The following is a 57,671-nucleotide window of genomic DNA, read 5'->3' as shown; positions in this document are numbered from 1 at the left end:
CCATCAAACTCTTGTTTTGGATAAATAAGTACTTGTTTCAAGCTCGCATTCGGCAAATAAGGCTTTTGTGGTACAAACATGCAATCGTCTTGTGCTGGCATTGAAACCTGCCCTGTGTGATAAGGCCACACACCTGCAAACGCTCTAAATAAAGTGGTTTTGCCGCTGCCTGATTTACCTTTAATAACGGTCGAGGTAGTAATTTCACCATTTTGATGCTTCAAGAGATCTTTGTAGCTCGGAGTGTATAAAGTGAAATTCGACCACATCGGATTATCCGACACACCGATATCGCTTTGCTCAGGCAATGTCTCTAACTGAGTCTCAAAGGTTATCAAACGGTCCGTTACTGCTTTCCAGTCAGCGACTGATTCATAAGAGTCCACAAACCAACTGAACGCTTCTTGCACACGATAAAAACCCGTAGCGGTTTGCATCATGTCACCTAGCTGTAATGCCCCACTCATCAAGCGTGGCGACGCCACTAAATAAGGGAAAATACGGGCTATTTCGTTATAACCACTGTTGAACGCACCATACTTCAGTTTCATTCCGGTTAGGTGCTGCCAGTTATGCCAAATCTTGTTAAACAACTGTTGAGTACGCAGGTTTTCTGCCTCTTCGCCACGTTGCAAAGCGATAGACTCAGCGTGCTCGCGCACTCGCATTAGGTGGAAACGAAAGTCTGCTTCGCTCTTTTCTTGTTCAAAGTTAAGTGGGATAAGTCGTTTAGCAATTTTGTGCGTTAGCCATGTTCCGATGACTGAGTAAACAATCGCAACCCAAACCATATAACCCGGAATAACCCACTGACTGCCGGCAAACTCAAACTCTAAACTGCCAGATAAGTTCCATAAAATAATGGTGAATGAGAACAAGCTCGTTATCGTTCTCAGCAGCCCCAACCCCATTGACAATGTTTGGTCGCAGAAGTCGCGAATATCCTGCGAGATACGCTGATCGGGGTTATCACTGTTTGGGTAAGCGAGCTGATGACGATAAAGGCGCTGCCCACCCATCCAGTGGCTTAGGTAAGTATGAGTTAGCCAACGACGCCAACGAATACGCAATGTTCGCCTCAAATACTCTTCGGCTAAATCAACAATGGTATAGCCGCCCATGATGACAACGAACGTTGCCAACATTGACCAGAAATTGTGCCACTCTTCGTTTTGCATCAGGTTAAAGAAATCTCGGTTCCAATTACTGTAAAGTACCGCGACTTCGACAATCAGATAATTGAGCGCAACCACGCTGAGCAATAGTGCCCACGCGACACTTTTTTCATTGCTAGCCCAGTAAGGTTTGGTTAACGCCCACACCTGATGCATGAAACGTTTGTCTCGCAAGGCGAGTAAATTTGGGTTTGACATAAATACCTACAAACGAAAAAGCAATCAGTCGCTTAGCGCCACTGATTGCTGAGAAATACCCGTAATTTTATTTATTAGAAATTCACGCGCTTAGAACTGGTAACCAAGTTCTAGCCAGAATTGACGACCAGGAGTGTAAAGACCGTATTCAGAGTCAACACCACCTTTGATTGCCGTTTTACGGACTTGGTTTAGCACGTTAAGGACATCAAACTGAACATAAACATCGTGAGCACCATAGATGGTTGGCTGCCAGCGTAGACGGCTGTCCCACTGAGTATGTGAGCCGAAGTTGTAACTCTTGTAAAAGTTATCTTCTACGTGCTCATAACCTTTGGTTGGCGCTTTAATAAAGACTTGGTTTGACCAATTCAAATCGTATTCTGGAACTTGCATATCCAAGTTAACTCGCACCACCCATTCTTCGGTGCTGCTATTAATTTTTTGCTCCATCTCTGAATACTTCATCTGTTCACCATCGAGGTAAACTAACTCGTTCGGATCCAATCTTTTATCGATATCTGAGCGATCTGACACCAAATAATCCGCACCAACGGAACTGTTCCAATAAGTTGGTCCTACAGCAAATGGCACTGTATTGCTCAGTTGAAGAGTGTAAATATCAACATTGAAATCATCCATGTTGGCAAACACATCAACTTTATTTCCGCCAATATCAAACTGACGAGATTTGATTGAGTCTTTGTTTTTGCGTTTCACATAACGTGCGGTCATAGTGAACTGACTGAAATTATGATCAACACCGAGCATCAGTTCATCAGCATGAGGCGTTTTAAGTCCCTCAATTTCTGCATAGTTACGCGTATGATCATCATTGAGTTTTAAAATTTCACCCGCAAGCTTCATTCCGGCAAATGAACGACCGTAATAACGGTTTAAGCCCAAATTCAGTCTAGTTGTTGGCATTACAGTCCAACTAGCAGCAAAACGCGACGCGACGTTATTGTTGTCCAAGTAGTCATCGCGGTCGTACCTTACACCCGGTCTGAATGTAAAATCTCCCCACGTAATTGAGTCGTCTAGATAAAGTGCATAATTACTATAGCCAGTATGGATATTGCCCGCGCGGATAACCGAAGTTTCATCCAAGAGCACGTAATCAAAATCGCTCATCTCAATGATATTGCGCTTCTTGCTCTCTTTATCACGACTAAAATCAAAATCAGTTTTCTGGTAAGACGCTCCCATAGAGACACGGTGGTCAGTTTGGCCAAACTGCAACGTATCTAAGGCGTAATCCAATGCGTAATTGTAATTCTGCTGCGTTAGCTGACTATCACCATGACCGCCCGTTTCGAACGCCATATCGGTAGAAAGATCGTTGCGAAACTCTACGTAATTTGAATTGGTTTCAGTTGAGTCAAAAATATTGTCATACGCCGCAGTGGCGGTTAGCCAGCCGTTACCTAGATACTGATTCCAGCGAACTGTTGTACCATAGGCGGAATGCGAATCTGTTGAGTTGCTATCAATGTTATCAGCAAAGTATTTGCCTTCTTGATAGTCCGAATAACGAAAACCCACTTCTAATGTACGATTCACATCCGGAGTCCAATTAAAGTTCGCCAGCCAGTTATCTGATAAGCGAGTGTGATCTTGTTTATCTGTCGCCCCCTCTTTAGAAATCATTCGTGTTTGCTCAATGGCTGACTCTCGGCGACTAAATCCAATCACCATACCAATCTCGTCAGTCAGGCCCTTTTGAACCGCTATCGAATAGAAATCTTTGCCGTAGTTCGGCTGAAATTCAGCATCAGAGCCATTCGGAACTTTACTATCGACGTGACTTTTAATGTGCTCATCAACTTGCATCGATGCCCATGAAGAGCGAGTGGTACGATAACGAGCTTGAACCCCGTCATTACCGTCGTACTGGCGAGTTTCAGCAACCACTGCACCACCAGTAAATCCACCGAATTTGGCCGGTACATTACTGCTATATATCTCGATACCTTGGAGTAAATTGGCATCTAAGTAATAAGCTTGTTCTGAACTTGAGCCAGGAATCGTCTTCATTGCGCCATCAAAAAACGTTTGCTCTGGATCGAGATCATTGTTGACATTGATACCATCAATCAAATACGCCGTTTGCGATGCATCAGCACCGTTAATTTGAACAGATTCAGGCTTAATCTCACCAGCTTTAAAGCCATCGGCATTACTTTGAGACAAGCGAACGCTCGGATTCATTTTTATGTAATCGCTCAGGTTACCGTTGCCTGATGGTGTCGATTCGATTTGTTCAGAATCAATAGTTTGTTTCGACGAAAGCTGGTCATCACGTTTATCAGTAACGACAACCGTAGCCGCATTGGTAGATTCAGTTTGGTTCGTCGTTTCCGCTTGTACCACTACTGGTGACAAAACAGCAGCCACGCAAAGAGAAAGAATAGAAGGTTGTAAATGGCTCATGATTTGTAGTTATCAATAACAACTTATTAAGAATGATTATCATTAATGCTATCAATAAGATTTATGTTTTGTAAATACAAGATAAAACCATAAAAGCCACTAAATTTGATTAATTCACAAGCAACATATGTTGATTAATTGTTTTTGTGCAATGCAAATTAAGATTGAAATATTCACTTAGAGCGTTTTAGGAAAAAACCTGAGAGCAATACCACACCGTTCAATAAAATCAGAAAAACAACGTAGGTAGAAACAAATTATTAACAATAATTAGAGTAAATAATTTAATTTATTTTTATTAACTGCGTCGATATTAACCGCCCCAAATAATGCAAGCGTTTGCTTTTTCTCGGATATTTCCATTATTCATGCATAAAACTCGCATCAGTCTGCTTTGAACCGGAATTAAAATCACAAAAAACAAAGGCCGCGAGTGTAAACACTCACGGCCTTCAAAAAGAATCATTGACTCACGTTTATTTATGGCGTTCCTGTAACTTGTTAATCACATCATTGAACGACAAGCCCTGATCTTGCAGCAAAACAAATAAGTGGTATATCAGATCTGCTGACTCACAGACTAACTCCGCCTTGTCACCCGACGTCGCTGCAAGCGCGACTTCAACGCCTTCTTCGCCCACTTTTTGCGAAATACGCTTGGTGCCACGGGCGTACAAACTGGCTGTATAGGAAGAATCAGGATCGGCATTTTTGCGCTCCGCCAATAGTTGCTCCAACTGATGAAGCCACACCATCTGAGACTCTGCTTGCTTGTCAGCATCCCAGCAGGTTGTCGTCCCTGTATGGCAAGTTGGCCCAATCGGATTCACTTTAACCAACAATGTATCGTTGTCACAATCCAAAGCTATATTAACTAGGTTCAATACGTTGCCTGATGTCTCGCCTTTGGTCCACAGACGTTCTTTAGTACGAGAGAAGAATGTCACATGGCCTGTTTGCGCAGTTTTACTGAGCGCATCTTGGTTCATGTAGCCCATCATCAATACTTGGCTTGATTGATTGTCTTGTACAATTGCCGGGATTAAACCGCCGACTTTTTCCCAATTAATTCGCTCACTCAAGGTAGCGATATCACTTGCTTGAAAACTCATCGTTTTACCTCTACTGGTCGTGTCGCCACACCTTGTTGAATTAAGAACTGCTTTAGCTCGCCGATATTAATCACTTGCTTGTGGAATACAGAAGCCGCTAATGCGCCATCCACATTGGCTTTTTGAAACGCTTCAGAGAAGTGCTCCATAGTGCCTGCGCCTCCAGAAGCAATCAACGGGACATGACACACTTCGCGAACCATATTGAGCTGTTCGATATCGTAGCCGTTACGCACGCCATCTTGGTTCATCATGTTCAGTACAATTTCACCTGCACCACGACGCTGCACTTCTTCGACCCATTCTTTGGTTTGCCATTGCGTTGCTTTAGTACGCTCTTCATCACCAGTGAATTGATAAACTTGGTATTTACCTGTCTCTTTGTCGTAGTACGAGTCGATACCAACCACAATACATTGCACACCAAACTTATCAGCTAAATCGGTAATCAACTGTGGGTTTGCAAGCGCCGGAGAGTTAATCGACACTTTATCTGCACCGAATTCTAGAATGCGAGCAGCATCGTCCGCTGACTTAATACCACCAGCCACACAAAAAGGAATATCGATAACCTCAGCGACGCGTTTAACCCAGCTTTTGTCTACCACGCGGCCATCACTTGATGCGGTAATATCGTAAAACACTAACTCATCCGCGCCTTCTTCGGCGTAACGTTGAGCCAAAGGAACGATGTCACCAATGATTTCGTGGTTGCGGAACTGAACGCCTTTCACCACTTGCCCGTCACGGACATCTAAACAAGGAATTATTCGCTTTGCCAACATGCAAATGCCTCCTCTGCGGTGAATTTACCATCGAGTAATGCGCGGCCAACAATCACGCCTGCAACGCCCGACCCTTTTAGCGCTTCTATATCCGCTAGGCTGCCAATTCCGCCAGAGGATTGAAACTGCACTTGTGGGTATTGCTGACAAAGGTCAACGTACAGCTCAACATTAGAGCCTGCCAACGTACCATCACGAGAAATGTCCGTGCACAGCACATGTTTAAGGCCGACAGTAAGGTAATCATTAATCAAGGCTTCAATCGTTACGCCCGAATCTTCTTGCCAGCCTGAAATGGCCACGCGTCGAACGCCTTGCTCGTCGATGTTAATATCAAGCGCTAGTACTATTTTCTCAGCGCCATATTTTTCCATCCAACCTTTGACTAACTCAGGTTGCTTAACAGCCGTTGAACCAACAACCACTCTCTGAGCGCCCGCTTCTAATAAATCAACCACATCTTTTTCAGTTCGAACCCCCCCGCCAATTTGAATGTTTGCGGGAGTGCTAGCAAGTAACTCAGCGATCAAATCAAGCTGTCTTGCCGTGGTATCTTTTGCGCCCGTTAAATCAACTAAGTGCAACCAGTTAGCACCTGCTTGGTGATACAGATTAAACTGCTCTGCTGGGTTTACTTTATATTCCGTTACTTGGCCGTAGTCTCCTTGATAAAGGCGTACCACTTGTCCTTCAATAAGATCCAGTGCTGGTATAATCACGTTTAAGTCCCTTTATAATTCCAAGAAGTTTTTAATCAATTTAGAGCCCGCTTTGCTCGAACGCTCTGGGTGAAATTGCACCCCATAGTAATTGCCACTTTGTACCGCCGCCGTAAATGGCTGGCCGTACTCACATTCGGCAATGGTGTAGTCACCAACAGACATTGCAAAGCTATGGACAAAATAGAAATACTCATCTTGCGCAATATCTTTAAACAGCGGGTGCTCTGGGCTTGGTTTAATTGTGTTCCAACCCATGTGCGGCAACGGCAAATCACCCGTTTGCATTAACTTGACCTCGCCTTCGCAAAGGCCTAAGCATTCCACTAACTCATCCGCTTTCTGCCCTTTTTCTTGAGATACCTTGCCCAATAACTGCATGCCTAGACAGATACCAAGCAGCGGCTTTTCAACCTGCTTAACGAGTTCAATCAGGTTTCGTTGCTGTAGGTTTTGCATTGCTTCACTAGCTGTCCCTACCCCAGGCAAAAACAACTTGTCAGCACTAAGTACCACACTTGGGTCTCTTGAAATCGTTACCTGATAGCCAAGACGCTCAATAGCAAATTTAACCGAAGAGATGTTGGCGCAACCTGTATCGATAATGACGACTTTCTGTTCACTCATAATCCTTCCTCAGCCCTACAGCACGCCTTTACTACTTGGTAGTTCGTTGCCTTCTACTTTAATCGCTTGGCGCAGGGTACGACCAAATGACTTAAACAAGCTCTCTATGATGTGGTGATCGTTATCACCAGCAGAAGACAGGTGAAGCGTACAAGCTAATGTATCCGTCAGCGAACGGAAGAAGTGCACCACCATTTCAGTGGAAAAATCACCAACTAACTCGCGGCTAAACTTAGCATCAAACTTTAGGTATGGACGGCCGGATAAATCCAACGCACATTGCGCCAAACACTCATCCATTGGCAAACTGAAACCAAAACGCCCGATACCACGCTTATCACCCAGTGCATCTTTTAATGCCTGTCCTAATGCCAGTGCGGTATCTTCAATCGTGTGGTGGTCATCAATGTGTAAGTCACCTTCGACCTTACATTTCATTTGGAAGCCACCATGAGTTGCGATTTGATCCAGCATGTGATCGAAGAAACCTAAACCAGTGCTGATTTCGTTACCGCCTTGCTCATCTAGGTTGACCATTACTTTAATGTCGGTCTCTTTGGTGGTTCTCACCACTTCCGCGATACGAGCCTTGACGGTGAGATCTTTAAGAATCTGTTTCCAGCCCATGGTTTCTGGGTTGTATTGAATGCCTCGTATTGCCATGTTTTCAGCAAGCTCAAGGTCAGTTTGTCTGTCACCGATCACCACCGAGTTTTGGAAATCAACTTTGCCCTCTTGCAAGTACTCTTTCACCATACCCAAGCGTGGTTTACGACATGCACAGCCCTGTTCTTCAAAGTGTGGACAAATCAAAACATCATCAAACACCACGCCTTGTGAAGAGAAAATCTCCATCATCATGTTGTGCGGTGCATCAAACTCATCTTGAGGATAGCTATCTGTACCTAGACCATCTTGGTTGGTCACCATCACTAAACGGTAGCCAGCATCTTGTAGTGATAGCAGGCTAGGAATAACAAACGGCTCTAGCTTGAGTTTGTCTAAACGGTCTACTTGAAAATCCACCGGAGGCTCAACAATTAAGGTGCCATCACGGTCAATAAAAAGAATTTTTTGCTGTTTGCTCACTGGAATATCCTTATTTCAAATTATCTCTATAGTTAGCCGTAGTAGTTGCGAATAAAGCCCAGTGTTTTCTCACACTCATCTCGGCTACCAACACTAATGCGCACACAGTTTTCAATCGGTGAATTGCGTAAAATGATGCCGCTGTCCCACGCAGCCTTAAACAGGCCATCACCATCAGGGAATTTAACTAACAGATAATTGCCCCAACCTTCGAACACTTCTAGCCCAGCAATCATCGAGAGACCGACTTGCAAATAGGCTCGGTTGGCATTCAGATCCAAAACCTGATACTTAGCACGAGCTAAACCTGCCTCCGATAAAGCTTGAGTGGCGAATTCAGCGACGGGCACCGGCACCGGATATGGCGCAATGACTTTAAGTAGTACATCGATAAGCTCTTGATTAGCTAATGTAAAACCACAACGTAATCCTGCTAAGGCAAATGCTTTAGAAAGCGTTCGTAAAATCGCCAAGTTTGGATATTGCTCTAGGAGATCTACCGTCGAAGCTTCTGGGCAGAAATCGATATAAGCCTCATCCATCACGACAATCGCTTTGTCTTTTGTCATTTCTAACAAAGAGACGATATCTTCACGCTTAACTAAATTGCCTGTCGGGTTATTTGGGCTACAAACGAACACCAACTTGACGCCATCAAGGTTTTGCTCGATGGTAGGCAAATCTAATTGCCAGTCTGGTGTAAGCGATACGGTTTTACGCTCGACACCAATGGTTTCTGCGCTGATGGCATACATACCGTAAGTTGGTGGGCAATATAAAATTGAGTCTTCACCCGGCTCACAGAAGGCACGAATTAAAAGTTCGATACCTTCATCTGCGCCGCGAGAGGTCAACGTTTGCTCCGGTTTTACCCCTGCATAAGCGGCGTAAGCTTCGATCAGTTCTTTGGGCTGACATTCGCTGTAGCGATTAAGGCGCGCAAAATCTGTTTTGTATTCGTTATTGAATGGCGATTCATTAGCGTTAAGCCATACATCACCACTGCCACCAATACGACGAGCCGATAGATAAGGTGTTAATTTTTGAACTTGTTTACGAGCGAGCTTTTCCATGACACCCCTCCTACTTCTCAGTGCGATTGAGCTTTTCAACGCGAATGGTCACTGCACGCTTGTGCGCATCTAAGCCTTCCGCTTCAGCCATGGTGACAACGGTAGGTGCAAGGGTTAGTAGACCATCTGCCGTTAATTCTTGTACCGTCATGCGCTTAGAGAAATCCGCTAAACCCAAACTTGAGTATGTGCGGGTATAACCATAAGTTGGCAATACGTGGTTTGTGCCTGAGGCATAATCACCAGCAGACTCTGGCGACCAATCACCTAAGAAAATTGATCCTGCATTATCTAATAGAGGCAAGAGTTCACGAGGATTCTTGGTCTGCACGATTAAGTGCTCTGGGCCATAGTAATTTGAGATAGAAACCGCTTGAGTGAGCGAATCTGCAATAATAATCAAGCTAGACGCTAAAGCTTGTTGTGCGATGTCTGCGCGAGATAGCGCTTTAAGCTGCGCTTGTACTGCATCAGACACTTGATCAGCTAATACAGGTGAAGGGGTTACCAATACCACTTGAGAATCAGGGCCATGTTCGGCTTGGCTCAATAGATCTGCCGCAATGAAATCTGCATCTGCCGTTTCATCAGCAATCACCAACACTTCCGATGGGCCGGCTGGCATATCAATCGCCGCACCGCGAAAATCATTACTTACTTGGCGCTTAGCCTCTGTTACGTACGCATTACCCGGCCCAAAAATCTTGTCTACTTTAGAAACCGTTTCAGTGCCGTAAGCCATTGCAGCGACAGCTTGGCCTCCACCAACGTTGTATACTTCATCAATCTTGCACAGCTTAGCGACATACAAGATCTCATCAGCAATGGGTGGCGGTGAACAAAGTACAACCTTTTGACAACCTGCAATTTGTGCAGGGACACCAAGCATCAATACCGTTGATGGTAGCGGTGCGCTACCACCCGGAATATACAAACCCACTTTCTGAATTGCGCGCGTTACTTGCTCACAAACAACACCCGGTTGAGTTTCCACTTTGATCGGTTGCGGCTTCTGCGCTTTATGGAATTTAGCGATATTGCTATACGCTTGCTCCAGAGCGGCTTTCATCTCCGGTGTTAATCGGGCAGAAGCTTCATCAATCTCTTGGCTAGAAACTCGAATCGACTCCGGTTTTACACGATCAAACTTTTCCGTTAATTCAAGCAATGCTTGGTCGCCACGAGCACGTACTTGCTGAATCACATCCGATACTGCTGCGGTAATGTTTGCACCTTCAGTAATCGCTGGACGCTCTAATACCGAATCCTGCTGCTCTTCACTTAACGATTGCCAAACAATGGTTCTCATCGCTTTACTCCATCATTTTTTCAATAGGAAGAACTAGAATAGAGCTCGCACCGAGTGCTTTTAATTGCTCCATCGTTTCCCAGAACAGGTTCTCTGTACTCACCAAGTGAACCGCTACTCGTTGCTTTTCAGCTGACAAAGGCAACACGGTTGGGTCTTCTGCGCCCGGTAATAGGTCTTTGATTTGCTCCAGCTTTTCAACGGGTGCGTGCAGCATGATGTATTTCGATTCTTTTGCTTGTTGTACGCCCTGCATGCGAGTCAGCAATTTATTGATTAGCGCAAGCTTATCGGCGTCAAACTCACCGGTACGTTGAATTAGCGTTGCTTTAGAGCGGAAGATAACTTCAGCTTCTTTTAGGCCATTCGCTTCAAGCGTTGCGCCAGTAGAAACTAAGTCAGCAATCGCATCGGCTAAACCAGCGCGAGGCGCAACTTCGACTGAGCCAGTTAACATACATGTTGAGAAAGGCACACCTTGCTCATCCATGTAGGCTTTGAGAAGTTGAGGATAAGTAGTAGCGATTCGCTTGCCGGCCAAATCTTGAGGGCCGTTGTACTTTTCCTCTTTATTGATAGCGATGGATAAACGACAACCACCAAAATCTAAACGACGCAGCTGTACAAACTCGTTTGGCTCACCCAAAGCTTTGCGATCTAGACGAACTTCTTCGAGCTCATTCTCGCCAATAAAGCCAAGGTCTACGACACCATCCATGATCAAACCAGGGATATCATCGTCACGAACCAGTAACAAGTCGATTGGCATATTTAGTGAGTGAACAACCAGACGCTCACCCATGATGTTAAATTTGACGCCGCACTTTTTCAGCAGTTCTTGACACTCTTTGCTTAGGCGACCTTTCTTTTGAATTGCGATTCTTAGGCGTTGTGTTTGCATTGCATTATCCCTGTGCAAATATTTGATATTTATAAACTTTTAAAACATTAGAAATTAAAAAACCCTCGGAAGATGTTGGTCTCCCGAGGGTTAATCTTAAAATCTTTGATTTCTGCCTCCGGGAGTTTCCTGCCTCCCGGGTATGCGTACATCTCCCGAAAGACTAGACTGGGTGATGGTGATGATGAATGTTCATTACAAATTTACGCATACTTATTTAAGCTCTTTAGTTTCGCTTGGTTGATATCCACACTAACCAAGCCGTTAACTTTTTTCAACCATTAATTTAAGATTTTTTCCATTTCACTTAAATCCAGCCACAAAGGCCATCTTTTCAATAAGAAATAGATACAAAAAAGGCAATGAATACTCGTGTTGTGAATAACACATTTAGCCAAACAAGCGACGCTTCATCCCTGCCCTTTCTAATATTCGTGTCGTAATCTCTTCCACAGACAAAGAAGAGGTATTGATGTAAGGAATCGCTTCACGCCTAAATAGCGCCTCGACCGTATCAAGCTCTAACTTACATTGCTCAGTACTAGCATATTCGCTTCCCGAAAGACGATTTTCACGGATCTCATTCAAGCGCTCAGGATTAATCGTTAAACCAAACAGCTTGTGACGATGAATTTCGAACTCAGGTAATAAACGCATCATTTTGACGTCTTCAGCAATAAACGGATAGTTCACCACGCGTAAGCCAAATTGCATCGCCATATATAAACTGGTTGGGGTTTTACCACTGCGTGAAACACCAAGCAGAATGATATCCGCCTCATCTAAGCCTTTCAGCGTGATGCCATCATCATGAGCAAGGGTGTATTCGATAGCCGCGATACGATCAAAATAGGTCGCTGAGTCTTTGCCCACGCTGCGTGAACGCTGCATTTTAGGTTGGGGAGCCATCTGAATATCGTTTTGCACTTTTTGCACGATACTTTCTAGCACGTCATAACAATAAGCTGACGAATTAAGCAGCATTTTACGAATTTCAGGAACCACAATAGAGATAAACACCAATGGTTTAACACCATTTTGTTGGTAGGAAATTTCAATTTCTTTTAGGACATCGGCAGCTTTGTCTTCACTTTCAACAAAAGGAAAGGTTTTCTCATTAGCTTCGAAGGGGAATTGACCCAGAACAACATGCCCTAACGTCTCACATGTTATGGCCGTTCCGTCAGAAACATAGAATACATCACGACTTTGGCTAATTCTTTGCATTTTTGTTTATTTTTTCAAATTCATTTGAGTAGGATGCTTTACATAATATTAATAAATGAGTTTGGTTTTCAGTTACGTCCCCCACAGCTTTTAAAATTCTTCGGAGTTTTTTTAAGTCGAAACGTAATCGTTTGCCTTTCATATCAACCACGGAAAGTGGTGATGTTTACTTGCGCCGGAAAATTCGTCTCTTCTCCTATGGGACGTTGTAGTTAATCGTATTAGCTGCAATACCCTTATATGGGCTAGACGTTAAGTCTCCAAAGACATTGACCAGTAAAATGAACAGCCACCGTCCAAGGTTGACCCTTACCCCTACAAGAAAGCTGCTATGTTTCTGGAGAAATAAATGCAAAAGAACACCCTCTGGTTCGATGGACTATCCATGGATGACGTTGACAAAGTCGGCGGTAAAAATGCTTCACTTGGCGAAATGGTTTCTAACCTAGCCAACGTTGGTGTATCTGTACCAAACGGTTTTGCGACAACTTCGTATGCGTTCAACCAATTCCTTGACCATGAAGGCTTGGATGAGCGTATTCACCAATTACTTGATGAACTGGACGTTAACGATGTAGAAGCCCTGCGCAAGACAGGCGCCACCATCCGTCAATGGGTATTAGAAGCCCCGTTCCCTGCGGATCTTGAACAAGACATCCGCGATAACTACCAACAGCTGACCGACAATCATCCCGAAATTTCTGTTGCAGTGCGCTCTTCTGCCACCGCAGAAGACCTACCGGATGCATCATTTGCCGGTCAACAAGAGACGTTCCTAAACGTTAAAGGCATTGATGCAGTTTTAGAAGCCACCAAACACGTCTACGCTTCACTGTTCAACGACCGTGCCATTTCATACCGTGTCCACCAAGGCTTTGACCATCGTGGCATTTCTCTGTCAGCGGGTGTTCAGCGCATGGTGCGCTCGGATAAGGCCTCTTCTGGCGTGATGTTTACCCTAGATACTGAATCAGGCTTTGACCAAGTTGTATTCATCACCTCTTCATGGGGCTTAGGTGAAATGGTGGTTCAGGGCGCAGTAAACCCTGACGAATTCTACGTTCACAAACCAATGCTTGAAGCGGGTCAACACGCTATCGTTAAGAAGACGTTCGGCTCTAAACAGATCAAAATGATCTACGCAAACAGTCAAGAAATTGGTAAACAAGTGGAAGTTATCGATACTTCCGCAGAAGAACGTAATGCCTTCTCCCTCAATGACGATGAGATTAAAGAGTTAGCCAAACAAGCGGTCATCATCGAGAAACACTATCAACGTCCTATGGACATTGAATGGGCGAAAGATGGTATCGACGGTCAGCTTTATATCGTGCAAGCACGCCCTGAAACCGTTTGTTCTCAAAGCGAACAAAACGTCATTGAACGTTACGAACTCAGCAGCAAAGCCGAGATTAAAGTTGAAGGCCGTGCTATCGGCCAACGCATCGGCAAAGGCCCTGTACGCTTAGTGGATTCGCTAGACCAAATGTCTCTAGTGCAAGACGGAGATATATTGGTGACCGACATGACTGACCCGGATTGGGAACCAGTGATGAAAAAAGCCTCTGCCATTGTAACAAACCGTGGCGGCCGTACTTGTCACGCTGCAATCATTGCTCGTGAACTGGGCATTCCGGCTATTGTTGGCTGTGGTGACGCTACCAGCAAACTGACAGATGCTGAAACGGTAACGGTATCATGCGCAGAAGGTGAAACAGGTTATGTTTACCAAGGCGAACTCGACTTTGAAGTCAGACGTTCTTCTGTTGATGAATTGCCGCTACTGCCAACTAAAGTGATGATGAACGTCGGTAACCCAGACCGTGCATTCGACTTCGCTCAAATTCCAAACGAAGGGGTTGGTCTGGCGCGCCTTGAGTTCATCATCAACAAGATGATCGGCATTCATCCTAAAGCGTTATTGAACTTTGATCAGCAAAGCGAAGAGTTAAAAGCTGAAATCAGTGAGCGCATTCGCGGCTACAAAGACCCAATCGATTTCTACGTCAGCAAACTGACTGAAGGCATCGCGACCATCGCATCGGCATTTTGGCCAAAACGAGTGATCGTTCGTATGTCTGACTTCAAATCGAACGAGTACAGCAACCTAGTGGGGGGTAAAGATTACGAACCTCATGAAGAAAACCCTATGTTGGGTTTCCGTGGAGCCTCGCGTTATATCTCACCGGTATTTGAAGACTGTTTTGAACTGGAAACCCAAGCGATTAAGCGTGTGCGTAACGATATGGGTCTCAAGAACGTTGAAATCATGATTCCATTTGTTCGAACACCGGGTGAAGCTGAATCAGTTATCGATCTGCTGACTAAGTTTGACCTACGTCGTGGTGACCAAGGGCTCAAAGTCATCATGATGTGTGAACTGCCATCCAACGCCGTTCTCGCTGACGAGTTCTTAAAGTACTTTGATGGTTTCTCCATTGGCTCAAATGACATGACCCAGCTTACCCTTGGTCTGGATCGTGACTCTGGCGATGTCGCTCACTTATTTGATGAACGTAATCCAGCAGTAAAAGCGATGCTTAAGATGGCCATCGATGCCACAACCAAAGCCGGTAAATACGTCGGTATTTGTGGTCAAGGTCCTTCGGATCATGATGACCTAGCTGAATGGTTAATGCAGCAAGGTATTAGCTCGGTATCATTGAACCCAGATACGGTTATCGATACTTGGTTGAAACTTGGCAAAGTGAGTAATTAGCGCTCTGCTAGCGAATCGAAAGCCCCAAGGTGAAATTGGGGCTTATCAAACAAAAATCCCCAAGCCTAAGCTCGGGGATTTTTATATTAGAATCAGCAATTATTACTTTAAAAATCGGTGCCTATCGCTTAACAAGCCGCCATTTTCGATTTCGAAATCACTGATAGCGCCACACATACCGCAACGAATGCAACACTTGCTGCTGCAAATGAAATCGCTACCGATGCTGTGAAACCAAGAGCAATAAAGCCAATACACGATACAAGCGCTACCGACAACGCATAAGGCAGCTGAGTTGCTACGTGATCGATGTGGTTACAACGAGCACCTGTCGAAGAAAGAATTGTGGTATCTGAGATTGGAGAACAGTGGTCACCAAATACTGAACCAGCCAGCACTGCACTTAACATAGGCAGCATTAGCGCTAGGTCAGTCGCACCTGCCATATCACCAGCAATTGGTAACATGATGCCGAATGTCCCCCATGAAGTACCCGTGGAGAACGCCATTAAACCAGACAGTAGGAACAAGATAACAGGAAGCCAATGAGGACCAATGTTGCCTTGAGCCAGAGTAGAAAGGTAGCTACCCGTTTTCATGTCGCCGATAACAGTACCAATCGTCCATGCGAAAACTAGAATCAGAATCGCACCGAACATCGACTTAGCACCAATCCATAGCGTGCGGATAATCTCAGTCAACTCGATACCCTGCTTAAGTACAGTAAACAGTGCAACCACTAGGCCAACCACGCCACCGTAAATTAGAGAAGTACCAACGTCGGTATTTTCGAATGCGCCTAGGAGTGCGAATGCTTTGCCATCCGCTGCTAGCGCTTGACCGCCTGTATAAAGCATTGAAGCCACGGTCGCGATAATCAAGAACACGATTGGCAGCACGAGATCAGACACTTTGCCTTTCTCGCTTTCGCGAATATCTAGCTCTTCATTCAGATCATGGGCTTCCGCCGTATCATTTTCTTGGTCTTTATCAAAGCCACGGCCTTGTGATGCTGCAATCTCATGATCGCGCATCTTGCCGATGTTTAACCCAAACCAAGCAACCGCGAACACCATTAGTAGCGCGAAGATTGCATAGAAGTTCATTGGAATAAGACGAACGTAAGCGCCTAACGCTGAGTAATCTTCAATGCCATGAGAAACCAGAATACCACCAATAATTGTCATGATGTACGCACCCCAGCTTGAAGCTGGCATGATCACACACATCGGCGCAGCCGTGGAGTCAAGAATGTACGCGAGTTTAGCGCGAGAAACATAGAAACGGTCTGTCACTGGGCGAGAGATAGCACCCACTGCAAGGCTGTTGAAGTAATCGTCGACAAAAATGAATACGCCTAAGAAAGCCGCTAAAAGTTTAGAGCCACGTTTACTTTTTACGCGAGACTGAGCCCATTCAGCAAAAGCTCGCGTACCACCAGATAATGTCAGCAGCGCTGTCATCATACCAAGTAGCAGTAAGAAGCCAACAATACTCATGTTCCACATATTTAGACCGCCGTCTTCAACGAAAACGCTCAAAACAGTCGTCTTAATGTAGCTACCTGCATTTAAAGCAGAGTAATCAGCGAGCAAGATAGCGCCAAGTACAATACCTGCGCCCAAAGAAATCAAAACACGTCGTGTAATAATCGCAAGACTCAATGCCACAATAGGAGGCAAAAGAGATAAAGGAGATGATGCAAAATCAATTAAATTCATGATCTTCAAAAACCAGTAATAAATTTGGTTAGAGATCTACTGCAGATTCATTAAAGGAAATCGTTTCCTTAAAATGAAGTTGAACATAGCGACAGGGAAGTGAACACTCCACCCAACCCTACAGTAGCGCTCCATAGTTATACAAATAATAGACTATGGCAGTGTTACCCCTATTTGAGTGCAACACCAGCAAGTGGTTTGATAGACCGTGCTCACTTCGGCGAAGATGACCGTTCACGTTTGTTCATTGGCATCACCCCAACAAACGTTAATTATCCATTTCGCGCCTCTACCGCATTGACCAAATATTAAGCTACTGAAAAGTCATTTTTCAGCAATTCAACCAGTGCAATGCATTAGGTACGAACTATTGTACTTAACTCACCCACTATTACAATACATCGCTCTCAGAAAATGTTGATATTTTTATCGCTTCATCGCTATGACTATGATTCCACGCACTTTGCCTAAAATTCCACAACAAAACGATATACCAAATCGAGCACTGAGAAACGTAGCGATACGACTTGTTCACATTGGCTGCGAACCATACGCTTGTTGTTTAAAGCAAAAGCGATATTTATAAATACTGTCGATATTTAATGAAAATAGTTGTCATTGACACTTGATGATATGAAACCGCACACTACACTTAACTCATCGAATTGAATAAGTCATTACTCTATAATAATTGCAAAAAAACCGTGAAGTACGCAGTAGTGTAATTTTTCTTTTATATTATTCATTAATTTTTATTTTCTTTTTCTTTAATCGAACTGTATTATCCTATTGTCAGGTTTAATATTTATCCGTTGATAATTTATTTGTGAGATCACTATGTCGGAATTAACTAAAACTTTATTGAACATTCGCAGCCTACGCGCATTTTCTCGTGAACTAACTCTTGAACAATTAGAAGAAGCTTTAGAAAAACTGACTATTGTTGTTTCTGAGCGTAAAGAGTCAGAAGACGCTGAAAAAGCAGCACAAGCTGAACAAGAAGCTAAACTGGCTGCTATTGCAGAACAAATTTCTAAAGACGGTATCGATGTTGATGCATTAATTAATGCACTGTCTGGCGAAAAGCAAACTAAAGTAAAAGCAAAACGCGCTCCTCGCCCAGCAAAATACAAGTATGTTGATCCAAACGGTCAAGAAAAGACTTGGACAGGCCAAGGTCGTACACCTTCAGCAATTCAAGCTCAACTAGACGCTGGTAAATCTTTGGATGATTTCCTAATCTAATTGAGATGCGATTTTAAAAGCGGCTAAGGCCGCTTTTTTATTGTTACCAATTATTAATTAAATAAAAAAACCTCAGCATTTGCTGAGGTTTTTTTATTTATCAATGTAGCGTCGGTTGCTTAGCGCTCCCAGTACGCTTCCTCTAGGCTGTCTTCACGTTCTGGCAGGCCACGAGATAAACGCGGTGAATGCTGAACTAATACTTCATAACTTGCACGGTTAGAATATTTACAAACTTGCGAGAATGAAGAATAAGTCAAAAATGAGTAAGCATGCTTGCTTGAATTAGGCACATTCTCTCTGTGGTATTTATTTGCCGCCATATCATGCAACAATGCAGACAGAGCAGCATCACCTGCACCATTGGTATTTTTAATCTTTTCTGGACCACCCATATAAGGAGCAATATGAGAGTAAACTTTTATTGGATTCTCACACAAAGCTTTAGACGCTGGGCGGCTGAATTCGTAACGATTAAATTCTGCAATTGAACCTGGTAGTAACGGTAGAGAAGTTTGGCGCTTCGCTGACTCTTCAGTATAACCCGCCATAAATAAACCCACAGGACCTGCCGTACATAATACCAAATCAACCCATTCCAGTGTTTTATCCGAAGCAGCTAACGGATCCGATTCACCGGTTAATGCCTCTGCTTCATCTTCGTTCATTGCGACTACAGTGACATGGTCACGTAAAAAGTCTTGCCAGAACTTAGGATCATCTTGAATAACGAACTTAGTACCTAGTGTTAATACTACAGGCACGTCATATTTCTTGGCATATTCGATGGCGCGCATGGTTGCATCCGGCATTGGGTCGCCTTCTTTACAACGCACTAAATAAGCAGTTAATACTAATGCAGAAGCAGTCTTAAATATTTTTTCTGGGATGTTATCTGGGTGAAGTTGGTTCATTTGACCTTCGCTAATTGCGAAAGTACGTTCACCATCTTCGGTAATTAACGCAAAGCAGCGACCAATTGCACCTTGTACACCTTGCAAATAATTTAAATCCATACGGCTAGATGTATTACATAGGTAGCGGTAACCGTAGCTGCCAATTTTAATATCTTGGCTCATCACGCCTAACAGTGTTGAACGGTCATCGGCCAGTACCGAGTAGTTATGCAGTGTATTGCCAATCGTGCCACCAGCATATTCATTGGTAATGAGCTGTTCCTGTTTTAGCTCGTTATATAACGCTTCAGCAGTTTGATCATCGATTACTAGAGAGTGTCCCTTACTCAGTCCGTATTTCTCGATAAGTTCGCTACCTACTTTCGCTTCGATATCCACCAAAGTTTGGTCAATACCAATAATATGAGTGCGCGCCATTTTTTTACTTTCTTGCGCTTGGCTGACTAATGGATCGCGAGCATGAACAGGAAAGTAGTGCTTTGATTTACGTTGACCAGGAAATTTCATAACTATGATTCTGTTTAAGATCTGAATAAGGGATGACAGGAGGCCGGATTCTACCGCGCTCGCCTAAGCGCGGCAACAAAAGGAATTATAGCAAACGTTTAATTCAAGTTCTGCTGACGAAAATTAATCGTTAAAGGCAAAATAGTGGTTATTCGCCTTCCATAAATCCTAAGTCTGGTAGTCGCTCTAGATGCTCGTTGTAGCGCTTCAAATTGAATTCTTGACCATTCTTCATCACGTCAAAAATTTCAATTGATACTGCACAAGCCATCATTGCGATCGCATCATCACGGCTAGTACCCGTCATCATTAAGCGCATCAACGTCTCTTTAACTTTAATTGGATTACCATCTTCAAGTTGGTTTTCAATAATCTCAATCAACTCGCTTTCTTGGAAGGTTTGGTTCTCATCACTCATGTGTTTTTACCTGTTGTACCTTGAATTTTGCACACTATGCCATATATAGCCTCTCATAGTGATCAAATACTCTAGACAGGCTAGCAAACGGTCACAAAATGGCCGATTTTCGAAGTGTGATTTCGATCTCGGATCTGTCCCCTCTACGCGCTTTCTGTTAGAATCTTCGTCCAGTTAATTTTAATGGTGTTTAGTAATGTCTGAGAACTGTACTGATAACAGTCAAAAGAAAGTAATTGTCGGCATGTCTGGCGGTGTTGACTCATCGGTTTCTGCTTACCTACTTCAACAACAAGGCTACCAAGTTGAAGGCTTGTTCATGAAGAACTGGGAAGAAGATGATAACGAGGAATACTGCACAGCAGCAGAAGACCTTGCGGATGCTCAAGCAGTATGTGACAAACTTGGTATTCATCTACACACCATTAACTTTGCAGCAGAATATTGGGACAACGTATTCGAATACTTCTTGGCCGAGTATAAGGCTGGTCGTACTCCAAACCCTGACATCCTGTGCAACAAAGAAATCAAATTCAAAGCATTCCTAGAGTTTGCAGACGAAGTACTTGATGCTGACTACATCGCTATGGGTCACTATGTGCGTCGTTCGTTCCCTGAAAATGGTGAACTACCGCAAATGCTACGAGGCGTTGATAACAACAAAGATCAAAGTTACTTCCTTTACACGTTGAGTCATGAGCAAGTTGCACGTAGCCTATTCCCTGTTGGTGAACTAGAAAAACCTGAAGTACGCCGAATTGCAGAAGAGCAAGGCCTTATCACTGCGAAGAAAAAAGACTCAACGGGCATTTGTTTTATCGGTGAACGTAAGTTTACGGATTTCCTATCTCGTTACTTACCCGCTCAACCTGGCAAAATCGAAACGCCTGAAGGTAATGTCATTGGTGAACACCAAGGCTTGATGTACCACACGCTAGGCCAGCGTAAAGGTTTACATATTGGCGGTCAAAAAGGTGGCGGCGGTAACGAAGATCCATGGTACGTTGCTGACAAAGACTTAAAACGCAACGTATTGATTGCAGTTCAAGGCGCTGATCACCCGTTACTTAAATCAAATGGTTTAGTAGCAGCGCAGCTTCACTGGGTTGATCGCACACCAATCAAAGAGCCATTGAAGTGTTCGGTTAAGACGCGCTACCGTCAAACGGATATCCCGTGCACTATTATTCCTGTTGACGATAACTCAATTAAGGTTATCTTTGACGAGCCACAGGTTGCAGTGACACCTGGACAATCAGCAGTATTTTATCAAGGTGACGTTTGCTTAGGCGGCGGCATCATCGAAGAACGAATTTAAACGCAAATTTAGGAGTACCGTTACGTGGCTAACACACTTTATGACCGCACTATTGCATTTGCTGGCATTTGCCAAGCTGTTGCTCTCGTACAACAAGTAGCAAAAAATGGTTATTGTGACACTGACGCGTTTGAAACTTCACTAAAAGCGATTCTGAATACCAACCCAAGCAACACTGTGGATGTCTACGGCTCTGAGTCAGACCTACGTGTTGGTTTGGAATGTTTAGTTAAAGGCATTGATAGCTCGTCAGCAGGTAGTGAGATCACTCGTTACATTATTAGTTTGATGGCGCTAGAACGTAAACTAATCAGCCGTAACGATGCGATGTCACAACTGGGTGACCGCATCTCTATGCTTGATCGCCAAACTGAACATTTCGACCTAACTGACGAGCAAATGATCAGCAACCTTGCCAGTGTTTACCTCGATGTCGTAAGCCCTATCGGCCCTCGTATTCAGGTGACGGGTACGCCTTCAGTGCTGCAGCAGACCGCCAACCAACATAAAGTTCGCGCCCTGCTGCTTTCAGGCATCCGTAGCTGCGTATTGTGGCGACAAGTAGGCGGTAAACGACGCCACCTAATCTTCGGTCGCAAGAAGATGGTCGAACAAGCTCAGATACTTTTAGCTCGAATGTAATCCAATAGCTCGCGCATCGCCGCGAGCTACTTTTTTATACCAACACCCTTTCTTTCAAAATAAGAGCAACGCAAACGTTTGCGCAATATTCGTGACAAACGCGTTTGTAATTGGTATAAAGCTCACGAAATTTAGAAACTCAATTCAGGAGAACACCATGGAACTGTCAGCATTGACTGCTGTTTCACCAGTAGACGGCCGTTACGGAAGCAAGACAATTGCCCTTCGCAGCATCTTTAGCGAATTTGGTCTACTTAAGTACCGCTCTATCGTTGAAATCCGTTGGCTACAAAAGCTTGCGGCAACTGACGCAATCGCAGAAGTACCAGCATTCAGTGCGGAAGCTAACAAGTTTCTAGACGAGCTAGCAGCAAACTTCTCTGAAGAAGACGCAGCTCGTATCAAAGAGATTGAACGTACGACTAACCACGACGTTAAGGCAGTAGAGTACTTCCTTAAAGAGAAAGTGGCTGGTGTTCCTGAGCTTCACGCAGTAAACGAGTTCATTCACTTTGCATGTACTTCAGAAGACATCAACAACACGTCTCACGCTCTAATGCTAAAAGAAGCTCGTGATGAAGTGATTCTTCCTGAAATCCAAAACATCATCGACGCAATCAAAGCACTTGCTGTTGAGTACCGCGACATTCCTCTTCTATCTCGTACACACGGTCAGCCAGCTTCTCCTTCTACTATGGGTAAAGAAATGGCAAACGTGGCGTACCGTATGGAGCGTCAATACAAGCAAATCGCTAACGTTGAGATTCTAGGTAAAATCAATGGTGCAGTAGGTAACTACAACGCACACCTTTCAGCTTACCCAGAAGTTGACTGGCACCAGTTCTCTGAAGAATTCATCACTGAATCTCTAGGCGTAACTTGGAACCCTTACACAACTCAAATCGAACCTCACGATTACATCGCTGAGCTATTCGACGCAGTTGCTCGTTTCAACACGATCCTAATCGACTTCGACCGTGACGTATGGGGCTACATCGCACTAGGTCACTTCAAGCAGAAGACAATTGCTGGCGAAATCGGTTCTTCAACAATGCCACACAAAGTTAACCCAATCGACTTTGAAAACTCTGAAGGTAACCTAGGTCTAGCGAACGCGGTATTCGGCCACCTAGCACAAAAACTTCCTGTATCTCGCTGGCAGCGTGACCTAACGGACTCTACGGTTCTTCGTAACCTAGGTGTGGGCGTTGGCTACGCGATCATCGCATACACTTCTACTCTGAAAGGTATTAGCAAGCTAGAAGTTAACCGCGAAGCACTACTAGCAGAGCTAGACAAAAACTGGGAAGTATTAGCAGAGCCTGTACAAACAGTCATGCGCCGTTACGGCATCGAAAAGCCATACGAGAAGCTAAAAGAGCTAACTCGTGGTAAGCGTGTAGATGGTGAAGCAATGCGTAACTTCATTGACGGCCTTGAGCTTCCTGAGCACGAGAAAGCACGTCTAAAAGAAATGACGCCAGCAAACTACATCGGTCAAGCAATCGAGCTAACTGATAAGCTGTAAGCATTTCATTCTGAAATAGCAAAAGGGTTGGTACGTATGTATCAACCCTTTTTTGTTTTACTCTACTTAGACTTATATTCATTCACTGCTTTTCAAACAAGATAGTTATTTGCCCAACCTCTAAACCAAATTTTTTGATTTTCGCGAGATTAAACACTCGTGTGTCATCTTGCCTGTATAACCAGTCTTCAAGCCGCACTTCTATTTCCGAATCATCCCACGGAATCACTAAGTCATAGCTCCAAAACATAGCATTGCCCACTTCTTTCCCCTTAGCGACTCCGACAACGTCACTGGCTCGACCTTGGTATGAGCCATCGGGTAATTTGTCGATATACCATATTCGTTGAGATTGCTCGCCGTCATCAAATAGGAAATCTTCCACCAAAGTTAATTGGTTTTCGACAACAGTGCCGACAATGACCACCTCAAATGAGCGCGTTTTCTTGCCAGAGTAATCCTGCACCATTCCCCACGCTTGGCTTTGCCCTTCAAAATAACCAAACAAATCCAGTGGAAGTTTACTGCCTTGGTAGTCTTTCAATTGGGCACTACACCCAAACAAGATAAGACAAAAAGCAAGCACTACCCCTATACGCATAACCATGATTTCGTCCTAATTAGTTCCTGCCGATTAACTGTTTTCTGAGATCAGCAAATTCCGTTTTAGGTGATAGCCAAATACCCACGAACGCGTCGTTAAGTTGTTCGTTTTCGATATCACCAAGTAATTGCGTCCCCTCACCCGCAGAGGAATAAATAAAATGACCAAATCGCCCATCGGTAATATAAGTCAGATTTTCACCCCGCTTAACGCTAGGAAAGATGTCAGATAATTGGGTGATCCATTGGGTCACCTCGGTTCGCCCGTAACCTTGCTCTATCCATTGCTCTTGTGTGGCATCTAGAAGCTCTTTCTTGGAAATATCACGACGATAGTCAATGCTCAATGCGAGTGGATGCGGCGTCACATCTGGGCTTTGAATATATAAACCAGACGGCGTTAGTAGCTTTGAACGATAAACATCAAAAAATAGAAATGAAAGTTGAGCTTCTCCTACAAGAGGCCAATCTTGCCAACCTCCTTTATCGGAGAGCTCACTGGCACTGCTCAACGGAGCAAGTAATAACGTAGTCAACGAAGCTTTACTGAGCCAATTTGTCCTCATCATGATTCAACACCTTTAAAACCAAATAAATAAACAACATCCATTCAACAAATAAAATGGTTAAGGTGATAAGAAGAGAATGATTGAAAGTAACGGCGCCAAGTTTGAAACCGGCGAAGTAACTCGCTCCCCCTGCAAGACCACCAATCATAGATACGATAAAGGGAGGATAATGGCTCACTATTGGCACAATAAAATGGACATACCATATAAAGATCGCCCACAGTGCAATGAGCCATGTTGGTAAGAAAGAGCTAGCAAAGATAAATAGACCCACTGCCATATTGAACGTATCAAGCACAATGCCCGCTAACCACAAGCCAACCAATGGCTTCCATGAGAAACGGCCTGAAAATAACGCGACAGCGGCTGTCGCGATAACACAAATGATGGTCAGCCACTGAAATTGAGCATTACCCCAAACAGCAATAAACCAAACCACCTGAAACCAAGTAGACACACAAAGTAGCTTAACGAGTGGCCGGTTTAACACGGTTAAGGCCTTTGAAAGGTCATATGAACAGTGCTAATGCTTTGCGCTTTAAAACCGCCCTCACAGTAGCTAAAGTAATAATTCCACATGCGAACAAAACGTTCATCAAACCCTAAACGACCTACCTTATCGAGCTCTTGATTAAAGCGTACAGACCAGTCGTTCAACGTCTTCGCGTAGTCCTTACCAATATCAAATAAGTCCCTCAAGACTAAATCGGTCCTGTGAGTAGAAGTCTGGGTTAAAGCCGTTATCGATGGCAAAAAACCACCAGGAAAAATGTATTTTTGAATGAAATCAACATTATTACTGTATGAATCGTAACGTTGATCCGCGATAGTAATGGCTTGGATTGCCATTCGACCTTTAGGTTTGAGTAAAGACTGACACTTTTCAAAATAGGTCGCCATGAATTGCTTACCTACCGCTTCGATCATCTCAATAGAGACCAGCTTGTCGTATTGCCCTTCTAGATCACGATAATCTTTTTTCAATAGCGTAATCTGTTTCGTTAATTCCAGCTCTTGGATTTTGGCCTGTGCATACTCGTACTGAGCTTGAGAGATGGTCGTGGTCGTCACTTTACAACCGTAATTCTGCGCCATGTAAATCGCCATTGAACCCCACCCAGTACCAATTTCAACGACATGGTCGTCTTTTGTCAGCTGTAACTGCTGACATAAGCGCTCCATTTTGTTGATTTGGGCTTGTTCTAACGAATCTAAGGGACTTTGATAGATACCAGATGAATAAAGCATTCTTTTATCTAGAAATGTTTCATACAAGGCATTACTCAGGTCATAGTGCTCGCGAATATTTTTCTCTGAATTGACGACCGTATTACGATTAAACCAATGAGAGGCTTTGGTAGCGAGTACCGACAGCCAAGTCATTCTACTTTCAATGCTATCAAGCGCTGATAAATTACGTGCCATTAACTCCATGAGGTCTGTTAAATTTGGGCTATCCCACCAGCCGTCCATATAGGCCTCACCAGCGGCGATACTGCCCCCTTTTAACAAACGTGAATAAAACTGCGGGTGTTTCACCTCAATAACCGCTTTTAGTTGATTATCATTATTGCCACCAAAACTCTCTCGATGAACTGCCTTACCCTGTCCGAATTGTTCAACCACCGTTAACGTTCCGGCGGTAATTTTCGATAAGCATGCGAATGCAAAGCTTCTTGCGCTCTTTTCAACTGTCGATAAATGGCTTGGAAGCGTCATTGTTTGTGTTGTCATCATCTTCTAAGCTCCTTTGTTGTGCTTTGAAATGGCAGCCCTGTCTGACTTAGGATGCGAATAAAAAGGTGCGCCTTTCATCCACAATTTGAATGCATGCCAATAAATGCCAATGGTCACTTTTACTGCCATGATGGGCGTAGCGATCAGATGTCTGATTAAGGTTTTTGAATTCAACGGTTGTTTCTTCATCATGAGCGTCGCATCAAACTCTTTTTCTTCGCGATGACACTCAAGATGAACATTCAAACGTTGGTTGAGCGGCTTTGTTTTCCACTCGTAGCGCTGCTGTATCGGGTTAAAAGGCGAGACATGGAACGCTTTTTCATGCTGCCAGCGCCCGCTTTCAGTAGCAGGAATCGCGTAGTAATGCCTCTCGTTCCATGGGGTATTGCTGACCTCAGCCAATAAATAGCGCCAGTGTTGTTCTTCATCGTAAAGGTAATAAAAATTGACGGGACTAAAGTAGATGCCCATGTAGCGTAGATGAATCACCGCCTCAACCCGGCCATTCAGTCGCTCACCCGTTAATTCAAACACTTTGTCTTGAACGGCGAGTTTAAGCTCGCCAGTGCCGAGATAATCATCTCTGTGAAATCTTGCCCAATGCCACCACTTTTCACCCATTCCCCAAACTTGATTAAACACCTGTGGTAAGTGGTCGAGATCCAAGCAAGGCATAAATAACGGGTAATTTAAGCTATGAGCCACCGGTGAAAAGCGTCGGTGACGCACATTCCCCACTAACAAAGCTGAGCGCCCGATATCCTTCATGCTAAGCCGCTCCTTGCACGTGAGAATCCAGCGTAATATTTTCTATCTCACGCACTACATCCAACGCACTTTTTACTCCATCTTCATGGAAGCCGTTGTACCAATAAGCCCCACAAAACCATGTGTGGAACTGACCATTAATCTGAGGTCGCTTGTGCTGTGCAAGCAGTGTTTGTTGGCTAAACACCGGATGACTATAGTTAAAAGTCGCTAGAATTTTATCGTCATCGATACAATCCGAACTATTGAGCGAGACACAGAACGTCGTTGGCGCTTCAATGTGCTGTAAAATATTCATGTTGTAGGTGAGCGTTGGCGGCGAATCCTCCCCCTGCCCCGATAAACGATAATTCCAAGCTGCCCAAGCGGCTTTGCGCTCAGGTAGTAAAGAGGTATCGGTATGCAGCACCACTTGGTTCGTTTGATAGGTTAGCGCACCAAGCACTTCCAGTTCTTCACTGGTCGGTGACTGCAACATGGCGAGAGCCTGATCGCTATGACACGCAAAAATGACATGGTCAAAGCTCTCTATTTGCCCGTTAACCATGAGGTGGACACCTGATATATCTCGCCAAACAGAAGAGACTGGACTGTTTAATTTAATACGATCTTCAAACCCCTGAGTCAAAGCAGGTATGTACTGCTTTGAGCCCCCTTTTATGACATACCATTGCGGACGATTAACCACATCTAGCAAACCATGATTTAAAAAGAATCGAGCAAAGAAACCCAAAGGAAATGCGCGCATATCCGCAAGTGTCGACGACCAAATAGCAGCGCCCATCGGCAAGATATAGTTGTCACTGAAGTAGTCAGAAAAGCCATTTTGATTTAAAAACTCGCCAAGTGTTTTTTCTTCTTCGGTGCTGCATTCGGCTTGCTGTTTGACCAGCTTGTTAAATCGCAAAATCTCATAAATAAAGTAATAAAATTTTGGTTTTAACCAATTGCTCCGCTGAGCAAACAAGGTAGAAATAGTGTGGCCGTTATACTCCAGACCGTTAGCTCTATTGGAGACACTAAAGCTCATTTCAGTAGCAATACCTTCAACGCCTACCTCATTCATCATCCGAATGAAATTAGGGTACGTGCGATCGTTATAAACAATAAAACCAGTATCGACGGCGTACTTCTTCCCACCTTGTTCCACGTCCACTGTAGCTGTATGTCCCCCAATATAATCATTGGCTTCAAACAACGTAATGTCATGCTCTCGATGTAGGTGATAACCGCAAGTTAGCCCAGATATCCCTGTTCCTATAATGGCAATTTTCATTATTTAGTCCTTAATTAACTTGGCAGTAATGACGCTTTGCCACTGGTAGGGCAAACTGGCAATAAGTCGTAAAAGTAGAGTGAATCGTTTGGGAAAATAAATGAATGGCTTGAATTGCTCGATCCCTTCGCGTATCGCATTAGAGGCTTGGCTTACTGTAACGATGGCCGGCATATCGAAGGTGTTTTTGTCTGTCAGTGGCGTTTTAACAAAGCCCGGAAGCACAAGACTTACGTGCACACCTTTTGGCTTTAGTGTCGTCTGCAAAGTGCGAACTAAATAGCTCAGAGCGGCTTTCGATGCCCCATAAGCTTCGGCGCGAGGCAATGCAACCTCACTCGAAATGGATCCAATAACAACCAGCTGATGTCCCTTTTGAAAACGTTGTTGAGCCGCTTCTATCAAGTTAACAACACCCAAGAAATTCACATCAAAAACTCGTCGAATCAGCTCCGAGTTAAGTTGGCCACCATCAATATATTCACAATCCCCCGCATTTAGCAGCCAAATGTCTGGGGTCTGCCTTAGCTGGGCTAACGCATCATGTATTTGCTCACGATCTGTCACATCAAATTTCAAAGTGGATAACGTAGAGTACTGAGCAGCAAGCGCATCAAGCTTCGCGCGATTGCGGCCACATGCCACAACATTGAAGCCTTGATTGGCGTAATCTCTGCACAACTGCTCACCAATGCCTGAGGTAGCTCCGGTTATAAATACTGTCTTCATTGCCCAAGCCTCCTCTTGATTGCGCGAACCACGCTACCTAGCAAAGGCAGTTGCTCATAAAGCATTTCACCAAGGTCAAAGTAGTCTCGGTGATGAATCACTTTTTGATCGGCAAACGTTAGGTGGGTAACTCCATGAACAGAAATGGCACGCCCTGCGTTCAGCTTTGGGTGTTGCAAATCCATCACCCAAACAATAAATCCCTTGTTTCCTGACTGATGCGTTTCACTGATATGGAACACACACGAGTGCACATTTTGATAAAGGTTTTCAAAGTAACGATAGAGGCTCTCTCGGCCTTCAATTCGGTGAGCGGCATCTTCAAATACCACATCGGAGTGATAGATATCCTCGAGTAGATGAAGGTGTTCTCCATCTAACTGCTTATACAATTCACTAACTGCAACTACGTCCATTAACTTCTTCCATTGGTTGTACGAAAATTTTATTTGTACAATATAAACACTGTAGATCAGTGCTCAAAGTTGTACAAATATTTTTTTGTACAACAATCGATGTTACGGAGCAGAAATCGGAAGGATCAAAAAAGGCTTGGTTAAAAACCAAGCCTTTCTATTAGTTAGTGTAGATTAAAACCCACTGCGTAGTGCGTTTATGCGCTTATCAAGCGGTGGGTGACTCATCAATAATTCAGTCATAGAACGTTTGCCATTAATACCAAACGCCATCATAGAACCTTCTAGCTGAGATTCATGGCTCACTTTCAAGCGCTCAAGTGCAGCAATCATTTTCTCTTTACCAACTAAGCGAGCTGCACCGGCATCAGCATGAAACTCACGATGGCGGCTGTACCACATTGTGATAAAGCTTGCTAAGAAACCAAATACAAGTTCAAGCACCATCGAAACACCGAAGTAAACCATCATATTGCTACCTTGGCCTTCTTCGTCGCTGTTATTAGACGCAACGATGTTAGCAATAAAGCGCGATAAGAAAATAACAAAAGTATTCACCACACCCTGCATTAGCGTCATCGTAACCATGTCACCGTTGGCGATATGACTCACTTCATGAGCAAGAACCGCTTCTGCCTCATCGCGTGTCATGTTGTGCAGCAGACCAGTCGATACCGCTACCAATGAATCATCTCGCTTAGCACCGGTAGCGAATGCGTTGATATCCGCGGAATCGTAAATCGCAACCGTTGGCATACCAATGCCTACTTGCTCAGATTGACGACGAACCGTTTCCAGTAGCCAGTGCTCTGTTTCGTTACGTGGGCTTTCAATCACCATACCACCCACTGAACGCAGTGCCATGCCCTTAGACATTAGTAGTGAGATAAATGAGCCGCCAAAACCAAACACCGCTGCCATGATCAACAGGCCAAACAAACTGCCCGACTGCATACCGGTGACTGCGTAAACAATATTTAATACAACGCTAAGAACTAGCACAACCGCTAAGTTAGTGGCTAGAAATAACATTACTCGCTTCATTACTTTTCTCCGAAACAGGAAGCTTTAATTATTCAGAGCACTTATAGTGGGTTTTATATCAACTATACCTACTCAGTCGCCGATTCTTAATACGGCTTTAACAGACCAACTTCGCTAAATCACTTAACTCATCAGTTACGGTATAAATATAGTCTAATCACTTTAAACACAAGCGTTGGAAGCAAATTGATACATTTGTTTTCATCAAGTCTCAATCCTTCGCTGTAAATCGGTCTCATTCGCTGTCTGAGCCTTCAAACTCTTTAGACTTTGGTCGTATTGTGGTTGAGACAAAAACTGCTATTTTCCTAAAGAATAAACAATTCGTTTGAAACGAAGGAACGTTAAAAATGGCTGAAACTAATGACTATCAAATGGCTATCGACCTATTGTGCTGCCACCTAGGGTTAACAGAAGATGAAGCAAAGCAACAGCTGGGCATTTCGTCAGAGCAAGTGTTGCAAAAGCGTGTCATTGAAACTCAAGCAGCATTAATGGGGCTTAACAGCGATAAGTAATCGGCTAACGAAACCGCCGCTAGCTCACCTAGCTGTGACAATAAAAAAACGGGCTGCCATTTAGCAGCCCGTTTTAAGTTCTTTTCAATCAAGCCTTAATTAATGGCGAGACATCAATATATTTAGCAAGATCTTTACGCTTCACACTTGGTACGTACGGGATTTCACCAATTTTAGGCGCATCGATTTTTTGCTCTAGCATTTCAATGATTTCAGCGTAGTGCTCTGTGCCAGGGTTAATGCGGTTAGCGACCCAACCAACAACATTAAGGCCATCAGCTTTGATTGCATCAAGTGTCAGAAGCGCATGGCTCAAGCAGCCGAGTTTAATGCCTACCACTAATACCACAGGTAAGTTTTCTTGCTGTACCCAAGTAGAAAGACAATCCGTATCTGAAACAGGAACACGCCAACCGCCAGCACCTTCCACTAATACGATGTCTGAATTTTGCTTATGTTGCGCCAATGTTTTACTTAATACAGAGTAATCGATCACTACGTTTTCACGCTTAGCAGCAATGTGCGGAGAAGCCGGTAGCTCAAGCGCATAAGGGTTGACTAGATCGTAATCTACTTCCACCGTTGCAGCGTTTTGCAGATACAGCGCGTCCGAGTTACGCAGCCCCTGCTCTGTCTTATCGCTGCCCGCAGCGACAGGTTTATAGCCAATCGTATTTAAGTTTTGTGCTTCTAAAGCGTTTAGAATCGCTTTTGAAGCAACAGTTTTTCCAACATCGGTATCCGTACCAGCAATAAAAAATGCATCAATCATAGATTAATAATCCCCAAACAAACCTGATATGTTGCGGGTAGAAGACCCTGATGGTTTTTTTCAAACGTTTGATATTCTCGCTCTACTTGTATGAGTGCCTGACGACTGGTTAACCCTTGAGATCGCCCATTCGCATCGCTCACCACGTAGTTCGCACCTATGCCTTTTAAATCTCGCATCAGTGAGAAAGCGCGATCATACCAAACCACTATGGTTGGCAAGTCTAAGTGATGGTTTTGGCAGTGAGCTTGCGCTAACGCAATTTTTACCTGATTGAGAGAGACAAAGTCATTCACGTGTTGATATGTATCAACTTTTCCCCATGCATTCTTGAGCTCAATAAGAGAGCCATCCAACAATGTTGAGAACAGCGCTTGCCCGTTAGGCTTCACTACTCGGCGTATTTCTTTCAGCGGCACAGATAAATCATCACACCACTGTAAGGCCAAACTCGAAAAAACATAATCAAATTGATCGTCACAAAATGGTAAGTCTTCTGCATCACCACAGCGATATTCGATATTGCTTGTCCCGCACCTTTGCTTCGCTTTATCGAGCATCGCTTGCGATAAATCACAGCAAACGACCTGCGCTCCTCTATCAAGTAACCGCTGACTAAAAAATCCCGTGCCGCACCCAAGATCGAGCACTCTTTTTCCGGTTAAGTTTTGGGGTAAATGTTCAAGCAACCGCAAGCCAACGTTACGCTGAAACTCAGCATGATTGTCATAACCTTCGGCCGCTTTGCTAAAAGCGGCGGCGACTGACGCTTTACAGGTTTGATTGACCATTAAAGGAGATGAATCAACTAATACTACTTGTGCCATCCATTAGTTCCTTGTTAGTAATGGGGTTATCGCATTCGCCAGTGCACGTATTTCAGCTAAGCGATGATTCGCCGTTAAAGTGATGCGCAGCCTTGCCTTACCTTTTGGCACCGTTGGCGGACGAATTGCCGTTAACCAAAAGCCCAGTTCACGAGCCTTTGCTGCAATCTCTAGCGTCTTCTTCTCATCACAAACCATTAATGGCTTTATTGGGGTATTTGTCGCGACAAACTCATTGCAATGTCCAAACTGACTATCGTAGCAATGTGACAGTTCAACAAGCTTATCTCTTCGCCACTGCTGAGTGGATATAAGATCAATCGCGGCGCTTAATGCATGGGCTTGAGCAGGAGGAATGGCGGTTGAATAGACATGATGGCGAGCAAACTGCGTTAGGTAGTCGCCAATGGTGTGATTACACAAAATCGCTGCGCCACTTAGACCAAACGCTTTACCAAAGGTGACGACCAAAATATCCGGAGTTACTCCTGCGACATCGCAGCTGCCTTTACCCTCATCACCAAGTACGCCGATACCATGGGCATCGTCCACCACCAGCCAACAATGTTGACTGCGTAGTCGCTCGAGCTCTCGCAGAGGCGCTTGGTCGCCATCCATGCTAAAAACACCCTCAGTAACCACGAAAGTATTAGTAGTTGCGTCAATAAGCTGGCTTGCATGCTGTGAGTCGTTGTGACGAAATCGGCGCATGTTTGCAGGGGACAACATGCCCGCCTCCATTAGCGAGGCGTGGTTTAGCTTATCTTGCAGTAGAGCGTCTCCACTTTCTAACAAACTAAATAGCAACGCTTGATTTGCCGCGAAACCGGAGCTAAATAGCACCGCTCGCGAATAGCCAAGCCAGCTACACAGCTTCGCTTCCAGCTCATGATGCGCTGGACTAAACCCCGTCACCAAGGGAGATGCGGCACTACCATTACCGTAAAGGTCAATGCCACGTTGCCATTCTCGGCTGAGCATTGCGTCTGCGGCAAGCCCTAAATAATCATTATTGGAGAAGTTAACCCAATACTTTAAATTCGAAGACATGTGGGCTTGATTGCCATCTTTGATAGCTGATAGCTGTCTTGTTAAACCGGACGACTCTCTCTTAGCCAACGCTCGTTCAAAACGTTGGTTAAACGCTGGCATCATAAAATAGATCGTCTGCGGTTGGTCTTGCGGCTACACGTTCAACAACGCGATCAAGCAAATCGTTCTCTTCGATTTCGTCTGGTTTTTGCGAAACTTGCTGACTATTGATGCCAAGTTTATTGAACAGCATCATATCTTTATCTTCGGAAGGGTTTGGCGTCGTCAGTAACTTACAACCGTAGAAAATCGAATTTGCACCCGCCATAAAACACAAGGTTTGCATTTGCTCGTTCATGTTTTCACGACCCGCTGATAAGCGCACAGCGGAAGCTGGCATCATGATGCGTGCGATGGCTATCAAACGGATGAAGTCAAAAGGCTCAACGTCATCAACGTCTTCTAATGGCGTCCCTTTTACCTTGACCAGCATATTGATAGGCACACTTTCAGGGTGAGTCGGTAAGTTAGCCAGTTCAACTAACAGGCCGGCGCGATCGCTGGCGCTCTCTCCCATACCAATAATGCCACCAGAGCAGATTTTCATTCCGGCATCACGCACATGTGACAGTGTATCTAAACGATCTTGGTAAGTTCGAGTAGTAATAATGCTGCCGTAAAATTCGGGAGACGTATCCAGGTTGTGGTTGTAATAATCTAGGCCGGCATCAGCCAACTCTTCCGCCTGTTCCGACGTTAACATACCTAGTGTCATACAGGTCTCTAAACCCATTCCTTTGACACCTTTGATCATGCTCGTCAGATGTGGCATGTCTCGAGCTTTAGGATTTTTCCACGCAGCCCCCATACAGAAACGAGTTGACCCAGCATTTTTAGCTTTTTGAGCCGCATCCAACACACGCTCGACTTCCATCAAGCGTTCTTTCTCAATGTCAGTGGTATAGCGAGCACTTTGAGGGCAGTACTTGCAATCCTCAGGGCATGCGCCAGTTTTGATTGAAAGTAGCGTGCTCACTTGCACATGGTTGTGCTGCTGAAATTGTCTATGAGTTAACTGCGCTTCAAACAGCAAATCCATAAACGGCTTATCCATCAGTTGGCGAACTTCTGCCACTGTCCAGTTATGACGAACTTCCACGTGCTTTCCTTTTATCTTTCTATTGAGTAGCAGCCAATCTGCATTTGCAAGCTGTTACGTTTAACACTTGGCTAGTCTACTGACAGCATGTAGACTGTCAACACAATAAAAAATCAAAAGTTTACATTTGATTATTTTTTAAACAAACCTCACATTGGTAAGCTTCATGGACATCGCTTTCGATCGCCGCCATATCTGGCATCCGTATACTTCTACAATCACACCTCTGACCTGCTATCCAGTGACTCACGCTGAGGGTGTTAACCTTTATTTAGAAGATGGCACCAAACTTATCGATGGGATGTCTTCATGGTGGTCAGCCATCCATGGTTATAATCATCCAGTGCTAAATAAAGCGGCACATAGCCAAATAGATAAAGTCTCGCACGTCATGTTTGGTGGCATTACCCACCAACCAGCGATTGATTTGTGTAAGAAATTAGTCGCTATGACCGCCGATAACTTACAACATGTTTTCTTAGCCGATTCAGGCTCAGTCGCAGTCGAAGTTAGCTTAAAAATGGCATTGCAGTATTGGCACGCAAAAGGGGAAAAGCGCAGTCAATTTTTAACGCTAAGAGATGGTTATCACGGTGACACCTTTGCCGCAATGTCTGTCACCGATCCTGATAACTCAATGCACTCACTCTACAAAGGCTTTTTGCCAGAGCACATTTTTGCCACTTCGCCAAAAACAGGCTACTTCGATCCGTGGGATGAAGAAGACATCATTCCATTCAAAGCTCAGTTAGAGAAACATCATCAACATATTGCAGCGGTGATCCTTGAACCTATCGTGCAAGGCGCAGGCGGCATGCGCATCTATCATCCTGAATACCTGAGACAAATTCGAGAACTCTGCGATCGTTATGGCGTATTGTTGATTCTTGATGAAATCGCGACAGGTTTCGGTCGCACTGGCAAACTATTCGCCTATGAACACGCCGATATACAGCCAGATATACTGTGTTTAGGTAAAGCCCTAACGGGTGGCTATATGACACTATCCGCTACTCTGACCTCAAAACATGTGGCCGATACGGTATGTGGTGGTGAGGCTGGTTGCTTTATGCATGGCCCAACGTTTATGGGTAACCCACTAGCGTGCGCGGTAGCGACAGCAAGTATGACATTGCTTGAGGAAAACCAATGGCAAAGCCAAGTAAAAAGTATAGAGCAACAGTTTTCTCTATTACTGCCAGAGCTACAACATCACCCTAGAGTTAAAGACGTAAGATGGCTTGGCGCAATTGGTGTGGTAGAAACGCACTCTGCAGTAAATATGGAAGAGATCCAGGCCCATTTCGTGCAACAAGGGGTATGGATAAGGCCATTTGGCAAGCTCATCTACATGATGCCGCCGTATATAAGCAGACCAGAACAAATCTCTACTCTAGTTGCATCAGTAGTCAGTGCACTCAGCAAATCAAATTGCTTCATCGCATAGATGCGAAAAGGGTTGGAAAACAACCAACCCTTTTCGTAACATAATCTACTGCCGAAACGATTTAATCTTGATCAATCATCCAACGGCGAAATTCTTTTCGCTCTTCTTTGCTTGCTTTAGTGTACCAAAGCTTAAGCTGGGTAACAGCATCACCCGTAACGGTGATTTTACCGTCTTTTGCAACGGAGACAGCGGCTTCATTAATATTCATCGCACCAGAAGAGGTTAAAACAATACCGTTGTTCTTGTTGTACAGTCGTATCGCTTCTTCAATATTTGCATAAGGGAGTAGGCCAGGAACCCCCGGTAAAAGCTCTAGGTCGTATTCTGTTGGTGAGCCGTTGTTGCTTACTTGCCATTCAACATTACCGGCATCAAACTTCACTTTGGCAAGTTCATAGGTGCGGTAAGTTTCGATGCCAAGCTTGTATGAATCAAGCTCATTAGCCACATGAATACTTACAACGTATGGTTTTGAAGTATAGGTTTTCTTGCTTGAGCCAGACTTCAACGCTTTAGAATACTCAATAACTATCTGGTTCTCACCAGCAGGAAGTTCAATGCTGTCTGCGTTCTGAACGCTTTTACCATTGAGCGCTAGTACATCAATGCCACTTTCAAAACTAATGTCTGCGGCTGCCGCATTAAATGAACAACCAACTAAAGCTGCTAGTAATAACTTTTTCATTGTCTTCCTCGATAAAAAAATAAAGCCACCTAAGTGGTGGCTTTATCATAATAACTAATATTGAAGCTATCTTAGAAAGATACGCCCATACCAATTACGAATGCAGTGTCTTGGTCTACTGTTTCGCCAGCATCGTTAGTTTGCTGTGCATCAGTAAAGCCAACTTCAGCGTAAGTCCATACGTTTGAAGAGAAGTTGTAAGTACCGTTTAGGTAACCTTGGTTAACATCATCGCTGTTAGCAATGTCGTTACCAAAGATGCTGTAACCAGCAGCTAGAGTTACTTTCTCGTTTACTGTGTAAGTAGCAGCAAGGCCGATAACGTCACGCTCAATGTCTGTTGCGTTTGGTTGTGACTCAGTAGACCATGCGTAAGTTGCCGCTAGTTCGAATGCGTTAATTGTGTAACGACCTTCAAGGATGTAGTGATCTTCTTGAACTACACCTTTATCAGTAGAACCGATGTAAGATGTGAAGTCGAAATCAGCAACACGTAGACCTAGACGTACGTCAAACTCTTTGTCGCCATCAACGCGGCCGTTTGAACCGTTTTCGTAAGCAGAGTAAGAAGCACCTGCGTAGAACATTTCGCCGTTGTCGTATACGTATTTAACAACTTGAGAACCGTAGAAATCAGAATTTTCTACTGCACCAGATAGACCAAACTCGTAATCAGAACCGATACCAGAATCATCACGAATTGTGTACTGCTTACCGAAAGTAAGAGTGTGACCGTTAGTCATAAAGCCAACGAAAGCTTCATCTACAGTGATGCCTTCGTTGTCTGAACCGTTGTCACCATCGATGTTTAGTGCACCACCAACTGTAAAGTCTTGATTTACATCGTAAGCTAGACCGAAACCGAAATCTGCATCATCAACAGCTAGCTCAGCATCTGTATCTACGTCATGAGCTTTGATGTAATGAACATCTAGGTCACCGTTTACAGAAAGAGTAACACCGTTGTTGTTGTATACTTCTGCAGCGCTAACTGATGTTGCTGCTGCTAGAATTGAAAGAGCTACTAGAGTCTTTTTCATGATAATCCACTGCCTTTTCATAGATTGTAGGGAATTCCTTATCCGGTTCCCTTTCAAAATGTTGAAGATGATTCTTACTCTCGAGGGCTCGATATCACTTCAACTCAAATTCGCGGTCTAGATTGCAAAAGATTATTCGGACTGTCAAATATTATAAAAATTGCAGATAAAAAAATATCAAATCATTTAAAAACAAGCACTTACACAAAAGTTACATACTTTTTCGAGTAACTTCTAACCTTTATGAGTCATCTATCAACAAATGAATTGCATCGCACTTTTAGATGATTAGTCTGAAAAAATGAGATTTGCGTCGCGCTGGCAGAATTTTAGCGAAGTTAAGGTGAGTTTTTAGAGTTCTATATTTTTTACTTTTAGAATTAAATCTAAGTTCATGAAGGTTCAGTTTTTTTTTGTGAAGAAGATCTATCTTTTAGAGGAAAACGAATCTGATTCGTGAAGTACGTAGCATTGGATATGTGTGGTACTATCAGCTCCCCGCGATCGAGGCAGCCGTATGACGAACACTAAAATACAACAATCTATCCGCCAAAGTTATCAAAACCTGCAGTTTCAATTGGAAAACTTTGTACCGCGTCGAGCGCAAAATTACCTCGTTGCAGAGATAGCCAAAACGCTGTGCGGCGAGTATCACAAATCTAATCGCATTATCGTCGCAGAAGCAGGAACCGGGATTGGCAAATCACTCTCCTATTTAATGTCAACGATTCCAGTTGCCGTACTCAATAACCGCAAAGTGGTTATCTCTACCGCTACAGTGGCATTACAAGAACAGCTCATTAATAAAGATCTACCACTGTTTCGTCGCATCACCGACCGCGAGTTCTCGTTTATTTTGGCCAAAGGCCGTCAGCGTTATTGCTGTGCCGAGAAGCTTGCCAGTGCTTGCGGCGCAGATGGCGGACAATTGGCGATGTTCGAATCAAAGCCTAAGCAAAAAGACATTGAGCTATTGCAAACCATGTACAAAAGCCTCAGCCAAGGAAAATGGGATGGTGATAGGGACTCGTGGCCTAAAACTATTTCTGATGAAATCTGGCGAATGATCGTGAGCGACAAACACAGCTGTAACAACAGCATGCCAGCACACAGAGGCTGTCCGTTCCAAAAAGCTCGTTCAGAGCTCGATAAAACCGATGTCATTATTGCTAACCACAGCTTGGTAATGGCCGATGCCGATCTTGGTGGTGGGGTAATTTTACCCGAGCCTGAAAATACAATTTACGTTTTCGATGAAGCCCATCACCTCCCACACGTTGCTAGAGATCACTCAGCCGCCGCAGCTAGCTTAAAGGGTGCGGCGTCTTGGCTTGAACGATTGAATCAATCCGTGACCAAATTCGCCAACCTCGCCGATGAAAAGCGCGTTGGTCGTTTTCGTAATGAACTGCAAGATTCCGTTCAGCAGCTTATCCCTTCGCTTACTCAGCTTGCATCGAGCTTTGATCCTGCCCATTTTGAAGAGAATCTTTATCGCTTTGAGCATGGTGAACTCCCCTCTTGGCTAGAAGAAGAAGCCAAACAGCTCAAGCAACTTTCTCATAAAGGCGCTCAAGCGACGGCAAAAATCGCCGACCTGATTGCTGAAAGGGTTAAAGATGGCGAAGTATCTAGCCGATTGGCAGAACCTGCTCTAGCAGAAATCGGCTTCTATATTCAAAGAATGGATAATTTAGCCCAAGTATGGAACTTGATGGCAGAGCCACAAAGAGAGAAAGGTGCGCCATTGGCTCGTTGGTTAGAGCTCGACCAAGAAAGAGAAGGCGATTTCATTGTTAATGTCTCGCCACTGGAAGTCGGCTGGCAATTGGATCAGCAACTTTGGAGTCGCTGCCTTGGTGCTGTACTTACGTCTGCTACCATGCGCGCGCTGAACTCGTTTAGCTTTTTTTGCCGCCAAGCGGGGATCAGTGAAAAAGCAGAAGATGGCACTCGTTTTTTAGCCTTAGCGTCTCCTTTTGATTACCAAAAGCAAGCGCAGCTCATTGTGCCTAAGATGAAGTACGAACCTCAAGCACCTGAGTTTACGGAATATCTTATCGATATTCTGCCTAACCTAATTGAAGACAAACAAGCCAATTTAGTTTTATTCTCTTCTTATTGGCAGATGAATCAGGTTGCTGAAGCGCTCGATAGCCAATTCATCAAAAAAGGTTGGGCGCTACAGATCCAAGGTAAAGAGTCGCGAGGTGAGATACTCAAAAAACATAAAACCTTAGTGCAATGTCAAAAAACCAGTATTTTATTTGGTACTGGCAGTTTTTCAGAAGGCTTAGATCTTCCGGGTGAGCTTTTAGAAAATTTGATTATCACTAAAATTCCATTTGCTGTACCGACCTCGCCGGTTGAACGCGCGCACGCGGAATACATCGAAGATAAAGGGGGTAACCCATTTATGCAGATCACTGTTCCAGAAGCAAGTAAGAAGCTCATTCAATCAGTCGGTCGATTACTGCGAAAAGAGCGAGATTCTGGTAAAGTCATCATCCTTGATCGCCGATTGGTATCAAAGCGTTACGGCAAATCATTGTTAGATTCATTACCTCCGTTTGAGCGAGTGATCGAATATTAACCTTGCCCAATTACAATAACCATAATCAGAAGAACACACATCTTGATGGAAATGATTGAGCCAACCATGCTGTTGGTTTTGGCGCTGGTCGCTTTTGTTGCTGGATTTATTGATGCGGTTGCCGGAGGCGGCGGCATGCTAACAGTGCCTGCTCTACTCTCTTTAGGGCTTCCTCCGCATATCGCCTTGGGTACGAACAAACTAGCTGCCACCTTTGCCTCTTCTACGGCTGCATTTACTTATTACAAAAAGCGCTTGTTCAAACCAAAGTGTTGGGGACGTGCGTTTATCGCCACTTTGATTGGTGCAACTCTCGGGACACTGTTCGTTGATTGGATCCCAACCCAATGGCTAGAAAAGTTGTTGCCGCTGGTCATCTTAGCCGCCGCTGTTTACACCATTTGGCATAAAACGCCGAAAAACAGCAGTAATGAAATGCCTCAACCTTGCCCGACGTTTAACAAAAAACAATATGGCCAAGGCTTCGTACTTGGTTTTTATGATGGTGTCGCCGGCCCTGGCACTGGTGCATTTTGGACTGTCAGCTCAATGGCACTTTATCGCCTCAATATTTTGCTCGCCTCCGGGTTAGCCAAAGCAATGAACTTCACCAGTAATTTCACTTCTTTGGTCACCTTTGCCATCTTAGGCCACATCGATTGGGTTCTTGGGTTAACCATGGGGTTGTGCTTAATGGCCGGCGCATTTGTGGGGGCCCATTCTGCTATCCGCTTTGGCGCTAAGTTCATTCGCCCTGTTTTTGTTACCGTAGTCAGTGTGCTTGCGGTCAAACTTGCCTACGATGCGTGGTTTGTAAACTTATGAGTCAACTAAAACAGCTCAGCACAACATTGGAACAGCTTGCTCAACAGGCTGCGCAATTAGATAGACAAAGAGGCGAACATCACCTCCCTCTATTCGATGCGGTGTTATTCCATTGCAAAGCTCGATTAGTCGTCCCTTGTGTTAAGGAAACACAAGCGACATTAGACACAATTATTCGTGAGCAAGATAGCGGCAAGCTCACCCCAATTCGAGCGGAATATCTAACTGAACGGTTACTTGCGCAGATTTCGGCGATTCAGAGAGAGCTCGCGACACAAACCATTCGTAAAAGCGAACCAAAACACAAAAGTTACTACCAAAAACCGATCAATGTTCTCTATCAGGAACTGACTCAGCATCAAGAGTGGGAACGACGTTTAATGGAAATGGTACGCGACAAACAAATGGCCTTGCAATACGCCTCCCCTTTTCAGCAGCAGCAAGCTCAACAGGCGTTGTTGACTACCGAACAACGCTTGAAACGCTGCCAGGAAGCGAAAATCAAATTAGAAAAACAAATCACTTATAGAGAGAGAAATCAGTAATTATGTCTTCAGTGACTCCTAGCCTTGATAGTGCGCCTGACGAAGTAAAACTGGCAGTAGACCTTATCTATCTACTAGAAAGTAACCAAATTGACCCCAAAACTGCACTTGAAGCGATAAAGATCGTCCAATCTGATCTCGAAACCAAACTAACTAAAGAGGCGTAGATGTATCAACTCAGCTTCGACCTTTCTCAGTTTCTTGCTGACTATTGGCACAAAAAACCGACCATAATCAAAAATGGATTCGCCAACTTTATCGACCCAATCTCAGCAGAAGAACTGGCAGGTTTGTCGATGGAAGAGTGCGTTGATTCTCGCTACATCAGCAATGCAAATAACGTGTGGCAAGCAACACATGGTCCCCTAGACGAAAACCATTTTGCCACCTTACCAGACACTCATTGGCAGCTGATTGTTCAAGCCTGTAACCATTGGCATATGCCCAGCGCCGCACTGATTGAGCCATTTCAGCAACTCCCTCAATGGCTATTCGATGACCTAATGGTGTGTTACTCAGCCCCCGGTGGTGGTGTTGGTCCACACATCGATCAATATGATGTGTTCATTATTCAAGGTCACGGCAAAAGGCGCTGGCGCGTGGGCGATATGGATAAAGGTCAGTATCAAGAAAAGATTCAAGCTGGTGCCCTGCGTCAAATTGAGTCCTTTGACGCCATCATAGACCAAGAACTGGAACCGGGAGATATCCTCTATATTCCACCTGGCTTCCCTCATGAAGGCACAACTCTTGAGCCAAGTTTGAGCTACTCAATCGGTTTCCGCTCTCCAAAAGAACAAGAATTACTGAGTAATTTTGCTGACTACATCCTAGCCAATGATATTGGTGACGTGCATCTACACAATCCACAGCAAGCTGCTCAACCTAGCTATGGCATGCTGACAGCTGAAGACAAGCAGCATCTAACAACAATGCTGACTCAAGCTCTCCAATCTGATTCTAAACTTGATGACTTTCTTGGCACCATGCTGAGTCAATCACGCCATCAGCTAGACATTGTCGAGCCTGATTCACCTTACTCTCAAGCAGAAGTTGAGCACATACTCTCTCAAGGAGTCGAACTGCATAAAGTCTCTGGCTTGAGAGCAATTTATCATCAAGACTCACCGTGCACTATTTACATCAACGGTGAATCATTCACACTAGACACTTGCGACCAAGAACTTGCAATGCAACTTTCTGATCGCCAACTATTATCCCTTCAACAGCTAAGCCAATTGCCTAAAATAACCAGTATTAAAACTCTGCAAGAGTTACTCAATAAAGGCTATTGGTTTATACAGGAAGAGTGCCAAGAGGAAGAATAATGAAAGTAGTTAGCTTTAATATCAACGGCTTACGCGCAAGACTACACCAGTTACAAGCTTTGATAGATAAACATCAGCCAGACGTGATCGGTCTACAAGAAATCAAAGTCCATGACGAAGCCTTTCCTATCGAAGATGTGGAAGCAATGGGCTATAAAGTTTACTTTCATGGTCAAAAAGCACATTACGGTGTGGCTATGCTGTGTAAACAAGAGCCTATCTCTGTACAAAAAGGCTTTCCTACCGATAGTGAAGAACATCAAAAGCGCATGATCATGGCGACTTTTGAAGATCAACACGGTGACAAAGTGACAGTACTCAATGGCTATTTCCCTCAGGGGGATAATGTAAACCATGAGACTAAATATCCTTATAAACGTCAGTTCTATAAAGATCTCATGAACTACCTCAACGAATATCATAATAACGATGAGAAGCTCATCGTTATGGGTGATATTAATATTAGTCCAATCGATTCAGACATCGGCATTGGTGAAGCAAATAAAAAGCGTTGGCTAAAAACCGGTAAATGTTCTTTCCAACCAGAAGAACGTGAATGGTTAAAAACATTAATGGATTGGGGATTTGTTGACACCTTCCGTCAATTGCAACCAGAAGTAGAAGATAAGTTCTCTTGGTTTGATTACCGTTCTCGTGGCTTCGATGATAATCGTGGCCTGCGCATTGATGTTATTTTAGCCACCCCTGCATTAGCAACTAGCTGCGTTGAATCGGATATTGATTACCCGCTTCGTGGTATAGAAAAACCGTCTGATCATGCGCCGATTTGGTCTACATTCAAATAACACTTCAAAAGTAATGGGTTTCTTAAAAATAAGAAGCCCATTTTAACTATCTGAATATCATGAAATAAAACTTACCGCATGATATTTAAACGCAAAAACATAAATTCCCCTCTATCGCCTATTTACTAATCACGATGTTAGGATTGCGTTAATTTTATAAATGCACCCTAATACCTATGACTAAACCACTGTTAAATTGGCCTGAACTGTCTCCTTTTCGCCGCGAAGTTATCTTGGTTCTACTTGGTATCGGGCTATTTTTAAACTTATTAATTCTGGCAATACCTATATATAGCTTGCAGGTTTTTGATCGCGTTCTCACTAGTAGAAGTTTAGATACCCTGCTATTAATCAGCCTTATCGTTCTCTTTCTTCTAACCATTCAAGCCACACTTGAAATATTAAAGAACAAATATCTACAGCATAACGCAATAAAATTGGATGCCTTAGCGAGTTCAACACTCTTTAAAATGTCCACAACCCGTCATGAGGGTAAAAAAACACATTTAAGTGACATTAAAGAATTGAAAACGTTTTTCCAGTCACCTGCTTTCTCTGTGATGTTCGATATTATCTGGATCCCGCTGTTCTTAATCGTGATGTTTATTCTCCATCCTCTAGTAGGTAGCGTCGGACTGATCGCGGTATTGGCAGTAAGCGGTTTCTCTGTGTTTTCTCACTACAGCAAAAAACAACAACTTGGCGACTCGCAAACCGCTACCTTTGCATCGCTTCAAGCACAAAACGAAGCGTTATCTCAACAAAACAACATTCAAGCACAGCATTTGTCCGAAGGACTAACCGCTCAATATCAACACCTGACCGCAGAGCGAATTTGGCACGAAAGCCAGCTTAGCCAACGAGCAAATTTGCTTAGCTCAAGCGCCAAATATCTACGCTTTGTATTACAGATGGTTATCATGGCAACGGGCGCAATCTTGGTCATCAATAGTAGTATGTCGGCCGGTGGGATTATTGCCGGTTCTATTTTGATGTCACGAGCACTACAACCCCTAGAGCAGTTAGCGAGCGCCCTGCCCGCATGGCAAAGCTCTTTACAAGCGAATCAACGTGTAACGGCTTTTTTCAGCGATAAGTCACATCAAGAACCGTCGACTCAGTTCAGTGACATACAAGGTCGACTACACATTGATGGCGTGTCATGGCTCGCTGACCCACGCCAAAAGCCCTACTTAAACAACATCCGGCTTCGGCTAGAGCCGGGAAATCGAGTCTTAGTGACTGGCCCAAGCGGCAGTGGTAAAAGTCTACTGTGCCAAATTTTGGTCGGGCTCATTCCACCCAACAGTGGCCGAGTCAATATTGATGGTGCATCGTTACCACAATGGTCATCTCAACAACTGCAACATGTCATTGGCTATGTACCGCAGCACATTCAATTTGTCACCGGCAGCATAAAGCAAAACATCGCGCACTTTTGCTCTGAAATGAATGATCAACAAGTGATCGCTAGTGCGAAAAAAATCGCTATTCATCATGAAATTTTAAAGCTTCCTAAAGGCTATGACACCCTCATAGGCGATAAAGGGCAGCCCATTCCCGTCGGGCTAATGCAAGGTATCGCTATCGCTCGAGCGCTCTATTTCAAGCCAAAGCTAATCGTTTTGGATGAGGCTAACGCCCACCTAGACAGCCATAGGCTAGCCGCCTTTCATTGCTTACTTGACGAGTTAGCAACTCAGCAATGCGGTGTTGTATTAGTGAGTCATGATCAAACACTCTCAAAACATACCGATTGGTTAGTCGAGCTCAACAATGGCGAGATAACTTCTGCGCGACCTGCCACCAAACCAAAAGTCGCAAACGCAAACAAAATGCCACCACTGAAAGAGGCCATCGCCAATGGATAATCACTACCACACCATTAGTGCGAAGGGCATTGAGTACAACGATCAGCGCCATGTAGCATTTGATGCAGTGCGCTACACAAAGCAAGCCTGTATCGCACTGATTGTCATGTTCGTTTTCTTCTTGCTTTGGGCAAGTTTCGCCAAGTTAAGTAGCGCAGCAATCGCTCCAGGGATCATCGTCGTTGAATCAAAACGAAAGCCAGTTCAGCACTTTGAAGGAGGCATCGTAAAACAAATTCATGTCTCTGATGGACAGCGGGTTTCGCAAGGTGAACTGCTCATTACACTCGATGCATCCCGAGCGGAGGCGTCGCTATTTGGTCTTAGGGCGCAATGGCAAAGCGATCTTGCAAGGCTTAATCGCCTGCAAGCAGAACTTAACAACCTCAAACAAATCGATTTTGACCCAAGACTTCTTGCGCGTAAAAACGACGCTCATATCAGCTCGGTTTTGAACACCCAAACCCAATTGTTCGAAAAGCGCCGCTCACTGCGTAGTGGTGAAGATAAAGTTCTAGCCGAAAAAGTCGCACAAGCAACCCTAGATTTACAAGGATTACAACAACGGTATCAGGCAGATCAGCAAAGCCTTATTTACCTAAGCGAGCAACTGACCATGCATGAAAAGTTGCTAGAAACAGGTAACACATCCAAATCTAAGTTGCTCGATCTCAAGCGTGAGTACACCGACCTCAATGGTAGTCTGGCGGAACTGAAAGCTAAGATCAGCCGTGCTCAGCGAGCAGTATCAGAAGCAAAATTACTCGACACTAATGCAGACTATACGTACGCAAAACAGCTGGGCGAAGAGATTCAGCAGTTAGAAAAATCCATCAATGAAACCCACGAAGCAATGGCAAATGCTGAACAGATACTGAAACGTGTCGAGATTAGAGCACCTCAAGCAGGCATCGTGGTTGGGTTAACCGTGTTTGCTTCTCAGTCTGTGGTGCGCGCTGGCGACATCATCATGGAAATAGTGCCACAAGAGGATTTACTGGTGGTTGAAGCGCTCCTCAAACCAGAAGACATCGACGTCGTCTACCAAGGTTTAGCAACCGAAGTTCGTCTCTCGGCTTATAACTTCCGACGAACCCCACGAGTGCGTGGCGTATTAACGCATATTTCTGCTGACCGTATCACAGATCCTGAAACGGGTTCTTCAGCCTACCTCGCGACCATTGAGTTAAATCAGCAAGATCTCAGCCAACTCAACGACGTCCAGTTATATCCCGGTATGCCTGCAGAAGTCATGATCTTATTAAATCAACAAACCCCGCTGGACTATTTACTTAGCCCGCTATCGGTCAGTGCTTATAAAGCGATGCGAGAAATGTAATTTAGGGCAATACCATTGATACCCTGCCCTTTGCTGTAACCAAAGGGTATCGCACTTACATAATAAAGAGAAAAGCCAAACTTATCGCGAGGTAAGGACGGAAAGCTGCAGGTCTCAGAATGTTTGAGATGGCTGAGCCGCCTCAGATTAATCATTAAATTGATTGAGGAACTTTTCATGACGTTAAATAAGAATGAGTCTAACACCCACGCTAGCCGTGTTGACATGGTCGATATAGCCGAAGATGTCACACCGCACGTAGACGACACCGATATGACCGTTGGAGGTACAGACGGTCACGATACGATTCCAACTCAAGCTGGCGACGATAGAGTTGCGAGTGGCGGCGGTGACGATTTGGTCATTACTGGTGCCGGTGATGACATCGTTATTGCAGGTAAAGGTAATGATAGTGTCATTGGGGAAAGTGGTAACGATGTGCTGATTGGCGACCAATTTTCTGGTTACCACTACAACGATACGAGTGGCGAATACGAGCTCGATTTCTCCAATGCGGTCACAGCAGACTTAACGAAAGCCAAAGTTTACAGCCCAGATGGCAGTGAAGCTCAGCTATTTGAGAAGAACGGTACATTTGGTGTGCTCGGTAATGACGAAAGTGGTCGTGGTGGTCAAATTGGTTACAGCTTCGAAGATGAAGGCGAGCAAGGTGACCGTAATGGTGCGTCTGAAGTACTTTCCATTGCTGTTGACGAACACAGTTACGGTGCAAAAGTAGAACTGAGCCGTCTGTTCAAAGACGAAGGTAAATCAGATGGTTCTAAAGTTCGTGATATCGATGAGGTTGCTGTCTGGACAGTGCTTCGTGAAGGCGTTGTCGTAGCTCAAGGCTACGTTACCGCTGGTGAATGGGATCAAGCGACACTAGAAGCCTATAGTTTAGACCCAAACACAGATAACCTCAAAGTACTCGATAATGGCAACGGCAAGCATAGCGGCGAGTTCCAAATTACGCCTGAAGATGTTGGCTTTGTCACCTTTGATGAAATCCAGTTTTCAGCAGCTGTCGGTCACTACGACAAAAATGGATATGGCTACCTAGACTCCAGTGATTTTATGGTAGGAGAAGTTCAAACGGTACAGCTAGAAGCGGAAAGCCACGATAATTCTGACTTCCTACACGGTGGTCAGGATGATGACGTACTTATTGGGGGGCATGGAAATGATGTTCTCGTTGGCGATGATGTCTACGATTTTTACCATGCACCAAGTATTGATCTTACTGATGCTCGCGCCGTTGACCCTAGTGGGAGCGCGGGCAACGTTACCGAACAAAATGGCAAAATTGGCGTAGAAGGTAATGGAGAATCGGGTAACCCTGACCAATTGGGCTACAGCTACGATCCAAGTACACGCGAAGGTGAATCGGAGCAACTGGTTTACAACCTCTCTGAAGACGCAGCAGCAGCGCAAGTTCGAGTCGACCGTTTATTTGCCGATGAAGCGAGCAACGGAACCAATGAAATGGGCGTATGGACAGTGCTGAATGATGGCATCGTCGTCGCAAGCGGCTATTTCACCGCCGCGGAAATTGATGGCCAATCGTTGGATACTTACGATGCAGAACTGATCAACAACATCAAAGTGCTTGATGGCGGCGACAACAAATCAGGTACGTTCGAGATTACGCAGCAAGACACCAATGGCCAACCTTTTGATCAAATTATATTAAGTGCAGCTGAAGGCGTATTCGATAAAGAAGGTAATAAGCTAGACTCAAGTGACTACTTCGTTGAAGAAATCAAAGTCATCAATCAAAGTGATCTTGATGGTAAGGTCGAAGGCAACGATTGGCTGGATGGCGGCGCTGGCGATGATTGGCTAGATGGTGGCCTTGGCCAAGACGTTCTATTTGGAGGCTCTGGTAACGATATTATCTTTGGCGACCACCAAGATGCAACGATGACAGCCCCCTCTGAAGAAAACTTAAGTCAAGCTATCGCAGTAAACCCAGACGGTTCTATCGATAAAGCGGCCAATCAAGATGGTGTTTATGGCGTAGATGGCAACCCTGAAAGTGGTGTTCCCCAACAAATCGGCTTTAGCTTTCTCGACAGCGGGGGGACTGGCGATAAAGAAGGCGAATCTGAGGTACTTTGTATTAATGTAAACTCAGATACCGTGGCAGCAGAAGTCGCGGTTGATCGCTTATTTGCAGACGAAGCCTTTGACGGCACTAATGAAGTTGGTGTTTGGACCGTTTATGACGACGGTGTCGAAGTGGCAACTGGTTACTTCACCGTAGGTGAAGCTGATCCTGCAACCCTTGCCACCTATGGTATCGACCCGCAAGCGGACAACATCAAAGTCCTACATGAGAGCGATGGCAAATGTTGTGGTAGCTTCATCATAGATCCAACCGACACAAACAATGCCAGCTTTGATGAGATTCAACTTTCTGCCGCTAAAGGAACATTCGATAAATCTGGCTTTGGCGTAGATATTGATGCCAGTGACTACTTCGTTAATGAAGTAAAAACCTATCAAAAAGATGATTTATTGATTGGTGGTGAAGGTGATGATTTCCTCATCGGCGGACAAGGGCTAGACGTGGTTGATGCAGGCAAAGGCGATGACGTTATCTTCGACAATGGCAACGACTTCGTTAATGGTGGAGAAGGTTTTGACGTAGTCACCGCAGAGACTTCGGTTCACAGTGTCGACTTTGCCATCACCGATACCTCAAGACTACAAGGTGTAGAGGCCGTTATTGGCTCTAGCCAGTCTGACTCGCTCACGCTTGACCTTGATATCGTCGCGAACTCTGGACAAGCTTTCTTTGCAGCGAGCATCGAAGACGTCAACATCATCAATTCAGATTACTATATCGAAAATGCTGAAATCGTTGATGTCAGCTCACTTGATAGCACGGTTCATAAGTTCTTAGACATTGATAGCTCTGTGTATCACTACACCTTTGCTAACGGCGATGAAACCGTCTCTATCTACAGTGATGTTGAGTGGGCAGATCTTGATGCTGAATTTGGCGTTTAGCGGTTAATTTCCAATATTCATATAAACAAAAACCGGTGCTTAGCACCGGTTTTTATTCGTTTAATCCAGTCTAGATTAAATGGCGATGAAATCAGACTCAGCCGCAGGATTAACATCTGCTTCGTAATCTACACCTTCAACACCAAAGCCAAATAGCTTCAAGAACTCTTCTTTGTACTCAACGTAGTCGGTAAGTTCTTTCAGGTTGTCAGATGTGATTTGTGGCCATAGGTCACGACAGTGTTGCTGAATGTCATCACGCAGTTCCCAATCATCTAGACGTAGACGATTTTGCTCATCCACTTCTGCTGCGCTGCCATCTTCTTTGTAAAGACGCTGGCTGAACATACGGAAGATCTGTTCCATACAACCTTCGTGTACGCCTTCTTCACGCATCTTCTTAAACACCATTGCGATATACAAAGGCATTACCGGAATTGCAGAGCTTGCTTGAGTCACGACTGACTTCAGTACTGCTACGTTTGCTGTACCGCCAGTTGCGCCAAGTTTCTCGTTTAGAGCAGTAGAAGCACGGTCTAGGTCCATCTTCGCTTTACCTAGCGCACCATCCCAGTAGATAGGCCAAGTTAGCTCAGTACCAATGTAACTGTAGGCAACTGTCTTACAACCTTCAGAAAGTACACCCGCATCAGACAGAGCGTTAATCCAAAGTTCCCAGTCTTCACCACCCATTACAGTAACGGTATCTTTGATTTCTTCTTCAGTTGCAGGCTCAACGCTTGCTTCAATGATCACGTCTTTGTTGGTATCAACTGCTGTCGATGTGTATGTCTCACCGATTGGTTTTAAAGATGAACGAACGAGTTCACCTGTTTCAGGCATTTTACGCACTGGAGAAGCCAATGAGTAAACCACCATATCTACCTGACCCAAGTCTTCTTTGATCAAGTCGATTGTTTTCTGTTTAGCTTCGTTTGAAAACGCATCGCCGTTTAGGCTTTTTGCGTACAGACCTTCTTCACGAGCTAGCTTTTCAAATGCTACTGAGTTGTAGAAACCCGCTGTGCCAGGTTTCTTTTCTGTGCCTTCTTTCTCGAAGAAAACACCAATCGTTGAAGCGCCGCCACCAAATGCCGCAGCGATACGAGAAGATAAACCGTAGCCACTAGATGCACCAATAACAAGTACACGCTTAGGTGCGTTTGCGATAGGGCCTTGTGCTTTAGTGTAAGCAATTTGTTCTTTTACGTTTGCTTCACAACCCACTGGGTGCGTTGTAGTACAGATAAATCCACGAATTCTAGGTTTGATGATCATATTCAACTTCCTTAACAAAACCCCGCTAGGATAAAAGTTTCCCCGCCAAATCGCATCTTATTTCTGTAAAAACCACCAATAATTCGAAGTGGTTGGAGCTGTTTAGGCCATTTTCGAATAGAAAAAAGGCATCCTTGCGGATGCCTGAATGCCAGTTTCTCAATAGAAAGCTCTATTTTGTTTTGTTAAGTAAAAACTAAGCGACGCTATTGAGTGGTGGCTTTTGCTCACTTGCTTTGTTATTCGCTGACTTAAGCTCTGAATGAGTACGAACCTCACTCATATCATGGCTAAAGTGGTCAACTTGGATCGCTTTATAGCGAAGCTTGTCTGCAGCTAATACTTGTTCCATCTCTTGCGTTGTGATGACTTCGTTATCTAGCGCCTGCTGCAAACGCTCGGTTAATGGGCCTTTGCGAGCAACCTTGCCCTCCTTGGCCGCTTTAAACATTTTACGCTCTACCGGCTTCACACCGTACATTGCGATGAATGCTTGCTCCATCAAACCGACGCTATCATCCTCATCACTGCCGATGTAGCACAAATTAGTCAAACGGTCTCGTGCAGCGCCCGGCGTCATTAAACTTTCTGCCAGCCTTACCGTAAGGTCATCACTTGGCTTGGAGAAATGGTTACCCAGTGGAAAGTTAATTGCGCTAAGAATGCGACCGACACTCTTCTGCGGATAATTCTTATACGCCTGCTTCAAGGACTTGGCACATTGATACAAACAATGCTGAACTGCGTAATGTACATAATCAAGATCTTGCTGTTGACGGCCATCATCTTCGTATTTCTTCAACGCCGCTGATGCCATATATAGGTAAGCCAATACATCACCTAAGCGAGCAGAGATCATTTCTTTACGCTTTAGATCACCACCAAGTGTCAGCATGGCTACATCAGCGCTTACTGCTAATGCTTTACTCAAACGCGTCATTTGTTGGTAATAGGTTTTGGTTGGACCACTCATCGAGGCAGAAATAAACTTAGACCCTGTCAACGCAGCCGTTAGCGAGCCAAAGGTGTTACCTGTCGCATGGCCAATGTGTTTAAACAAAAGCTCATCAAACTGCTTAGCCGCTTGTTGTTCATCTGGGTTTGCCGCCGCTTCCATCTCTTTCAAGACATATGGATGACAACGAGTCGCGCCTTGCCCAAATATCATCAAGTTTCGAGTTAAGATATTTGCCCCTTCAACGGTGATCGCAACCGGGATACCCAAATAATGCGTAGCAAGATAGTTCATTGGGCCATCTTGAATCGCTCGGCCTGAATGAATATCCATAGAATCGTTGAGAATGGTTCGAGCCATTTCTGTCATATGGTACTTAGCAATCGCAGTGACAATGCCCGGCTTCTCTTTAAGATCGAGCGACGTCGTTGTGAGGGTACGAGTTGCTTCTAGTAGATAAGTTAAGCCACCAATTCGCCCTAGTGCTTCTGCGACACCTTCAAACTTACCAATCGACATACCAAACTGCTTACGCACATAGGCGTATGCACCAGTAGTACGAGCAGTGAGATGGCCGATCGCTGTGCCAAGCGCAGGCAAGGAAATACCGCGACCTGCAGATAAACATTCCACCAGCATGCGCCAACCTTTACCCGCATACTCTTGGCCACCAATCAACCAATCCATCGGAATGAACACATCGTTACCACGGGTTGGACCATTCATAAATGCAAGGCCAAGTGGGTCATGCCTTTCACCAATCTCTACTCCTTGATGATCGGCGGGGATCAGTGCGCAAGTTATACCAAGCTCTTTTTCACCCCCCAATAAGCCTTGAGGGTCGTTGAGTTTAAACGCTAAGCCAAGTACCGTTGCGACCGGAGCAAGTGTGATATAACGTTTGTTCCAACTTAAACGAATACCTAATACCTGCTCACCATTGTAATCGCCATAACAAACTTCACCTTGATCCGGTATGCCACCCGCATCCGATCCAGCTTCAGGGCCTGTTAACGCGAAACAAGGGATATCTGTACCGTCCGCTAAACGTGGTAGCCAATACTCTTTCTGCTCTTGCGTCCCATAATGACTCAACAGCTCACCCGGCCCCAATGAGTTTGGCACCATCACGGTTACCGCAGCACTAATGCTACGAGTCGCAATACGCGTCACAATGGTCGAATTAGCTAACGCAGAGAACTCTCGACCACCAAACTTTTTAGAAATAATCAGCGAGAAGAAACGCTCTTTGCGCAAGTACTCCCATACCTCCGGCGGTAAATCGCGATCGTGTTTAACAATTTGGTGATCATTGAGCATCTCAAGCAGAGTTTCTAACTCGTTATCCATAAAGGATTGCTCTTCAGCGCTTAATGTTGGTTTCGGATATTGGTGTAGGGTTTGAAAATTAGGCTTTCCAGAGAAAAGTTCCCCGTCCCACCAAACACTACCCGCTTCCATCGCTTCTTTTTCAGTTGCAGAAAGCGGTGGCAATACCTGTTTAAACAGTTTAAACGCCGGATCACTTATCCATTTTTGTCTTAGAGAGCTCATAACCATTTCCTTTTGTTCACGTTCGCCATCTTTGTTGTGGCTTTGTTTTATCTTGCGATGAGTTTTATTCTGCACTGACACCCGCCGCTAAATAGGGAATCAACCTATCTAACAAAGCTTGGGCATCGACACTTTGTTGGTAATCATTACTGGCAATTTCTGCCAGTGCTTGGCTTGAAGCCATAGTGAATACACAAGTACCGAGAGTGAAATGGAGCCGCCAAAATAGCGCCTCACGAGATAAATTGGGATTAGCTTTCATAACCGACAGAGTAAACAGCTCTAAAGTATCGCTATAACGAGTGGTGATAAACCAACGCAAATGGCCTTGAACGTCGGTATAACCGCGTCCGATTAAAGACATAAATTGATTAGCGCCGTTTGGACGTAGGTTATCTAGAGACATCAAAGGGGCGCGTAAAGCCTCAAACACCTGATTCATTGTGTAATTTTGACTGAGGTTCAGCGTGATAAGACCATCAGAAACCGCAGGCATAAATGCCTCTAAGTATCGATTCAACACCGCTCTGACTAACGTTTTCTTATCACCAAAATGGTAGTTGACCGCCGCTAGATTAACGCCAGCTTTGCTGGTTATTGTTCTCAAAGACGTGTCATTAAAGCCATGCTCTGCAAACAAAGCTTCTGCGACGTCTAGAATTCTCTCTTTAGTAGCGTTGCGGGTTGCCATTTCAATCACTCGTATTAAACACCTGTTTGAAATATACACCCCACCAACAAACTTAACAATCAGTTAACATCACATTTTCTACAACTGGTCTGACCTTCTTTGATTTACTCGAGGCTAAGGTATTGAAAGGAAAATAAATTAAAAAAAATTAATTTTTTATTGAACTGTTTTGGATTTGCCCAGTCTGAATAAGTGTAGATAGCAGAGCATTCAATGTTTCGCTGGCCGCCAAACAAGTTTATTACTGAATCTACTTCCTACTTATTTATGTACGCTGCTTTTTCAAATTAACTCCTAATCTTGTATACGCCCAGAACCTTTTTGTTCTGGGCTTTTTTTTACTCTATTCCAAGTAAAGCCGGGAGCAAAGTGAGCATCAAAAAGCCCGTCAATATCGAAAACAAAAACGGTCAATACAGCGAAGAAACTGTACTGACCGTGACGGATGTGGACGAATAAAAAGATGGGATAACTATTTTTGAGTAGAGAATATCCAGCGGGAACTTAGGAAATAGTTGCTCAACATCCCAACTAATATACCGATGACTAAAGCACTATAGACTACGACTTTAGAAGGACCGAGAAACCAAACGACTAACTGAAAAGCCACTAAGTTAGGTACGGCAGAAAAACTTGCCCCACACATAAACTTCACCCATTGCCCCAAAGGTTTGCATTTATCTGACTGACAAAAGGTAAAATAACGGTTGCCTAACCAGGTTACCGTAGCGGCGCAAATAAAAGCTATGATACGCGCAGGCATAATAGGCAAACCCAGCAAGTAAAACATCAGCGAGAAAACCAAGGCGTCAGCAACAAAGCCAACACCTCCGACTAACGCGAATTTAATTATCCGCGGGGTCATTGACCACACCGGTAAAGATTACGCTTACTTCCGCCCGTGTATTCCACTACACAGTCCAGTTGATTCTCAGCAATCACATCCTGCACCATTTCAGGTTCGCCGATCAGTTGGAAGTGATCCAAATTAGCCAGTAACACGTTGTCATCTAAGCGTTTAGCCTTTCCAGAGCTATAAAACTGCCCTGAAAACGGACGATGACCAACGTAGTAAGTCGCAAGCTCTGTGGAAGCTGTTTCAAAAATCACTTTATCGCTTTTCTTGTCACCCTTAACCAATTGGATAAACACCACTGCGATAATCAACAATACCGGAGCAATACTCGCCACACCTTTAAACCAAACTTGGTCACGCTTGACATCAGAAAGCAAAATGCTGATCAGAAGGCCTAGCGCTGGTATACCTGGCAAAATGTAGGCAGGGAGAATGTTTCCTGAAAAGGTAAACATAATCAGTGGTGAGACTAACCAACAAACCAAAAAGCTAACAATGCCATCGCGAGTTTGAATCGTTGTTCCAAGTGCCTTACGTTTACGCCACATCAAGACTGGCAATACAAAAGACCATGGCGCTGCTGCATAGAAGAAGAATAACCAGATGGTTCCACGTACTTCATCATGTGCTGAGCCATATAAGTCCCCTTCCCAGCCACTCACCAGAAAACGCTTAAAATGCTCACCCACAATAAAGTAATCTAAGAACCCTGGCGTCGCTTGCTCAGCGAGGATATACCAAGGTACCGCGATAGCGAGCATTCCCACTGTACCCGTGACAATAGGAAAACGTTGCCAAAGTACTTTAAATGCCGCCACAAAGCCGTGCTGCATAATCAACCATGGCATAACGGCAATACCCATGATGACAATTATCAACGGACCTTTAGCGAGCAAACCCAGCGCCAGACCAAAAAAGCCTACATAGCCCCACTTACGATCGCCCTGCCAACAAAAATAAAAACCAACCATCGCAATAGTCATCGCCAAAGTCAGTGCCATATCTGTCATCACCGCACCCGCAGCGATAGCAAAAATGCCGCAAGTCGCTAACACGACACTGGTAAGCAATCCGCTAAAACCAACTCGACGCGAGAAATACGCCATTAATGCAATGACCAAGACACCAGCCAACCAATGAGGCGCTCGCACGGCAAACTCGTTAACGCCGAAACTTTCAATACCTACCGCACTCATCCACGTAAATAGCGGTGGCTTACCCCAAAATGGCACGCCGTAATCAAACTGCGGCGTTAGCCAATTGCCAGTATCAACCATCAATCGGGCCATTTCACCATAGCGAGCTTCTGTGGTATCCATCAAAGGGTACGCCCCTAATGAGATAAGGCGAACCAACAGGGCCATACCTAAAATTACCCATAAATGGACTTTATTAAAACTCACGCGCTTTTCTCCACAGATTTAAATTTAGGCATTGCGGGTTGCTCGTTAACCGATTGAACAAGGTAAAGAGGTCTTTTTTTGGTTTCGATGAAAATGCGGCCAATGTACTCACCTAGCAAGCCAATACTCAGTAACTGAACGCCACCTAACGCCAGTTGCACCACCATTAAAGAGGGGTAGCCTGTCACGGGCTCACCAATGAGTAAGGTTTTCAGTACAACCACTAGGCCATAAAAGAAAGTGCCACCCGCAATGAGCGCACCAAGAACCGTCGCTAAGCGTAAGGGGCGAATAGAAAATGACGTAATGCCATCCATCGCC

Annotated in this window: 51 protein-coding genes, 2 riboswitches and 1 other annotated feature (2 of these 54 running past the window's edge); of the genes, 16 read left to right on the top strand and 35 right to left on the bottom strand. The window is 44.5% G+C overall.

All coding sequences use genetic code 11. The features are described 5' to 3' along the window. The 11 genes from OH461_RS02765 to ppsR all read right to left on the bottom strand — a co-directional run. Positions 1–1,373, bottom strand: partial view of an ABC transporter ATP-binding protein/permease gene (locus tag OH461_RS02765; protein WP_270019104.1) — the 5' portion only. The gene continues 331 nt to the left of window position 1, outside the view; the window shows 1,373 of its 1,704 coding nt (coding positions 1–1,373); the start codon lies at positions 1,371–1,373; the stop codon falls past the left edge of the window. A 90-nt stretch (positions 1,374–1,463) separates the two neighbouring features. Further along, positions 1,464–3,806: a TonB-dependent receptor plug domain-containing protein gene (locus OH461_RS02760; RefSeq protein WP_270019103.1), complete on the bottom strand. Its 2,343-nt coding sequence runs from the start codon at positions 3,804–3,806 to the stop codon at positions 1,464–1,466. A 476-nt stretch (positions 3,807–4,282) separates the two neighbouring features. After that, positions 4,283–4,918, bottom strand: coding sequence for a bifunctional phosphoribosyl-AMP cyclohydrolase/phosphoribosyl-ATP diphosphatase HisIE (hisIE, locus tag OH461_RS02755; protein WP_270019102.1), 636 nt, complete (start codon positions 4,916–4,918; stop codon positions 4,283–4,285). Further along, positions 4,915–5,703: an imidazole glycerol phosphate synthase subunit HisF gene (gene hisF, locus OH461_RS02750; RefSeq protein ID WP_270019101.1), complete on the bottom strand. Its 789-nt coding sequence runs from the start codon at positions 5,701–5,703 to the stop codon at positions 4,915–4,917. Before hisF ends, hisIE begins: the two co-directional genes overlap by 4 nt. Then, on the bottom strand, positions 5,685–6,422 hold the full coding sequence (gene hisA / locus OH461_RS02745) for a 1-(5-phosphoribosyl)-5-[(5-phosphoribosylamino)methylideneamino]imidazole-4-carboxamide isomerase (RefSeq protein WP_270019100.1): 738 nt from the start codon (positions 6,420–6,422) through the stop codon (positions 5,685–5,687). The genes hisF and hisA overlap by 19 nt, the downstream gene beginning before the upstream one ends. A 12-nt stretch (positions 6,423–6,434) precedes the next feature. Further along, positions 6,435–7,049 carry an imidazole glycerol phosphate synthase subunit HisH gene (gene hisH, locus OH461_RS02740; protein ID WP_270019099.1) on the bottom strand — a complete coding sequence of 205 codons (615 nt, stop codon included), beginning with the start codon at positions 7,047–7,049 and terminating at the stop codon, positions 6,435–6,437. A gap of 15 nt (positions 7,050–7,064) precedes the next feature. Beyond that, positions 7,065–8,138 carry a bifunctional histidinol-phosphatase/imidazoleglycerol-phosphate dehydratase HisB gene (hisB, locus tag OH461_RS02735; RefSeq protein ID WP_270019098.1) on the bottom strand — a complete coding sequence of 358 codons (1,074 nt, stop codon included), beginning with the start codon at positions 8,136–8,138 and terminating at the stop codon, positions 7,065–7,067. Between the two features lie 32 nt (positions 8,139–8,170). Next, the gene (gene hisC, locus OH461_RS02730) at positions 8,171–9,211 is read right to left on the bottom strand and encodes a histidinol-phosphate transaminase (RefSeq protein WP_270019097.1); all 1,041 of its coding nucleotides are present in this window, start codon (positions 9,209–9,211) and stop codon (positions 8,171–8,173) included. A gap of 10 nt (positions 9,212–9,221) precedes the next feature. Continuing rightward, positions 9,222–10,520, bottom strand: coding sequence for a histidinol dehydrogenase (hisD, locus tag OH461_RS02725; protein WP_270019096.1), 1,299 nt, complete (start codon positions 10,518–10,520; stop codon positions 9,222–9,224). 4 nt (positions 10,521–10,524) lie between these two features. Further along, positions 10,525–11,421, bottom strand: a complete 897-nt coding sequence (gene hisG / locus OH461_RS02720; RefSeq protein ID WP_270019095.1) for an ATP phosphoribosyltransferase — start codon at positions 11,419–11,421, stop codon at positions 10,525–10,527. Between the two features lie 53 nt (positions 11,422–11,474). Then, positions 11,475–11,609: a sequence feature (His leader region), on the bottom strand. Between the two features lie 202 nt (positions 11,610–11,811). Then, complete coding sequence (gene ppsR / locus OH461_RS02715; protein ID WP_270019094.1) at positions 11,812–12,648, bottom strand: posphoenolpyruvate synthetase regulatory kinase/phosphorylase PpsR; 837 nt, start codon at positions 12,646–12,648, stop codon at positions 11,812–11,814. A gap of 349 nt (positions 12,649–12,997) precedes the next feature. Between ppsR and ppsA the strand changes: the two genes are divergently transcribed. Further along, complete coding sequence (ppsA, locus tag OH461_RS02710) at positions 12,998–15,367, top strand: phosphoenolpyruvate synthase (RefSeq protein ID WP_270019093.1); 2,370 nt, start codon at positions 12,998–13,000, stop codon at positions 15,365–15,367. A 128-nt stretch (positions 15,368–15,495) separates the two neighbouring features. Here ppsA and OH461_RS02705 read toward each other — a convergent pair whose 3' ends face one another. Continuing rightward, complete coding sequence (locus tag OH461_RS02705; RefSeq protein ID WP_270019092.1) at positions 15,496–17,088, bottom strand: Na+/H+ antiporter NhaC family protein; 1,593 nt, start codon at positions 17,086–17,088, stop codon at positions 15,496–15,498. A 116-nt stretch (positions 17,089–17,204) separates the two neighbouring features. After that, positions 17,205–17,388: riboswitch (Lysine riboswitch) on the bottom strand. A gap of 537 nt (positions 17,389–17,925) precedes the next feature. Between OH461_RS02705 and OH461_RS02700 the strand changes: the two genes are divergently transcribed. Further along, on the top strand, positions 17,926–18,333 hold the full coding sequence (locus OH461_RS02700) for an H-NS family histone-like protein (protein WP_270019091.1): 408 nt from the start codon (positions 17,926–17,928) through the stop codon (positions 18,331–18,333). Between the two features lie 119 nt (positions 18,334–18,452). On the opposite strand, the gene OH461_RS02695 is transcribed toward OH461_RS02700, so the two are convergent. Next, on the bottom strand, positions 18,453–19,757 hold the full coding sequence (locus OH461_RS02695; protein WP_270019090.1) for an inosine/guanosine kinase: 1,305 nt from the start codon (positions 19,755–19,757) through the stop codon (positions 18,453–18,455). A gap of 148 nt (positions 19,758–19,905) precedes the next feature. Beyond that, the gene (locus OH461_RS02690) at positions 19,906–20,175 is read right to left on the bottom strand and encodes a hypothetical protein (RefSeq protein WP_260258739.1); all 270 of its coding nucleotides are present in this window, start codon (positions 20,173–20,175) and stop codon (positions 19,906–19,908) included. A 196-nt stretch (positions 20,176–20,371) separates the two neighbouring features. Here OH461_RS02690 and mnmA point away from each other — a divergent pair, with 196 nt between their 5' ends. The 3 genes from mnmA to purB all read left to right on the top strand — a co-directional run bounded on the left by mnmA (position 20,372) and on the right by purB (position 23,663). Next, positions 20,372–21,493, top strand: coding sequence for a tRNA 2-thiouridine(34) synthase MnmA (mnmA, locus tag OH461_RS02685; RefSeq protein WP_270019089.1), 1,122 nt, complete (start codon positions 20,372–20,374; stop codon positions 21,491–21,493). A gap of 24 nt (positions 21,494–21,517) precedes the next feature. Beyond that, positions 21,518–22,135: a high frequency lysogenization protein HflD gene (hflD, locus tag OH461_RS02680; protein WP_270019088.1), complete on the top strand. Its 618-nt coding sequence runs from the start codon at positions 21,518–21,520 to the stop codon at positions 22,133–22,135. A gap of 157 nt (positions 22,136–22,292) precedes the next feature. Further along, positions 22,293–23,663, top strand: a complete 1,371-nt coding sequence (gene purB / locus OH461_RS02675; protein ID WP_270019087.1) for an adenylosuccinate lyase — start codon at positions 22,293–22,295, stop codon at positions 23,661–23,663. Between the two features lie 82 nt (positions 23,664–23,745). Here the strand turns inward: purB and OH461_RS02670 are convergent, their stop codons facing one another. The 9 genes from OH461_RS02670 to htpX form a co-directional block, all read right to left on the bottom strand. Beyond that, on the bottom strand, positions 23,746–24,270 hold the full coding sequence (locus OH461_RS02670) for a DUF3833 domain-containing protein (protein ID WP_443088432.1): 525 nt from the start codon (positions 24,268–24,270) through the stop codon (positions 23,746–23,748). Positions 24,271–24,283: 13 nt separating this feature from the next. Continuing rightward, on the bottom strand, positions 24,284–24,835 hold the full coding sequence (locus OH461_RS02665) for a chalcone isomerase family protein (RefSeq protein ID WP_270019086.1): 552 nt from the start codon (positions 24,833–24,835) through the stop codon (positions 24,284–24,286). After that, positions 24,810–25,325, bottom strand: coding sequence for a DUF2878 domain-containing protein (locus OH461_RS02660; RefSeq protein WP_270019085.1), 516 nt, complete (start codon positions 25,323–25,325; stop codon positions 24,810–24,812). Before OH461_RS02660 ends, OH461_RS02665 begins: the two co-directional genes overlap by 26 nt. A gap of 2 nt (positions 25,326–25,327) precedes the next feature. Beyond that, positions 25,328–26,572 carry an SAM-dependent methyltransferase gene (locus OH461_RS02655; protein WP_270019084.1) on the bottom strand — a complete coding sequence of 415 codons (1,245 nt, stop codon included), beginning with the start codon at positions 26,570–26,572 and terminating at the stop codon, positions 25,328–25,330. Between the two features lie 3 nt (positions 26,573–26,575). Beyond that, positions 26,576–27,343, bottom strand: a complete 768-nt coding sequence (locus tag OH461_RS02650; RefSeq protein ID WP_270019083.1) for a DUF1365 domain-containing protein — start codon at positions 27,341–27,343, stop codon at positions 26,576–26,578. A gap of 1 nt (position 27,344) precedes the next feature. Continuing rightward, positions 27,345–28,619: an NAD(P)/FAD-dependent oxidoreductase gene (locus OH461_RS02645; protein WP_270019082.1), complete on the bottom strand. Its 1,275-nt coding sequence runs from the start codon at positions 28,617–28,619 to the stop codon at positions 27,345–27,347. Between the two features lie 3 nt (positions 28,620–28,622). Continuing rightward, complete coding sequence (locus OH461_RS02640) at positions 28,623–29,348, bottom strand: SDR family NAD(P)-dependent oxidoreductase (RefSeq protein WP_270019081.1); 726 nt, start codon at positions 29,346–29,348, stop codon at positions 28,623–28,625. Further along, positions 29,345–29,764 carry a nuclear transport factor 2 family protein gene (locus tag OH461_RS02635; RefSeq protein ID WP_270019080.1) on the bottom strand — a complete coding sequence of 140 codons (420 nt, stop codon included), beginning with the start codon at positions 29,762–29,764 and terminating at the stop codon, positions 29,345–29,347. Before OH461_RS02635 ends, OH461_RS02640 begins: the two co-directional genes overlap by 4 nt. Positions 29,765–29,938: 174 nt before the next feature. After that, positions 29,939–30,808, bottom strand: coding sequence for a protease HtpX (htpX, locus tag OH461_RS02630; protein ID WP_270019079.1), 870 nt, complete (start codon positions 30,806–30,808; stop codon positions 29,939–29,941). 350 nt (positions 30,809–31,158) lie between these two features. On the opposite strand from htpX, the gene OH461_RS02625 reads away from it, so the two are divergent. Continuing rightward, positions 31,159–31,326, top strand: coding sequence for a hypothetical protein (locus tag OH461_RS02625; protein ID WP_270019078.1), 168 nt, complete (start codon positions 31,159–31,161; stop codon positions 31,324–31,326). A gap of 88 nt (positions 31,327–31,414) precedes the next feature. On the opposite strand, the gene bioD is transcribed toward OH461_RS02625, so the two are convergent. From bioD to bioB, 4 genes are read right to left on the bottom strand one after another with little or no spacing between them, the layout of a single operon-like run. Continuing rightward, on the bottom strand, positions 31,415–32,098 hold the full coding sequence (bioD, locus tag OH461_RS02620; protein ID WP_270019077.1) for a dethiobiotin synthase: 684 nt from the start codon (positions 32,096–32,098) through the stop codon (positions 31,415–31,417). Further along, positions 32,095–32,889: a malonyl-ACP O-methyltransferase BioC gene (gene bioC / locus OH461_RS02615; RefSeq protein ID WP_443088441.1), complete on the bottom strand. Its 795-nt coding sequence runs from the start codon at positions 32,887–32,889 to the stop codon at positions 32,095–32,097. The genes bioD and bioC overlap by 4 nt, the downstream gene beginning before the upstream one ends. 39 nt (positions 32,890–32,928) lie before the next feature. Continuing rightward, positions 32,929–34,077, bottom strand: a complete 1,149-nt coding sequence (locus OH461_RS02610; RefSeq protein WP_270019846.1) for an 8-amino-7-oxononanoate synthase — start codon at positions 34,075–34,077, stop codon at positions 32,929–32,931. Then, a complete protein-coding gene (gene bioB / locus OH461_RS02605; RefSeq protein WP_270019075.1) occupies positions 34,064–35,116 on the bottom strand; it encodes a biotin synthase BioB in 1,053 nt (350 codons plus the stop codon). Before bioB ends, OH461_RS02610 begins: the two co-directional genes overlap by 14 nt. 166 nt (positions 35,117–35,282) lie before the next feature. Between bioB and bioA the strand changes: the two genes are divergently transcribed. Next, positions 35,283–36,563, top strand: coding sequence for an adenosylmethionine--8-amino-7-oxononanoate transaminase (gene bioA / locus OH461_RS02600; protein WP_270019074.1), 1,281 nt, complete (start codon positions 35,283–35,285; stop codon positions 36,561–36,563). Between the two features lie 61 nt (positions 36,564–36,624). On the opposite strand, the gene OH461_RS02595 is transcribed toward bioA, so the two are convergent. Together OH461_RS02595 and OH461_RS02590 are read right to left on the bottom strand one after the other, a co-directional pair. Next, entirely contained in the window at positions 36,625–37,251 is a 627-nt protein-coding gene (locus tag OH461_RS02595) for a YccT family protein (protein ID WP_270019073.1), read from the bottom strand. 71 nt (positions 37,252–37,322) lie between these two features. Continuing rightward, a complete protein-coding gene (locus tag OH461_RS02590; protein WP_270019072.1) occupies positions 37,323–38,291 on the bottom strand; it encodes a porin in 969 nt (322 codons plus the stop codon). A 517-nt stretch (positions 38,292–38,808) separates the two neighbouring features. Between OH461_RS02590 and dinG the strand changes: the two genes are divergently transcribed. From dinG to OH461_RS02545, 9 genes are all read left to right on the top strand, one after another. Next, positions 38,809–40,884 (top strand): ATP-dependent DNA helicase DinG, encoded by a 2,076-nt coding sequence (gene dinG / locus OH461_RS02585; protein WP_270019071.1) that lies wholly within the window; start codon positions 38,809–38,811, stop codon positions 40,882–40,884. Positions 40,885–40,929: 45 nt separating this feature from the next. Then, entirely contained in the window at positions 40,930–41,709 is a 780-nt protein-coding gene (locus OH461_RS02580) for a sulfite exporter TauE/SafE family protein (RefSeq protein WP_270019845.1), read from the top strand. Further along, positions 41,706–42,254: a primosomal replication protein gene (locus OH461_RS02575; RefSeq protein WP_270019070.1), complete on the top strand. Its 549-nt coding sequence runs from the start codon at positions 41,706–41,708 to the stop codon at positions 42,252–42,254. Before OH461_RS02580 ends, OH461_RS02575 begins: the two co-directional genes overlap by 4 nt. 2 nt (positions 42,255–42,256) lie before the next feature. Continuing rightward, positions 42,257–42,421 carry a pleiotropic regulatory protein RsmS gene (gene rsmS, locus OH461_RS02570; RefSeq protein ID WP_270019069.1) on the top strand — a complete coding sequence of 55 codons (165 nt, stop codon included), beginning with the start codon at positions 42,257–42,259 and terminating at the stop codon, positions 42,419–42,421. After that, on the top strand, positions 42,422–43,582 hold the full coding sequence (locus OH461_RS02565; protein WP_270019068.1) for a ribosomal protein uL16 3-hydroxylase: 1,161 nt from the start codon (positions 42,422–42,424) through the stop codon (positions 43,580–43,582). It abuts the gene before it with no gap. Next, a complete protein-coding gene (gene xthA, locus OH461_RS02560) occupies positions 43,582–44,388 on the top strand; it encodes an exodeoxyribonuclease III (RefSeq protein ID WP_270019067.1) in 807 nt (268 codons plus the stop codon). Before OH461_RS02565 ends, xthA begins: the two co-directional genes overlap by 1 nt. A gap of 176 nt (positions 44,389–44,564) precedes the next feature. Continuing rightward, positions 44,565–46,259, top strand: a complete 1,695-nt coding sequence (locus tag OH461_RS02555) for a type I secretion system permease/ATPase (protein ID WP_270019066.1) — start codon at positions 44,565–44,567, stop codon at positions 46,257–46,259. Next, positions 46,252–47,598: an HlyD family type I secretion periplasmic adaptor subunit gene (locus tag OH461_RS02550; RefSeq protein ID WP_270019065.1), complete on the top strand. Its 1,347-nt coding sequence runs from the start codon at positions 46,252–46,254 to the stop codon at positions 47,596–47,598. The genes OH461_RS02555 and OH461_RS02550 overlap by 8 nt, the downstream gene beginning before the upstream one ends. Positions 47,599–47,662: 64 nt before the next feature. Continuing rightward, positions 47,663–47,743, top strand: a riboswitch (cyclic di-GMP riboswitch). 32 nt (positions 47,744–47,775) lie between these two features. Next, entirely contained in the window at positions 47,776–50,613 is a 2,838-nt protein-coding gene (locus OH461_RS02545) for a calcium-binding protein (protein ID WP_270019064.1), read from the top strand. A gap of 75 nt (positions 50,614–50,688) precedes the next feature. On the opposite strand, the gene fabV is transcribed toward OH461_RS02545, so the two are convergent. From fabV to OH461_RS02515, 6 genes are all read right to left on the bottom strand, one after another. After that, positions 50,689–51,891: an enoyl-ACP reductase FabV gene (gene fabV, locus OH461_RS02540; protein WP_270019063.1), complete on the bottom strand. Its 1,203-nt coding sequence runs from the start codon at positions 51,889–51,891 to the stop codon at positions 50,689–50,691. A 196-nt stretch (positions 51,892–52,087) separates the two neighbouring features. After that, the gene (locus tag OH461_RS02535) at positions 52,088–54,400 is read right to left on the bottom strand and encodes an acyl-CoA dehydrogenase (RefSeq protein ID WP_270019062.1); all 2,313 of its coding nucleotides are present in this window, start codon (positions 54,398–54,400) and stop codon (positions 52,088–52,090) included. 64 nt (positions 54,401–54,464) lie between these two features. Continuing rightward, positions 54,465–55,100 (bottom strand): TetR/AcrR family transcriptional regulator, encoded by a 636-nt coding sequence (locus OH461_RS02530; protein ID WP_333482212.1) that lies wholly within the window; start codon positions 55,098–55,100, stop codon positions 54,465–54,467. 463 nt (positions 55,101–55,563) lie between these two features. Beyond that, positions 55,564–55,956: a GtrA family protein gene (locus tag OH461_RS02525; RefSeq protein ID WP_270019060.1), complete on the bottom strand. Its 393-nt coding sequence runs from the start codon at positions 55,954–55,956 to the stop codon at positions 55,564–55,566. Continuing rightward, positions 55,953–57,350, bottom strand: coding sequence for an ArnT family glycosyltransferase (locus OH461_RS02520; protein WP_270019059.1), 1,398 nt, complete (start codon positions 57,348–57,350; stop codon positions 55,953–55,955). The genes OH461_RS02525 and OH461_RS02520 overlap by 4 nt, the downstream gene beginning before the upstream one ends. Then, positions 57,347–57,671: the end of a glycosyltransferase family 2 protein gene (locus tag OH461_RS02515; RefSeq protein WP_270019058.1), read on the bottom strand. It continues 680 nt past the right edge of the window; 325 of the gene's 1,005 nt are visible here — the last part of the coding sequence; its start codon lies beyond the right edge, outside the window; it ends in the stop codon at positions 57,347–57,349. Before OH461_RS02515 ends, OH461_RS02520 begins: the two co-directional genes overlap by 4 nt.

This window comes from Vibrio sp. LaRot3, from assembly GCF_027587025.1.
Taxonomy (GTDB): domain Bacteria; phylum Pseudomonadota; class Gammaproteobacteria; order Enterobacterales; family Vibrionaceae; genus Vibrio.
Note: the sequence above shows the minus strand (reverse complement) of the source record. Positions and strands in the feature narration are given on the sequence as shown.

Bases quoted from the DNA above. Each gene is read 5' to 3' on its own strand.
- OH461_RS02760 (WP_270019103.1), bottom strand. From the start codon at position 3,806: ATGAGCCATTTACAACCTTCTATTCTTTCTCTTTGCGTGGCTGCTGTT.
- hisIE (WP_270019102.1), bottom strand. From the start codon at position 4,918: ATGAGTTTTCAAGCAAGTGATATCGCTACCTTGAGTGAGCGAATTAAT.
- hisF (WP_270019101.1), bottom strand. From the start codon at position 5,703: ATGTTGGCAAAGCGAATAATTCCTTGTTTAGATGTCCGTGACGGGCAA.
- hisH (WP_270019099.1), bottom strand. From the start codon at position 7,049: ATGAGTGAACAGAAAGTCGTCATTATCGATACAGGTTGCGCCAACATC.
- hisC (WP_270019097.1), bottom strand. From the start codon at position 9,211: ATGGAAAAGCTCGCTCGTAAACAAGTTCAAAAATTAACACCTTATCTA.
- hisD (WP_270019096.1), bottom strand. From the start codon at position 10,520: ATGAGAACCATTGTTTGGCAATCGTTAAGTGAAGAGCAGCAGGATTCG.
- hisG (WP_270019095.1), bottom strand. From the start codon at position 11,421: ATGCAAACACAACGCCTAAGAATCGCAATTCAAAAGAAAGGTCGCCTA.
- ppsR (WP_270019094.1), bottom strand. From the start codon at position 12,648: ATGCAAAGAATTAGCCAAAGTCGTGATGTATTCTATGTTTCTGACGGA.
- ppsA (WP_270019093.1), top strand. From the start codon at position 12,998: ATGCAAAAGAACACCCTCTGGTTCGATGGACTATCCATGGATGACGTT.
- OH461_RS02705 (WP_270019092.1), bottom strand. From the start codon at position 17,088: ATGAATTTAATTGATTTTGCATCATCTCCTTTATCTCTTTTGCCTCCT.
- OH461_RS02700 (WP_270019091.1), top strand. From the start codon at position 17,926: ATGTCGGAATTAACTAAAACTTTATTGAACATTCGCAGCCTACGCGCA.
- OH461_RS02695 (WP_270019090.1), bottom strand. From the start codon at position 19,757: ATGAAATTTCCTGGTCAACGTAAATCAAAGCACTACTTTCCTGTTCAT.
- OH461_RS02690 (WP_260258739.1), bottom strand. From the start codon at position 20,175: ATGAGTGATGAGAACCAAACCTTCCAAGAAAGCGAGTTGATTGAGATT.
- mnmA (WP_270019089.1), top strand. From the start codon at position 20,372: ATGTCTGAGAACTGTACTGATAACAGTCAAAAGAAAGTAATTGTCGGC.
- purB (WP_270019087.1), top strand. From the start codon at position 22,293: ATGGAACTGTCAGCATTGACTGCTGTTTCACCAGTAGACGGCCGTTAC.
- OH461_RS02670 (WP_443088432.1), bottom strand. From the start codon at position 24,270: ATGGTTATGCGTATAGGGGTAGTGCTTGCTTTTTGTCTTATCTTGTTT.
- OH461_RS02665 (WP_270019086.1), bottom strand. From the start codon at position 24,835: ATGATGAGGACAAATTGGCTCAGTAAAGCTTCGTTGACTACGTTATTA.
- OH461_RS02655 (WP_270019084.1), bottom strand. From the start codon at position 26,572: ATGATGACAACACAAACAATGACGCTTCCAAGCCATTTATCGACAGTT.
- OH461_RS02650 (WP_270019083.1), bottom strand. From the start codon at position 27,343: ATGAAGGATATCGGGCGCTCAGCTTTGTTAGTGGGGAATGTGCGTCAC.
- OH461_RS02645 (WP_270019082.1), bottom strand. From the start codon at position 28,619: ATGAAAATTGCCATTATAGGAACAGGGATATCTGGGCTAACTTGCGGT.
- OH461_RS02640 (WP_270019081.1), bottom strand. From the start codon at position 29,348: ATGAAGACAGTATTTATAACCGGAGCTACCTCAGGCATTGGTGAGCAG.
- OH461_RS02635 (WP_270019080.1), bottom strand. From the start codon at position 29,764: ATGGACGTAGTTGCAGTTAGTGAATTGTATAAGCAGTTAGATGGAGAA.
- htpX (WP_270019079.1), bottom strand. From the start codon at position 30,808: ATGAAGCGAGTAATGTTATTTCTAGCCACTAACTTAGCGGTTGTGCTA.
- OH461_RS02625 (WP_270019078.1), top strand. From the start codon at position 31,159: ATGGCTGAAACTAATGACTATCAAATGGCTATCGACCTATTGTGCTGC.
- bioD (WP_270019077.1), bottom strand. From the start codon at position 32,098: ATGATTGATGCATTTTTTATTGCTGGTACGGATACCGATGTTGGAAAA.
- bioC (WP_443088441.1), bottom strand. From the start codon at position 32,889: ATGGTCAATCAAACCTGTAAAGCGTCAGTCGCCGCCGCTTTTAGCAAA.
- OH461_RS02610 (WP_270019846.1), bottom strand. From the start codon at position 34,077: ATGCCAGCGTTTAACCAACGTTTTGAACGAGCGTTGGCTAAGAGAGAG.
- bioA (WP_270019074.1), top strand. From the start codon at position 35,283: ATGGACATCGCTTTCGATCGCCGCCATATCTGGCATCCGTATACTTCT.
- OH461_RS02595 (WP_270019073.1), bottom strand. From the start codon at position 37,251: ATGAAAAAGTTATTACTAGCAGCTTTAGTTGGTTGTTCATTTAATGCG.
- OH461_RS02590 (WP_270019072.1), bottom strand. From the start codon at position 38,291: ATGAAAAAGACTCTAGTAGCTCTTTCAATTCTAGCAGCAGCAACATCA.
- dinG (WP_270019071.1), top strand. From the start codon at position 38,809: ATGACGAACACTAAAATACAACAATCTATCCGCCAAAGTTATCAAAAC.
- OH461_RS02580 (WP_270019845.1), top strand. From the start codon at position 40,930: ATGGAAATGATTGAGCCAACCATGCTGTTGGTTTTGGCGCTGGTCGCT.
- OH461_RS02575 (WP_270019070.1), top strand. From the start codon at position 41,706: ATGAGTCAACTAAAACAGCTCAGCACAACATTGGAACAGCTTGCTCAA.
- rsmS (WP_270019069.1), top strand. From the start codon at position 42,257: ATGTCTTCAGTGACTCCTAGCCTTGATAGTGCGCCTGACGAAGTAAAA.
- OH461_RS02565 (WP_270019068.1), top strand. From the start codon at position 42,422: ATGTATCAACTCAGCTTCGACCTTTCTCAGTTTCTTGCTGACTATTGG.
- xthA (WP_270019067.1), top strand. From the start codon at position 43,582: ATGAAAGTAGTTAGCTTTAATATCAACGGCTTACGCGCAAGACTACAC.
- OH461_RS02555 (WP_270019066.1), top strand. From the start codon at position 44,565: ATGACTAAACCACTGTTAAATTGGCCTGAACTGTCTCCTTTTCGCCGC.
- OH461_RS02550 (WP_270019065.1), top strand. From the start codon at position 46,252: ATGGATAATCACTACCACACCATTAGTGCGAAGGGCATTGAGTACAAC.
- OH461_RS02545 (WP_270019064.1), top strand. From the start codon at position 47,776: ATGACGTTAAATAAGAATGAGTCTAACACCCACGCTAGCCGTGTTGAC.
- fabV (WP_270019063.1), bottom strand. From the start codon at position 51,891: ATGATCATCAAACCTAGAATTCGTGGATTTATCTGTACTACAACGCAC.
- OH461_RS02535 (WP_270019062.1), bottom strand. From the start codon at position 54,400: ATGAGCTCTCTAAGACAAAAATGGATAAGTGATCCGGCGTTTAAACTG.
- OH461_RS02525 (WP_270019060.1), bottom strand. From the start codon at position 55,956: ATGACCCCGCGGATAATTAAATTCGCGTTAGTCGGAGGTGTTGGCTTT.